Here is a 57,671-nt window from a genome sequence, read left to right as displayed (position 1 = left end):
TGATGTGATCGATATCGATCTGGATTACTTGTACAGCGATGGTGAATTCTATCATTTTATGAACAACGAAACGTTTGAGCAAATTGCCGCGGATGTAAAATCAGTCGGTGATAGCGCGAAATGGTTGGTTGAAAACACCAGTTGCACTTTGACATTATGGAATGGTAACCCAATCTCGGTCACGCCACCAAACTTCGTTGAATTAGAAGTCACCGAAACCGATCCTGGCCTAAAAGGCGATACGCAAGGTACTGGTGGCAAACCTGCGACTTTAGCTACTGGCGCTGTGGTTCGCGTACCTTTATTTATCGCTATTGGTGAAGTGATTAAAGTCGATACCCGCAGTGGCGAGTATGTTGGACGCGTGAAATAAGCTTCTATCCCCTTCCTACTTGAAGCTGCAGCGGTATTGGCTACGTTTGTTCACCTCAATCACATAGTTTGCCTATGCTCATGGGGATTTACTCACTTGCCGCCTACCTGCATCTTCAACTCGTTTGGGCATATCTCATCAAATAGAGATAAAAGAGCCAGCGCAATGCGCTGGCTCTTACGTTTAGTGTCCTTCCATCAGGGGTGAGCATCGATGGAAGGTTGAATGGTTAAATCAGCTTGCGTAACTAGATTAGAAAAATAAACACAACGGCTAACACAGAAATCAGCGCCGCAAATGCGTAACAAGCAATTTTTCCCGCCAAGCCAGTGTGAAATTTCAGATCGTGCATACCATGATGTAGACGGTGCATGGCATGCCACATCGGCAAAGCAAGGGTACCTATAATAAATAAAGCACCAATAATGCTGGTCGCGAAAGCAGTGACTCGCTCATAACTCATGGCTTGCGCATCGATCATACCCAGTGGAACCATGATCCCAAGCACGAGTACCGTGACTGGAGTAATCATCGCAAACCAAGTACCACCAGCACCAAATAGGCTCCACCAGATGGGTTCGTCTGAACGTTTTGGATTGGTATTCACCACAATAAGCTCCTTACACCACAATGAGAACGATCAGTGAAATGACAGCCACTGCCGCCCACTGAGTTAAGACAATGATCTTTTTATCCAGCAACTTACCTTTAATGCGAATCGGCATGACTTGCGGCATCATGCCAAAAAAGGTGTGTGCATGAAATAAGCTCCCCGCAAGAGCAACGATGTTAATCGCTACAACCAGTGGATTCGCCATAAACGCTAACCAACTCTGCCAAGCCTCGGGACCTTTGACTAAAGATCCCAGCCCGATAGTCAAAAATAGCGTGAATAGAATGAGTGGCAGTACGGTTGCTTCGCGTACCATATAAAGACGATAGAAAGGATCATCCTTCCACCACGTACGGGTCATTTCACGAACGTAAGGTTTACGATTACTCATTCTATGCCTCCACTTTTTTAGGTGAACCGTCAGGTTTCAACATGGCAATCACGAAATCCATGGAGGACTCGATTTTGCCTTGGTTAACGGCTGCAGCCGGATCAACATGTTTTGGGCAGACTTCTGAGCAGTAGCCAACGAAAGTACAGCCCCAAGCGCCGTTATCACCGTTGATCAGTTTCATGCGCTCGGCTTTACCGTTATCTCGGCTATCCAAATTATAACGGTGCGCCAAGGTCAGTGCTGCCGGGCCGATAAACTCAGAGTTAAGTCCAAATTGAGGGCAAGCGGCATAACACAGACCACAGTTGATGCAGCCTGCAAACTGCTTATAGCGAGCCATCTGCTCTGGCGTTTGTAAGTTCGCACCATCTTCAGGGGTACGATCATTACCAATGATGTACGGTTTAATCGCTTCTAGTCGTTCGATAAACGGCGTCATATCGACGATTAAATCTTTCTCAATCGCGAAGTTAGCGAGCGGTTCAATCTTGACACCATTTGGATAGTCACGCAGGAAGCTTTTACAGGCTAACTTAGGCACACCATTGACCATGATGCCGCAAGAGCCACAAATCGCCATCCGACAAGACCAGCGATAGGCGAGATCTTTATCGACATTATCTTTGATGTAACCGAGGGCATCGAGGACCGACATCGTGTCATCAAACGGTATCTCAAACGCCTGTAAATGAGGCTTTGCATCTTGCTCTGGGTCGTAACGTAAAATATCGACTTTTTGAATACGGTCTGCGGCCATTATTTTTGCTCCTCTGCGCGTTGCTCGGCGGCTTTTTCTGCGGCTGCGGCTTGATCAGCGGCTTCACCGTAGAGGCGCGCTTTAGGTTGAGACTTAGTGATTTTTACATCGCTGTAATCAATCTTTGGTGCGCTATCCGGTTGATAAAAGGCCAATGAGTGTTTCAGGAAGTTGACATCATCACGTTCAGTGCAGCCTTCATCAAGACGCTGGTGAGCACCACGCGATTCTTTACGTAGCATCGCTGAGTGTGCCATGGCTTGCGCCACCTCTAAGCCATAACCGACTTCAATCGCATACAGCAGATCGGTATTAAAGACTTTACCTTTATCTTTGATGCTGATGCGCTTATAGCGTTCTTTGAGTTCAGCTAACTTATCGATGGTGGTTTGCATCAGATCTTCTTGGCGATAGATTCCACAACCCGCTTCCATGGTATGACCCATTTCGGTACGGATCGTCGCCCAGTTTTCATCGCCCTCTTGATTCATCAATGCTTGAATCCGTGCTTCAACGGCCTTGACTTGCTCGTTAATCGCCGAGTCGTTCCAGCCTTTAAAGCTTTCCGCCCGTTGCACGGCATGTTCACCAGCGACGCGGCCAAAGACAACAAATTCAGCTAATGAGTTAGAGCCTAAACGGTTGGCCCCGTGTAGACCAACGGAGGCACATTCACCCACCGCAAATAAGCCTTTAATGCGAGTTTCACACTGACCATTGGTTTCGATACCACCCATGGTGTAATGGACCGTTGGACGAATAGGAATAGGCTCTTTCGCTGGGTCAACGTTAACGTAGGCTTTTGATAGTTCGCAAATAAACGGTAAACGTTCTTGCAGATATTCTTCACCAAGATGACGCAAATCAAGTAGGACAACATCACCTAATGGATGTTTAATGGTGTTGCCTTTTTGCTGTTCGTGCCAGAAAGCTTGTGACACTTTGTCACGTGGTCCAAGTTCCATGTATTTATTTTTCGGCTGACCAACTGGGGTTTCTGGGCCCATGCCGTAATCTTGTAAATAACGGTAACCATGTTTATTGACGATGATACCGCCTTCACCACGGCAGCCTTCGGTCATTAAAATACCGGTACCTGGTAGTCCGGTTGGGTGATACTGGACAAATTCCATATCACGCAGTGGCACACCATGACGATACGCCATCGCCATACCATCACCCGTTACAATACCGCCGTTGGTATTGCAATGGTAGACACGCCCAGCACCGCCAGTAGCGAGCACTACCGATTTTGCTTTAATAATGACCAGCTCACCTTCTGCCATATGAATGGCAATCAGGCCTTGCACTTCACCATCAACGACTAATAAATCGACCACAAAGTATTCGTCAAAACGCTTGATTTGTGGGTATTTAATTGAAGTTTGGAAGAGAGTATGCAGCATATGAAAGCCGGTTTTGTCGGCGGCAAACCAAGTCCGTTCGACTTTCATGCCTCCAAAACGACGAACGTTGACTTCCCCATTGTCTTTACGACTCCAAGGGCAACCCCATTGCTCCATTTGGATCATTTCACGGGTTGCATTAGCAACGAAATATTCGACAACATCCTGTTCACACAGCCAATCACCACCACCAACGGTATCGTTAAAGTGATTGTCTAGGCTGTCTTCTTCCTTGATAACTGCTGCGGAGCCACCTTCAGCGGCAACGGTATGGGAACGCATAGGGTAAACTTTAGAAATTAGTGCAACTTCTAAATTTGGGTTAGCTTCAGCCGCTGCAATAGCAGTACGAAGACCAGCGCCACCAGCGCCGATGACTGCGATATCTGTGGTAATCGTTTGCACAGTTATCCTCCAGTGTAGTGTATTGTGAGGCTTGGTTATCGCCTCTGATTATTATGTGGCGCGTGATGCGGCTAGAAAGATTCTTGATCCGCTCTCGCTACTCAACACTTGAACTCAAGTGCTGGCTCTAGTGTAGAAGAGCAGAGCGAAGAAAAAATTGATTCTGTTGGGTTTTTGCTTCGGTAGTGCAAGTACAAGCATACTTAATGTGCTTTGTGTGATAACGATCACGTACAGAGTGTGTGCTGTGGTTTATTTGGTTTTTTGGTTTCTCAGAGTAAAATGATGCTCTTTGTTCAATAACAGATATTTTTTATGAGTCAGCCACAGTGGATGCCGAGTGCATCAATTGCCCAATTACAGCAGCGTGCCCGTTTATTACAGAATATCCGCCAATTTTTTGCTGAGCGTGAGGTACTAGAGGTAGATACTCCAGCCATGAGTCAGGCGACGGTAACTGACATCCATCTGCAAACCTTTCAAACTCAATTTGTTGGGCCGGATTATGCCGCAGGAAAAACCTTGTATCTGATGACCAGTCCTGAATTTCATATGAAACGCTTACTGGCGGCAGGTAGTGGCTCTATTTATCAAATCAACAAAGCATTTCGTAATGAAGAAAATGGTCGTTATCATAATCCCGAGTTCACCTTACTCGAATGGTATCGAGTCGGTTTTGATCATCATGATTTGATGGATGAGGTGGATGCTTTACTGCAGATGATACTTTCTACCGATACCGCGGAGAGAATCACTTATCAAGATGCTTTTTTGCAGGTATTAAACGTTTGTCCGCTTGAGGCTAGCCTCGTCGAGCTTAAGCAGGTGGCTGCTCAATTAGGTCTCAGTGATATCGCTGAGCCTGAGCAAGATCGTGATACTTTGTTGCAATTGCTGTTCAGCATTGGGGTTGAAGCTCATATCGGGCAACATAAACCTGTGTTTGTGTACGATTTTCCGGCTTCTCAAGCCGCATTAGCCAAGGTAAACCGAAACGATCCACGAGTGGCGGATCGCTTTGAGGTGTACTTTAAAGGCATCGAATTGGCGAATGGTTTCCATGAATTAGACGATGCGGCTGAGCAGCGCAAACGCTTTGAACAAGATAACCAAAAAAGAGTGGCGATGGGGCTTGTTGCGCAGCCGATCGATGAGCATTTATTGGCGGCTTTGGCTGCGGGATTGCCTGCTTGCGCTGGTGTCGCGTTAGGGATTGATCGTTTGATCATGTTGGCACTGGATGAAGATCACATCGATAAGGTCACGGCTTTTCCTTTTCCTCGCGCTTAGCACTCGCGTCAAGCTGGCAAGCCCGTTATACTCCATCACTGTTTTGAATTTCCACTGTAAGAGCACAGGATATGCAAGAGTACATTGACTTTTTTCAACAGAACATGATCCTCTCCCTCGCATGGGTAGGGGTGTTTATCGCGTTGATCTTAAATATTTATAAATCTTCCACCGCCGTCTATAAAGAGATCGGTGCCGCTCAGGTGACCCATTTAATGAACCGTGAAAATGGGATTGTGGTTGATATTCGTACTAAAGATGAATATAAGCAGGGACATATTACTGACGCAGTTCACATTTTACCATCTGAGATCAAAGCGGGTAACTTCCCTGCTATTGAAAAACATAAAGCTGACCCCATCATAGTCGTATGTAAAACAGGCCATAACTCTCGTGAAGCCGCGACACATCTAGCCAAAGCAGGATTTGAAAATGTCAGTCTGCTTAAAAATGGTTTAGTAACGTGGAGTGAAGCGAAGTTACCTTTGGTTCGTGGCAAAAAGTAATCGTTGCTGTGTCGTTTTGAGTAATGTTGCTTGCCACAAGCTGCGCTGAATGATTCGAGTTGTGATCGTTGCCATTGATTGGCAACGCCCTCTGGATGATTTATCGGTACTCGTTTAGTCTCAAGACAGTTGACTGACCACTATTTTTGATATTAAGGATTTTAATCATGGCTGAAGCCGCACAACAAGAAGCACCACAACAAAATTTCGCAATTCAACGTATCTTCCTCAAAGACGTTTCATTTGAAGCACCAAACTCTCCGACGATGTTTCAAAAAGAGTGGAATCCAGATGTTAAATTGGATCTAGACACGCAAAGTCGTGAGTTGGGTGAGGGTGTCTATGAAGTCGTGCTTCGTTTGACAGTAACGGTAAAAAATGCTGAAGAAACGGCCTTCCTGTGTGAAGTTCAGCAAGCGGGTATTTTTACTGCAGAGCAAATGGAAGCGGGCCAACTGGCTCATTGTTTGGGTGCATTCTGCCCAAATATTCTTTTCCCTTATGCGCGTGAAACTATTTCGAGCTTAGTAGTTAAAGGTACTTTCCCGCAGTTAAACCTAGCGCCAGTCAACTTCGACGCTCTATTTATGAACTACCTACAACAGCAAGCTGCCGGTGAAACTGCGCAAGCTTAATTTGATTTAATGGCTGTCTATATTCCTTACTGCTTGACCTCGCTTAGGAATAGGTAGAAAAATGCACAGAGCCGCTCATTGAGCTAAGCGATGTGCATTTTTGTTTTTAGTCTCGATCTAATAAGCGGTTACGAGCCGTTCAGGTTACCCATTCATTCATTCGCTATTCATTAGGTAAAAAAATGACCGATTCGAAAGCACAGCATGTCAGTACCAAACCGATAACCATGACCGTGATTGGTGCTGGTTCTTACGGTACTTCTCTGGCTATTTCGCTAGCACGTAATGGAGCAAATATTGTGCTATGGGGGCATGATCCTCAGCATATGGCTCGTTTACAGTCTGATCGTGCCAACCAAGAGTTTCTTCCCGGGATTGCCTTTCCAGACAGTTTAATTATTGAATCTGATTTGTCGAAAGCGGTGCAGGCCAGCCAAGATTTACTGGTTGTCGTTCCGAGCCATGTCTTCGGGGTAGTATTACGCAGCTTACAACCTCATCTGCGTCAAGACAGTCGTCTTTGCTGGGCAACCAAAGGTCTTGAACCTGAAACGGGACGTTTATTGCAAGACGTCGCCCTCGACATTCTCGGCAGTCGTGTGCCATTAGCGGTACTGTCTGGCCCTACCTTTGCAAAAGAGCTTGCTATGGGTATGCCAACGGCAATAGCGGTGGCTTCGCCTGATGCTCAGTTTGTTGCCGACTTGCAGGAAAAAATCCATTGCAACAAAACCTTTCGAGTGTATGCCAACCATGATTTTATCGGCATGCAACTGGGCGGTGCAGTGAAAAACGTGATTGCGATTGGTGCAGGCATGTCCGATGGGATTGGTTTTGGTGCTAATGCACGTACGGCGTTAATTACTCGAGGTTTAGCGGAGATGTCTCGTCTTGGCGCTGCCTTAGGAGCACAGCCAGAAACCTTTATGGGCATGGCAGGATTAGGCGACTTAGTATTAACGTGCACCGATAACCAGTCTCGTAATCGTCGTTTTGGTTTAGCGTTGGGTCAAGGTAAAGCGGTGGATGCTGCTCAGCAAGAGATTGGACAAGTGGTTGAAGGTTATCGTAACACCAAGGAAGTGTCGTTATTAGCTGCGCGTATGGGGGTTGAAATGCCGATTGTTGAGCAAATTTATCAGGTCTTATATCAAGGTAAAGATGCCCGTTTGGCTGCGCAAGACTTGCTCGCACGAGATAAAAAAGCTGAGCAATGATCGAGACTGCTGATGTGATCAGTAATCGATAACGGTTGAATTTTCAATACCTGATAGATACTGTGGAAGGATAGTGCTATCGCGACCCGTCTGGAGGATGAGCGTGATGAGGCTAACTCAGTGAAAGGCAAAATAAAATGAAGCAGTGCGCACAGAAAAAAGTTTGGCAAACCATCATCCAAGAAGCACGTGAACAATCCGAGCAAGAGCCGATGTTGGCGAGTTTCTATCACGCGACGATCATTAAGCATGACAGTTTATCGGCAGCATTAAGCTATATTTTAGCCAATAAACTCAATACGGCTTCTATGCCGGCCATGGCGGTGCGTGAAGTGGTAGAGGAAGCTTTGGCCGCTGATCCGACGATCAGTGAGTTTGCTGCCTGCGATATTTGTGCGACCGTGAATCGCGATCCTGCCGTATCGATGTACTCGATGCCGCTATTGTATCTCAAAGGTTATCATGCGCTACAGGGGTATCGCGTCGCCAACTGGCTTTGGAAGCAAGGGCGCATTGCACTGGCGACTTATCTACAAAATCAAATTTCAGTGGCTTGTCAGGTGGATATTCATCCTGCTGCAACCATTGGCTGTGGCATCATGCTTGACCATGCAACTGGGATTGTGATTGGTGAAACCGCCGTGGTTGAAAATGACGTCTCCATTTTACAAGATGTGACGCTAGGTGGTACTGGTAAAGAGTGTGGTGATCGTCATCCAAAAATTCGCGAAGGAGTGATGATTGGTGCGGGGGCCAAGATCCTGGGCAATATTGAAGTCGGTGAAGGCGCGAAAATTGGCTCGTGTTCAGTGGTATTGCAGCCGGTACCTCCTCATACCACCGTTGCTGGAGTGCCAGCGCGTATTGTTGGTCGTCCGAAAACAGATAAGCCCTCATTAGATATGGACCAGCAATTTAATGGTCGCTCACAAACCTTTATTGGTGGTGATGGTATTTGATCGGCTATCTACCTTAGCTACCCTGACCACTTCGAGTGGCGGTTAGGAAGGGAAGTAAACCAACAAAAAAAGAGGATGCTCAGCATCCTCTTTTTCATGTTGGGTCAATCAAGCCATCGCATTGAGTTCAGCGAGCGTCTCTTCTGCCCATTCGATCCATGCTTGACGGGTAAGTAAATTACGGCGTAAGGTCAGGCGTTCTAAACGCTGCTGTTTATCCATCATCGCAGGATTGGCATAGTATGCAGACTCGATGTCTTGATAGTGGGTAACAAGCTTACGAGATTCCTCAATTAATCCAATTAACTGGAGACGATAAGGTTCAGCAGATTGTACTGAGCACGCCATGAGCTTCGCACTGAACTCGTCTCTAACGGTTGGATGTGCCGTTGGTTGGTCAAACCATTCGCCTAAAGCTCGGCGGCCGGCTTCTGTTATTGAGTAAACTTTACGATCAGGCTTGCCATCTTGAGGCTCTAGTACACAAGTCACTAACCCTTGCTGCCCCATTTTGTTCAGTTCACGGTAAACTTGTTGATGACTTGCCTTCCAAAAATAGCCAATACTGGCTGAAAATTCCTTAGTGATATCGTATCCAGTAGCGTCACGAGTACTAAGAACGGTGAGAATAACGTGTGGTAATGACATGTCTTTAATCCAAATGGTGAGTAACTTCGTAATCGACTGAACCATCTTATGTACTTCTATCGGTACATTGGGATATGAGGTATCAGTCATGCAGCATCGAGTGCTGTCTCTGTCACCTTAAAAAGCCTTGTATCACCTAGGATTATGATGTTGTATTGATTGGACTGTGATTTGAAATAGTTATTAGGGCATCACAGGGTTTAGCATTATATCTAAATAATAAGCATAAAGTAGAATAAAAACAGTTTTTCGAATAAAAAAGTTGATAATTTTCTCAATAATCGCGGAAAGGCATAGAAAAGGCCATCTTTAGATGGCCTTTTGGTCTCTGTCTAGAGTTTTATTCTGGTTTTACTAACCTGTATTGCGCATTCCGGCTGCAATGCCAGCAATAGTGACCATTAACGCTTCCTCTAACTCGGGATCCGCCTCGGTGGATTGACGAGTCCGATACAACAACTCAGCCTGCAGCATGTTCAATGGCTCAACATAGATGTTACGCAGACGAATCGACTCATGACCCCACGGATCGCTTTGCATCAGGTTCTCATTATTTTCAACATTGAGTACCGCTTTGATGTCTTTTTGGAGCTGGTCTCGTAAGCGATCGCCTAATGGACGTAATGCTGGCTCGACCAAACGTTGGTCATAGTAACGAGAGACATCAAGGTTACATTTTGTGTATACCATCTCTAACATGCCTAATCGAGTAGAGAAGAATGGCCATTCACGACACATCTCCTCAAGCAGAGCTTGATGGCCTTTATCAACCGAGTATTGAATCGCTTCCCCAGCACCGAGCCACGCTGGGAGTACCAAACGGTTTTGACTCCATGAGAAGATCCAAGGGATCGCTCGTAGGCTCTCCACACCACCTTGCGGATTACGTTTGGCTGGGCGTGAGCCAAGCGGCAGTTTACCTAACTCAAGTTCAGGGGTTGCTTGACGGAAGTAAGGGACAAAATCCGGTTCGCCACGAACAATCGCTCGATACGCTTCACAAGAGACTTGTGAGAGGACTTCCATTAAGTCGCGCCACTCTTGCTTTGGTTCTGGTGGTGGTAATAGATTCGCTTCTAAAATAGCGCTGGCGTAAAGATGTAAGCTGTTGATCGCAACTTCGGGTAAGCCAAGTTTAAAACGGATCATTTCCCCTTGTTCGGTGACGCGCAATCCGGCTTTTAAACTCTTCGGTGGTTGTGATAACAGTGCAGCATGAGCCGGCGCACCACCACGACCAATCGAGCCACCACGACCGTGGAATAACGTCAGATCAATGCTCTCTTCTTCACACACCTTGACCAAGTCTTCCATGGCCCGATATTGAGCCCATCCGGCGGCCATTACCCCTGCATCTTTTGCGGAATCAGAATAGCCAATCATCACCATTTGTTGGTTTTGAATGAAGCCACGATAGAGATCGATAGCGAGTAGCTGTTTAATCACGCTTTCGGCATTATTGAGATCGTCGAGCGTTTCAAACAACGGGCAGACACTCATGCGGTAAGGGCAGCCAGACTCTTTTAATAATAGATGGACAGCCAAGACATCAGAGGCGGTATGAGCCATAGAAATTACATAAGCACCAAAGGCATCTTGCGGTTGGGCGGCAATGATTTTGCACGTTTCTAAGACCTCTTTGACCGATTCAGACGGCTGCCAATCTAGCGGAAGTAGCGGACGTTTAGAGCTCAGCTCATTGGTTAAAAAAGCCAGTTTGTCTTGTTCGCTCCACTGATTGTAATCGCCAATCCCTAGGTAGCGTGTCAGTTCGGATAATGCCTCAGCGTGGCGGCTACTTTCTTGACGAATATCGAGACGAACCAAATGGACGCCAAAGGCTTTGACTCGACGCAGAGCATCAAGCAGTGATCCATCGGCAATCACCCCCATGCCACATTCATGCAGTGATTGATAGCACGCGTATAATGGGTCCCATAACTGACTTTCGGTCCTTAAAGGCGCTTTAACCGCCAATTTTTGGCCATGTAACTTACTGTCGAGAATATCCAGTGTGTCTTGCAATAAGTGACGTACACCTTTGAGGACCGCGCGATAAGGTTCGTGCTCTTCTTCACCCGCTAAAGCGCGGAGTGCATCGGTACACTTAGTCATTGATAATTCGCTGATCAATTCATTAATGTCAGCTAAGTATAAATCGGCGGCTTTCCAGCGTGAGAGGAGTAAAACTTCACGTGTGACACTATGGGTCACAAAGGGGTTGCCGTCGCGATCTCCACCCATCCAAGACGAAAAATGCACGGGACGTGCGTCAATCGGTAACCCTTCACCAAGGTTAGCTTTAATATTGTCGTTTAGCTCACGTAAAAATTCTGGAACGGCTTGCCAGAGAGAGTTTTCGACCACCGCAAAGCCCCATTTCGCTTCATCGAGTGGTGTTGGACGTTGTTTACGAATGACGTCAGAGTGCCAGCCTTGAGCAATTAATTGCTCTAAACGACGTTCAGTTTTTTGACGTTCTTTAGAAGACAGATCGCTCAGCTCAAGATTCGATAAACATTGGTTAATTTTGACCAAATTATTGATCATGGTACGACGAGTAATCTCCGTCGGATGGGCGGTGAGAACTAATTCAATGTTTAAATCACGAACGGCTTGGATTGCATCGAATTGGCTGATTTTTTTATCGGCCAATTTTGCGAATAAGCTTTGCAGCTCGTTGGCTTCACCAAGATGGTCTTCGCTATGCCGAGAAATGGTATGATATTGGTCCGCGATATTGGTTAAGTTGAGAAATTGGTTAAAGGCGCGCGCGACCGGAGTCAGTTGATCATTATTGAGGTGTTTGATTTCTTCGATGAGTTTTTCTCGATCGGCTTGGTTGCCTGCTCGAGCTGATTTAGAAAGTTGTCGGATGGTTTCGACTTTTGCCAAAATAACGTCGCCGTCAGCGGCTTGGATGGTTTGCCCTAATAATCGACCCAGCATGCTCACGTTACTTTTTAGAGCGGCGTATTTTTCATTCATTATCATCCTGCCTTGTAAAAAAATTACATCCAATGTCATCTATTTAATTACACAATCTAGCGAAGTTTGTCTAGTAGAGTCAAACAAAGCATACAAAGATTTCATTTATGTCAGGCTGCATTTTGTTAGAAAAATGGTGGTAAAATAACTTATTTTGTTGAAATTTTCTTACAATTGATTGAAACCATTAGCATGCTTATGCTGGCATCATCGATATAAAACCTTGATGAGATGTTGCGCCGCTCTCGCTATCAATACCATCCAACGAGCGGCGCGGGGGAAATGGGATTACTCAGTAAAGCAGTATTTATTGATGGCTTGAGAAAGAATATTCACGGTCGGTTCGATAAAATCGAAGGATAAATATTCATCGGGTTGATGCGCTTGATCGATAGAGCCGGGACCGAGAACTAAGGTTGGACACAACTGCTGTAGAAACGGAGCTTCAGTGCAATAGTTGACCGTTTGCGAGGGTTGTCCACACAGTTCACTCACGCCAAGGATAAACGGGTGATCGTGCTGACACTCGTAACCAGGGATAGGTTCATGCAATGCTTCAATCGCAATTCGACCTGGCCATTTGTCTTGAACGTCTTTGAGTGCGCCGCGCAGTAGGTTATCGAGTCCATCTAAGCTAATTCCCGGTAAAGGCCGGACATCATAATGCAGCTCACAACAGCCACAGATACGGTTCGGACTATCGCCGCCATGAATATGGCCGAGATTGAGGGTCGGACTCGGGATCTCGAAGCCCGGGTGATGATACTCTTTAATCAGTCGGTCACGCAGTTGCATCAGGGCAAACATGACTTCGTACATAATCTCAATCGCATTAACACCCAGCGCAGGATTGGATGAATGACCAGACTGCCCTGTAACGCGAATCGCATTGGCGACGTGGCCTTTATGTCCACGAACTGGCACTAAGCTGGTCGGTTCACCAATAATGCAGTAATCGGGTTGAAAAGGTGCGTTAGCCGTAAAATGTCTGGCACCCAGCATGGTCGTCTCTTCATCACAGGTCGCTAAGACATACAGGGGTTTATTTTGCTTACTCCAATCGATATTTTTTACGGCTTGATAAATGAAAGCAAAAAATCCCTTCATATCGGCGGTGCCTAAGCCGTAGAAACGATCGTTCGCTTGAGTTAAAGCATGAGGTTCAAAATTCCAGCGACCTTGATCAAAAGGCACCGTATCACTATGCCCAGCCAAGAGTAGTCCGCCTTCTCCCGCGCCTTTTTTGGCGATTAAATTATGTTTTCCTGGCGCAACCACTTCGACTTGAGTGGTAAAGCCGAGTGCTTCAAACCATTCGGCTAATTTAGCAATCACCTCACTGTTGCCGTGATCCCATGTCGGGTCAGTGGAGCTGATGGAAGGCGTGGAAATCAGGCCCGAATAGACCTCCAAGAAACTGGGTAATTGCATATTATCTTTGCTCCTACTATTGACAGAGTATCGCTGAAAATGTAAAACACATATTAAATCACTTTTTATGAATAAAAAACCAATTAAGGCTCGTTTTTATAAATTAAAAATCAGTTTTAACTTGGCTTTCACTCCGCTTTGGGATGGGTATTAATGTTAAAAACCGCAATTATTGGTGCAAGTGGCTATACCGGTGCTGAATTAGCGCTGATGGTGGAAAAACACCCTCAACTCAAACTAGCAGGTTTATATGTTTCCGCCAACAGTCTCGATGCAGGAAAATCAATGGCTGAGCTGCATGGTAAATTAGCTGGGCTGATTGACATGGAGATTGAGCCTTTAGTTGACCCACTTGTTGTTGCGAGTCAGTGCGATGTGGTGTTTTTAGCGACGGCTCATGAAGTGAGTCACGACCTGGCACCAATTTTCCTTGCCCAAGATTGTCAGGTTTTTGATTTATCTGGTGCCTTTCGTGTGAAAAGTGAGGATTTTTATCCTAATTATTATGGTTTTGAGCACCAGCACCGTGAGTGGCTAGATAAGGCGGTGTATGGCTTAGCAGAATGGAACCGTGAAGCCATTTTGCATAGTTCACTGATTGCCGTGGCAGGATGCTATCCGACGGCGGCGCAACTGGCTATTAAACCGTTGATTAACGCAAATTTGTTGGATACTGAGCAATGGCCAGTGATTAACGCGACCAGCGGCGTGACGGGGGCAGGTCGAAAAGCGACCCTAACCAACAGTTTTTGTGAAGTTAGCCTGCAGCCTTATGGCGTATTTACTCACCGTCATCAACCAGAAATTGCTACCCATTTAGGCTGTGAGGTGATTTTCACCCCACATCTGGGCAATTTTAAACGGGGTATTTTAGCCACAATAACCATGAAGTTGGCAGCCGGTGTTACGGCGCAGCAAGTCGATGAGGCGTTTACTCAGGCTTATGCTGATCAGCCTGCGGTGAGGCTAAAATCCAGTTTGCCATCGATTAAAGATGTGGAATTTACGCCGTTTTGTGATTTGGGATGGCGAGTGCAAGGTGAGCATATCATCGTCGTTTCAGCGATCGATAACTTACTAAAAGGGGCATCGAGTCAAGCGATGCAATGTTTAAATATTCATTACGGTTTTTCTGAGCTAACGGCTTTGGTGTAAAGCACCAAGCGTAAGGGTGAAATATGACAGATACACAGCATAATCCATTGGTGATTAAATTAGGCGGCGCAGCGCTGTCTTGTTCTGACACGCTAAGCAAATTGTTTGGCGCTATCGCACTGTATCAAGCTCAAGCTCAGCGACGAATTGTCATTGTTCATGGTGGCGGCTATTTGGTCGATGAGTTGATGGCAAAATTACACCTGCCGACGGTAAAGAAAGAAGGGCTACGCGTTACCCCTTATGAACAAATTCCTTTTATTGCCGGAGCGTTAGCGGGAACGGCCAATAAAATGCTCCAAGGACAAGCCATAAAAGACGGTTTGAATGCCATCGGTTTATGTTTAGCGGATGGCGGCTTATGTCAAGTCGAGGAACTCGATCCTGAACTGGGAGCGGTGGGTAAAGCCCTGCCGGGCGATTCACAACTGTTACAAGCCATTCTTAATGCTGGCGGGCTACCGATCATCAGTTCGATTGGGCTTACTGCAAGCGGACAAATGATGAATGTCAATGCCGATCAGGCGGCGGTGGCGGTGGCCGGTGCACTGGATGCCGAGTTAGTTCTGCTCTCTGATGTGAGTGGAGTATTGGATGGCAAAGGGCACTTATTGCCGAGCTTGAACGCTCAGCAAGCCACTAGTTTGATTGCTGGTAAAGTGATCACCGATGGGATGATCGTCAAAGTCAAAGCCGCACTAGAGGCCGCCAATGATTTGGGGCGTCCGATTCAAGTCGCCACATGGCGCTATCCGGAAAAGCTGCACAAACTATTTGCTGGTGAAAGTATTGGAACCCAATTTTTACCGCAATAAATCACAATAGGCAATGAGTGGCGCATGACCACTAAACACAATCAATAGACCTTAGTGCAGACCGCTAAGCGGGTACTGGGTAATGGAGAAAGCATCAATGAGTAAAGTTCAAGTTAATAAAGTAGTAGTTGCCTATTCTGGTGGTCTAGATACTTCAGTGATTATTCCGTGGCTAAAAGAAAACTATGCCTGTGAAGTGGTTGCCTTTGTTGCAGATGTCGGCCAAGGAGAAGAAGAGTTACAAGGCATTGAAGCAAAAGCGAAAGCCTCGGGCGCTTCAGAGTGTTATGTGGTCGATTTAAAAGAACAAATGGTTGCTGAATACATCTATCCAACCTTAAAAACTGGCGCGTATTACGAAGGGAAATATCTGCTGGGCACCTCAATGGCTCGCCCAATCATCGCGAAAGCACAAGTAGAGATCGCTCGTAAAGTAGGCGCTGATGCGCTGTGCCATGGTTGTACTGGTAAAGGCAACGATCAAGTACGTTTTGAAGGTGCGTTTGCTGCCCTTGCACCAGATTTGCATGTTATTGCCCCATGGCGAGAGTGGGATATTGTCAGCCGTGAAGAGTGCCTCGACTATCTGGCTGAGCGTAATATCCCTTGCGCAGCATCGTTAACTAAAATTTACTCACGTGATGCTAATGCGTGGCACATTTCCACTGAAGGTGGTGTACTGGAGAGCACTTGGAATGCACCCAATGAGGACTGCTGGGTATGGACCGTTGATCCTGAACAAGCACCGAATGACGCTGAGTATGTCACTTTACAAGTGGAAAAGGGTCAGGTAGTTGGTGTCGACGGTGAGCTGATGACACCTTATAACGCCTTAGTTTATTTGAACGAAAAAGGGGCTAAACACGGTGTTGGTCGGATCGACATTGTTGAAAACCGTTTGGTGGGGATGAAATCTCGCGGCTGTTATGAAACTCCGGGAGGCACGATCATGATGGAAGCACTACGTGCAGTAGAGCAACTGGTGTTAGACAAGGCATCGTTTGAGTTTCGTGAAGAGCTCGGCATTAAAGCCTCACATCTGGTGTATGATGGCCGTTGGTTCACCCCACTACGTGAAGCGGTGTTTGCCGCTGCCGATCAGCTCGCTCAGCAGGTTAATGGTGAAGTGGTGATCAAGCTTTACAAAGGGCAAGCGATCGCTACTCAGAAGCGTTCTGCGAACAGTTTGTATTCAGAAGCGTTTGCTACCTTTGGGGCTGATGAAGTATATGACCAAAGTCATGCTGGTGGATTCATTCGTTTGTATTCTTTGGCGAGTCGGATTCGTGCCTTGAACGAAAATAAATAAGCCTCACTGGATTGAATGAGGCCATCGTTAGAGATTAGCTCATAAGGATCGCTCGGCGATCCTTGTTTTTAACCCGAGTACAAGATGTTTTCCTATGGCGTATGCGCCTTAGGTCAAAGGTAGGAGAAACGCAATGGCATTATGGGGCGGAAGATTTACCCAAGCAGCAGACACCCGGTTTAAACAATTTAACGACTCCCTGCGTTTTGACTACCGATTGGCTGAGCAAGATATTGTCGGCTCGATTGCTTGGTCGAAAGCGTTACGGTCAGTCAACGTACTAACAGAACAAGAGCAACAAGCATTAGAATTAGCATTAAATGAGTTGAAGCTCGCGGTAATGGAAGATCCTGGGCAGATCTTGTCATCGGATGCGGAAGATATTCACTCGTGGGTTGAACAGCAGTTAATCAGTAAAGTGGGCGATTTAGGTAAGAAACTGCACACCGGACGTTCACGTAATGATCAAGTCGCCACCGATTTAAAATTATGGTGTCGTCAGCAAGGCCAGCAATTACTGCTCGGCTTGGATAGATTGCAGAGTCAGTTGGTTTCGGTCGCCGAACAACATCAAGCGACAGTACTACCTGGTTATACGCACTTGCAACGCGCTCAACCCGTCACGTTTGCTCATTGGTGTTTGGCATATGTTGAGATGTTTGAGCGTGACTACTCACGTTTACAAGATGCGCTACAACGATTAGATACCTGTCCCCTCGGCTCTGGCGCTTTGGCTGGAACCGCTTATCCTATTGATCGTCAGCAGTTGGCCTATGATCTCGGGTTTCGCCGGGCTACACGTAATTCACTCGATTCGGTGTCGGATCGCGATCATGTGATGGAACTGATGTCGGTAGCATCGATATCAATGCTCCACTTGTCGCGTTTAGCTGAGGACATGATCTTCTATAACTCCGGTGAGTCTGGATTTATTGAATTAGCGGATACCGTAACCTCTGGCTCTTCATTAATGCCGCAGAAGAAAAATCCTGATGCTCTGGAACTGATCCGCGGTAAAACTGGTCGGGTTTATGGGTCATTAGCGGCGATGATGATGACCGTAAAAGCTTTGCCTTTGGCTTACAACAAAGACATGCAAGAAGATAAAGAAGGGCTGTTTGATGCGCTTGATACTTGGCATGATTGTATGGAAATGGCAGCCTTGTGTTTTGACGGGATCAAAGTGAAAACTGAGCGGACTTTAGAAGCGGCCAAACAAGGGTATGCTAATGCTACTGAGCTGGCCGACTATTTAGTTGCTAAAGGTATTCCGTTTCGTGAAGCACACCATATTGTTGGCGTCGCGGTAGTTGGCGCTATCGAAAAAGGCTGCGCATTGGAAGAGTTATCCTTGGCTGAGTTAAAAGCCTTTTCTCCTGTGATTGAAGATGATGTTTACGCCATTTTAACCATCGAATCATGCTTAGAAAAACGCAGTGCACTCGGTGGCGTCGCTCCGTCACAAGTGGCTTATGCGGTTGAAGAAGCCGAAAAACGTTTGGCGAAGCGGGATGCAAGTACGGTCAAAGTACGTCCGGCACGCTTAACCGATATTGAACGTTTAGAAGGCATGGTTGCTTATTGGGCAAACATGGGCGAGAACTTACCGCGTTCACGAAGCGACATTGTACGCGATATTGGTTCGTTCGCTGTGGCTGAACATCATGGTGAGATAACGGGATGCGCCTCGCTCTACGTTTACGATTCAGGATTAGCAGAAATTCGTTCTCTTGGGGTTGAAGCGGGCTGGCAGCGTCAAGGTCAAGGGCGTGCGATTGTCCATTACTTAGTGAAAAAAGCCCAGCAAATGGCGATTAATAAAGTGTTCGTACTGACTCGTTCTCCGGAGTTCTTTATGAAACTGAACTTTATTCCAACCTCGAAAACGTTATTGCCGGAAAAGGTATTAAAAGATTGTGAGCAGTGCCCGCGGCAACACGCTTGTGATGAAGTAGCCTTAGAAGTGGATTTTGCCCAGCGGATTGTTATCCATCAACGATAAGTGTTGAGATCTTTTATGGTGAAACCAAGCAAAAGAAAAGATCAAAAAAGATCGTGTAAAGTGGAACCAACCAGAAAAAGCACAGTCTATATCTGTACCACTGCTTTTTCTTAGATCGCTCTAAGAGAGCCCTAAAACTCCTTTTCGTTTTAGGGCTTTTTTGTGGGCGAGTGATCAGTCGAGTTTTTTTGACGCTCTCGCCACGGTAATACGACAAACTTCATCCATAAATGTAAAAATAACAGACCATTAAAAGCGAAACCTGCGAAGAGAAGGGCGATGGATGCGATGGCGGTTGGCTCATTTCTAAATAACCAAAACCAGACTCCCCAGCAAGCGACAGATAGTACGGTTAACCAATCAATACAGCGTTGGCAACGACCAATTTTTTTCCAGAACCATGCTTGATCACAGTAGTGACAACTGGTGAGTTTCATGGTGACTCCTTAATGGATGAGGTGCAGCGCTTAAGTATGTTATCGCGTTAAGCGAAACACGAGAAGTATTAACCCATCAGTGTGAGATTAGTGGCAAAACATAAAAGCTTTGATAGTCATCAGCATTCAATGTTATGGTTTTTGATAGGTATATTCTTACTGCAGCAGTGACGCTATAACGAGACGCCTTTTCTGTTGCTTTCGATATGATTGATGGTTTTTATCTAGGAATAAGATGAACATTCGAGATTTTGAATACTTAGTTGCTCTTGCTGAGCACAAGCATTTTCGTAAAGCCGCTGAATCCTGCTTTGTCAGTCAGCCGACTCTTAGTGGACAAATTCGCAAGCTAGAAGATGAACTTGGTACGGTATTGTTAGAGCGTAGTAGTCGGCGGGTATTATTTACCGATTCTGGGCTACAGCTTGTTGACCAAGCCAAACGTATTCTCAGTGAAATTAAAGTTTTCAAAGATATGGCCAGTCAACAGGGAGGGGCCATGAGTGGCCCGATGCACATTGGGTTTATTCCGACGCTAGGCCCTTATTTATTGCCGAAGATTATCCCTGAGCTCAAAGCTCGATTTCCTGATTTGGAACTCTATTTACATGAAGCGCAAACGCATCAATTAGTGCGTCAGTTAGAAGAGGGCAAGCTCGATTGCTTGGTATTAGCCTCGGTTGAGGAGAGTGCCCCTTTTAAAGAGATCGATATCTACAATGAGCCGATGAGTATTGCTGTGCCTTGTTCACACGAATGGGCCAATCGTGATGAGGTGGATATGTTGGAACTGAACGGTAAAACCGTATTGGCATTAGGCGATGGTCACTGCTTACGTGACCAAGCGTTAGGTTTTTGTTTTGCTGCGGGGGCGAAAGACGATGAGCGTTTTAAAGCCACCAGTTTAGAAACCTTACGTAATATGGTCGCCGCTGGGGCTGGGATTACTTTGTTACCTCAGCTCTCGCTACCGGACGAAAAAACCAAAGATGGTGTATGTTATATCAAAGCGGTCAATCCACAGCCATCACGACAAATTGTTTTGGCTTATCGCCCCGGTTCACCGCTGCGCCAGCGCTATGAACAGCTAGCTCAGGTGATGAAAGATCGCCTACAAGCGTTAGCCACTCAATAGCCTGCCTGTTCAGTGTCTGAAAATAACACCGCCCCTAATTGGGGCGGTCAAGATTAAAATAAGCTGTCACTATCATCTAAGTAGATGCTGTGAGGGGTATCCTCTTGTACATACTCTTTCGGTTCCGTTCCTTGGACAAAGTATTCGAACATAGAACTGGAATCTAATTTATTGGTGAGTAGCCCACTGTCGCGATCAATTCTCACGCGAATGATTTTCGGTGGAATGGCTTTGGGTTGGGCCGGTACACCATCGAGAGCGATGCGCATAAATTCTACCCATCCCGGTTGGGCTGTTTTCGCTCCGGCTTCCGCGCCAGTAATATCATCATCAGTATTCGGGTTAGGGGCTGTGCTACCTAAGTTACGACTATGATCATCAAATCCGACCCAAGCCGTTGCGACCATGCCTGGTCCAAAGCCATTATACCAAGCATCTTTCGAGTCGTTAGTTGTTCCTGTTTTTCCGCCCACATCACGACGTCTTAAGGTTTGTGCGCGCCAACCGGTACCATTCCATCCCGTTCCTGCACGCCAATCACCGCCACCCCAGATATTGCTATACATCATTTCACGAACGAGGAAAGCATTCTGTTCGGAAATCACCTGTGGTGCATAATTGACCGTGGCATCTTGCTCATTGAACGGATTATCGGATGAAGATTGACAATCCTGATGACAAACCACTTTGGGGTTAGCTAAAAACTCGACATGGCCAAAACTGTCTTCCACTTTGCTGATGTAGAACGGCTCAACATAATATCCACCGTTAGCAAATACCGAATAGCCTTGAGCCATTTTGACGGGCGTTAAGCTGCCTGCGCCTAGGGCAATGGTCTCAGAGCGAGGTAATTGAGATAACTCAAAACCGAAGCGGGTCAAGAAATGGCGAGTCTCTTCCAAGCCGACTTCTCGCAGTACCCGGACTGCCATGACGTTTTTCGACTGCGCTAGACCAATCCGCAGACGAGTGGGGCCGACGTAAGTCGGGGGCGAGTTTTTAGGACGCCAAGCAATACCTTGGCTTTGATCCCATTGGTTAATCGGAGCATCATTGATTAATGAGGCTAGAGTGAGGCCTTTTTCCAAAGCCGCAGAGTAAATGAACGGCTTGATACTTGACCCCACCTGACGGACCGATTGGGTTGCACGGTTAAAATTACTGTGCACGAAGTTAAAGCCACCAACCAGTGCTAGTATCGCACCATTATCGGGATCCATAGCAACGAACGCCGTATTCGCATTAGGCACTTGGCTCAGTGTCCAGTGTTCTTGTTCATCACCTATAGCGTGCTGGCGACGAATCCACACTTGTTCACCTACCGCTAGAATATCACTGGCTTTAGTCGGTAAAGGCCCTTGACGGTCGTCAGTAATAAATCGCCTTGCCCAGTTCATGTCTTCCCATGCAATGGTTTTTAGTCCGGCATTTTTTACCCAAACCTGAGCCGATTTTTCTTCGACCTTAATCACAATCGAAGGCAGAAGATCGCCGTAAGTGGGTTCACTACGTAAGTGAGCGATCATGGTCGGGGTATCCCAAGCTGATTGCCCCGCTTTCCAGAGTACTTTTTCGGCACCACGGTAGCCGTGACGCATGTCGTAAGCGAGGAGATTATCGATAGCGGCTTGGTTTGCGGCTTGTTGTAACTTGGTGTTGACCGTCGTGTAGACATTCATCCCAGAGGTATAGGCCGCTTCTTCACCATAACGTTCGACCATCCATGCGCGCGCAATTTCTGCCACGTAAGGAGCTCGTAGCTCAATTTCTGCGCCATGGAATTTGGAGATTAATGGTTCATTACGAGCCTGATCATACTCTTGTTGCGTGATGTAGTTTTCTGCCAGCATGCGTAATAAGACGACATTGCGACGGTGAGTGGCTCGCTCCACAGAGAAAAGGGGATTCATGGTAGAAGGGGCTTTGGGTAGGCCAGCAATCATCGCTATTTCGCTTAACGTCAGATCTTTGACTTCTTTACCAAAGTAGGTTTGGGCTGCGGCACCAACACCGTAAGAACGATGACCGAGATAAATTTTATTCAGGTAAAGCTCCAAGATCTCTTCTTTACTCAAGAGCTGCTCAATATGAATGGCAATAAAGATCTCTTTAATTTTACGCATGATTTTCTTCTCATTGGATAAGAAGAAATTACGGGCCAGTTGTTGGGTAATGGTACTTGCCCCTTGAGAGGCACTCCCTGAGGCCATGACGGCCACTGCAGCACGAGTAATACCAATCGGGTCAAAGCCGTAGTGTTCGTAAAAACGTGAATCCTCGGTTGCGATCACCGCTTCGAGTAATTCTGGTGGCATTTCATCAAGGCGCAATGGAATGCGTCGTTTTTCACCAAATTGAGCAATCAGTTTACCGTCTTCACTAAACACCTGCATGGGAGTTTGTAGCCGAACGTCTTTTAATTCAGCGACATCGGGTAGATCTGGCTTTACATAAAAATAGAAGCCAAAGATTGTAGTGACTCCAAGAATAATGCAAATCAATGAAAATATGAGTAAACGCTTTATGAACTTCACCGGAGAATCCCTGTTTAGTAGAGGCTGTCTTAGTACAAACCCCTGTACTCTAGACTAAAACCTCAGCACTTAAAAATAGTGAACGGTTATTTTCTCACAAATAAGTGTGTGAGGCTGAGAATTGTCACTGGAGTTAATGGCATGAGTAAATCATTAGTTATTGGTGTCGATATCGGTCATCACAGCATCAAAGCTGTGGCTCTTAAACCAAATGGCGACAATTATTCGCTACACGGTTGCACAGAAATCGTCATTACTGACGACATTTTCGCCGATAACGACACGTTGAATTATCAGAAAATTGTAAAGAAACTCAAAGAACTAAAAAAGAGTTTGCCGCTATTTAGTCGCAAGGTTGCGATTGCACTGCCTGATACGGCGGTAATTAGTAAAGTATTACAAATAGATAGCGACTTAGACCCTCGTGAAAAAGAGTTTGCTATTTATCAGGCTTTTTCTCATCAATCGCCGTTGCCGATGGAAGAACTGAGCTTAGATTTTGTTCCCTTACCGATTCAAGCATTCGCTAAAAACCGAACTGCGACCTATCAGGTGTATGCCACCCGAAGAGAAGTTGTCGCGAGTCGATTATCGGCGATTCAACAAGCCGGACTGGAAGCAACCTTACTGGATGTGCAATTACATGGTCTGGCTCAGATTTGGCAGCAGGTGAGTCAGGCTCAACAGCGCTCGAATTGGATGTTGGTCGATGTTGGTTATACCCAAACAACGTTATGTATCGATTTTGCCGATAAAGCGCCGTTTTATAAGGATATTGCTTTAGGTACACGCTGGTTTGAATTGCCGTCTCTGGCGGAAACGATGGCGCGCAGCGATGAACGTAACCAATGGCTATTCAATCGATTATTTGTCGAACGCCTAACCCGTCAACTGCAGTTATTTACTTCCGTTCATGGTCAGCAAAGCCTAGCGGGGATCTGGTTATCTGGTGGCGGGGCGATGATGGATGGGCTAGCAGAAACCATCACCGAGCAGCTTGGATTACCCTGTGAACGGTTCGCGCCATTAGCGACTTTTGTCAACAAAATCACTCAACGTAAGCGGTTAAATGATCAGCCTAAATTCACGACGGCTGCTGGTCTTGCGTTGCGAGGAATAGCATGGTTGGAGAGTGGGCATGTTGCATAGTATCAATTTATTCCCTTGGCGAGAGGCGCAGCGTGCTGATCATAAACGGCGCTTTCTCCAGCTTATGAGTCTTGGTGTCTTAGTCGCTTTGCTCATGCAATGGGGTGCCGGCCATTACCTTGATCAGCAACAACAGCACCAACAGGCACGATTAGATTTTTTGAATCAGCATCTTCAGCAACTGGATCAGAGATTACGGGCGCTCAAAATGACCGAAGCTGAGCATCAAGCACTGCAAGCCCGGCTCAGTGTTGTTGAGTCCTTACAGCAAAAGCGCAATAAAACCACACAATTGATGAACTTGATGCCAGAGTTGATTCCTGAAGGGGTTTACGTCGACAAAATTAGTATGAAGGGGGATGCGGTCGAAGTCAGCGGGATTAGCGATAGTACCGCACGCTTAGCCACCATGTTAGATAAATTAGAAAGGTCACCACACTTATCAGCAGTAGGCATGCACTCGATTGTCGCTGGGAATCAGCGTTTTAATAAAGATTTTCAGAGTTTTAAGGTCTCTTTTCATTTTCATACTGCTCAACCAGGATTAGAGGCGTTGATTCGGCAAGGTGAACATCATGGCTAATTTTCGTGATCTGGATATCGATGAATTGCTTGAATGGCCGCTCAACGCACAACTGACGGTGATTGTGTTGGTCATGGTAGTGATTCAAGTCATCGGCTATGGCATGTATTTATCACCTAAACAAGAGGCACTCGAAGGGCTCAATCAGCAAGAGCAGAGTCTTAAATCATTAGTACGCATTAAGGCCAATAAAGTCGCGGCATTACCTCAGTTGCAAACTCAATTGGATGAGTTAGCTGAGCGTTATGATTTTTTATTGCGCCAACTCCCAGCACAGCAAGAGCTGGCCAGTTTGCTTGCTTCCGTCAACGAGCTGGGATTAGAACATGGGTTAACCTTTACTCGAATTGATTGGGGAGAAAAGCAACCGCAGGCATTTTTGTATCGCTTACCATTGAATATTGAACTGACGGGAAGTTACCACAACATTGGCGATTTTTCTCAGGCGATAGCCACGCTACCAAGAATCATCAATGTTGATGATGTGGATTGGCAAAGAGTCAGTCAAGAGAGCAGTACCTTACATTTCAGAGTACGGGCTTACACCTACCAATTTAAAGCGGAGGCAGGCGATGAGAAATAGTACGTCAATCGTGACTGCGCTAGTCACTTTTGTTTCTTTGATCGGCTGTAAAGCCAATCAAGAGTCTCTGGTGGACTACTTAGCGGAAGTGGAAGCTAAGAGTCAACAAGAAGTTGCTCAGCTAACGCCAGTGATTGCGTTTCAAGCTTTTGAATATGCACAGCATGACGCACGCGAGCCTTTTGTTTTACCACGAGAAGCGATTGCCCAAAATCAACCGATCACCAATCGCCATTGCTGGCAGCCTAAGTCGAGAGGAAAAACCACTTCACTGGAGCGATATCCGCTAAATCAATTGCAATTGCGTGGTGTGATGCGCCGTGAAAGAGAGGTTTCTGCTTTGATTCAAACACCTGATGGAATGGTGGTTACTCTCCAAGCGGGTCAGTACGTCGGAGTAAATAATGGGCAAGTTATACGCGTGGCCGAGGATCATCTATTGATTAAAGAAACCTTACCAGATGGATTGGGGTGCTGGAATCAGCGTCACGTCACATTGGCTTTGAAATAAACATTTCTGTTTAGAGACTAAATTATGATTAAAGGATTACCTTCAAGTATCGCGGTAGTGCTGCGCTATCTGTGCATCACGCTATGGCTAGGTTTAGCATTGACGACGCAGGCTGCTCTAGCGAGTGATAGCAATCAGTTTAAACACATCGATTTTCGGGTAACCCCCGACAAAGCCGCGGTGATTGTGATTGAGTTAGCGTCGGCATCGAGTGTGGTTGATGTCCAGAAAACGACGCAGGGGTTGAGTATTGAATTATTAAAAACCGATGTGGCTGAGGAACAGCTTTATTTACTTGATGTTCAAGATTTCGCAACCATAGTTGAGAGTGTGGAAGTTTTTCGTCAAACACCAAGCACGTTGTTGTTGGCTAAAATACACGGTCCCTTTCATTATGATTATCAGCTCAAAGGTCGTTACGTTGAAGTGACGATCACGCCGTTAAAAGCCGAGGTTCAAAGTGCGCCAGCCAATCTACTTGAACCATCAGCCAAGCTGATTTCGATTAACTTTCAAGACATTCCGGTACGTAACGTTTTACAACTGATCGCTGATTATAATCAGTTTAACTTAGTGGTATCTGATTCAGTGGTAGGGAATTTAACCCTGCGTTTAGATGGTGTGCCATGGCAGCAAGTGTTGGACATTATTTTGCAGGTGAAAGGGTTGGATAAGCGGGTTGAGGGCAATGTGATTTTGGTAGCGCCTAAGGCGGAACTCGATTTACGTGAAAAACAACAGCTGGAAAAAGCCCGTTTAGCAGAAGAGTTGGGAGACTTGCAGTCAGCCATCATCAAAATAAGTTTCGCGAAGGCGTCAGATATCGCTGAGATGATTGGTGGGACGGGAGCGGTGAATATGCTCTCTGAACGAGGTTCAATCAGTATCGATGAACGTACCAATGCCTTATTAATTCGCGAATTGCCGGAAAATATTCATGTGATCCGAGAGATCATTTCGGCGTTAGATATCCCTGTTAAGCAGGTACAAATTGAAGCGCGAATTGTGACCGTGAATGAAGGTAATCTTGATGAACTCGGTATTCGTTGGGGCGTGAGCTCAACACGCGGTAATAATACAGTTGGTGGTTCAATAGAAGGTAACTTAACGGGTATTGGTCTCTATCAACCAGAAGATGGTAGCGAAATGATCAATAACTTCCTTAATGTCAATTTGGGAGCCACAGCAGCGAATGCTTCGAGCATCGCGTTTCAGGTGGCAAAGCTGGGTTCAGGGACACTGCTCGATCTTGAACTGTCAGCGATGCAGCGAGAATCGAAGGCGGAAATTATTTCCAGTCCACGGCTTATCACTACCAATAAAAAGCCAGCTTATATAGAGCAGGGGACAGAGATCCCCTATTTAGAATCGTCTTCCAGCGGTGCGACTACGGTGGCATTTAAGAAAGCGGTACTGAGTTTACAGGTTACCCCGCAGATTACGCCGGATAATCGTTTGGTGCTGGATTTAAGTGTTACCCAAGACCGACCTGGCGATATTGTCAAAACCGGTACCGGAGAAGCGGTAGCGATCCACACGCAACGGATTGGTACTCAAGTTTTAGTCAATAATGGCGAAACCGTGGTACTGGGCGGTATTTTCCAACACAGCATCACTAATACTGTCGATAAAGTGCCATTACTGGGTGATTTACCGTTACTCGGTGCGCTTTTTCGACGTAGCTATCAGCAAATGGGCAAAAGTGAGCTACTGATTTTTGTTACTCCAAAGGTTGTAATTCAGTAACTTAGTGTGATTATTTCCGCTAAAGCAAAATTAAAGTTGCATTAGTGGCACCTTATCTAGATAATTTCGGGTCTTATCACGAATTATCTGTGAGGAATAGGTGCCACAAGCATTCCTATCGTCGACCGCTGTCTGGCGAATCTTGTGGCGATGTCATTGAATTAACGTTGTAAATTACTGCTAAACATGGCCGAAAAACGCAATATTTTTCTTGTTGGCCCGATGGGCGCTGGCAAAAGTACAATTGGTAGACACTTGGCTCAACAACTTCATATGGAGTTTGTTGATTCCGATACTGTCATTGAAGAGCGCACTGGCGCAGATATCGCATGGGTATTTGACGTTGAAGGTGAAGAAGGCTTCCGCAAACGCGAGGAAGCGGTGATCAATGATCTTACTGAGCAACAAGGTATTGTTCTCGCCACTGGTGGTGGCTCAGTGATCAGCAAAGAAAACCGTAACCGCCTTTCTGCTCGAGGCGTGGTTGTCTACTTAGAAACCACTATTGAAAAACAATTAGCACGTACTAACCGTGACAAGAAACGCCCTTTATTACAGACGGATCATCCTCGAGAAGTGCTAGAAGCACTTGCTGATGAGCGTAATCCTTTGTATGAAGAAATTGCGGACATCACAGTACGTACCGACGATCAAAGTGCAAAAGTGGTAGCCAACCAGATCGTAAAAATGCTAGAAGAACACTAACCAGTTCTTTTATTTTGGAGTGCAAACCATGGAACGGATTACGGTCAGCCTAGGTGAGCGTAGCTACCCCATTTCAATTGGTGCCGGATTATTAAATAATCCGGCCCTTCTTCCTCTTTCCGCCCAGCAAAAAGTGGTGGTGATCACCAATCATACGGTTGCGCCACTTTATGCTGAGCGATTACTTGCCGTTCTAAACCAAATCGGCTGTTCATCGGCTCTACTGGAACTTCCAGACGGCGAACAGTACAAAAATCTCGATACCTTCAATACGGTCATGAGCTATCTCCTTGAGCATAATTACAGCCGCGATGTGGTGATTATTGCGCTTGGTGGTGGGGTGATTGGTGATCTCGTCGGATTTGCGTCAGCGTGTTATCAACGCGGTGTCGATTTTATTCAAATCCCAACCACATTATTGGCTCAAGTCGACTCTTCTGTCGGTGGAAAAACCGCGGTGAATCATCCGTTGGGTAAAAATATGATTGGGGCATTTTACCAGCCTCAAGCGGTGATTATTGATACTGACTGCCTAGCGACACTGCCCCCCCGAGAGTTTGCCGCCGGCATGGCTGAAGTGATCAAATATGGCATTATTTATGATCATGATTTCTTTGTGTGGCTTGAAAACCATCTTGAAGACTTGTATGCGTTAGAGGCGTCCGCGCTGTCTTATGCGATTGCTCGTTGCTGCCAGATAAAGGCGGAAGTCGTTGCTCAAGACGAAAAGGAATCCGGAATTCGCGCTTTATTAAATCTAGGTCATACCTTTGGCCATGCCATTGAAGCCGAGTTAGGTTATGGCTGCTGGTTGCATGGTGAAGCCGTAGCGGCAGGCACGATGATGGCCGCAGTAACGGCTAAGTTACAAGGTTTGATCTCAGAGCAGCAGCAACAGCGTATTCATGCCATACTGAAAAAAGCGCGCTTACCTGTGCACACGCCGAGCAGCATGAGTTTTGATGATTTCATTAAACATATGATGCGTGATAAAAAGGTTTTGGCGGGTGAGTTACGCTTAGTGCTCCCAACCGGTATCGGAACGTCTGAAGTGGTAAAAGGGGTTTCGCAAACGGTGATTAAGCAAGCGATAGAAGATTGTCGTAATATATAGTGGTATTCTGCCTACTTGATGTTACAGCGGTGTTGGCCAGACGTTCCCATTCAATCTAAATTAGAATGAGTCTACCTGACCGCTGTATCGTTGATCAGTCAGTTTCGGTATCAGTATCAGACATTAAGCCATTAGGATCGTCGATGAGTGTGGAACATGAACTAGAGTTAGATTCGCAAACTGAACTGTTGGAACGATTACAGTTACTGACGCGTTTTGGTTCCAACCTAGTGAATGTTTTTGGCGGTCTAGGTGCCGGAAAATCTTGGTTAGCGCAACGTTACCTTGAGTATTGGGTGGCGGATAAAAATCAATCCTTACTTTTATGTCATCCTAATCAAAGCGATGAGCAGCATCGCACCACCATTCTTAGCCAAGTGTTATCAGAGCCACTGTTTAATGCCAAAGATGCGTTGCTTGATAGTTTTTCACGTTTGATTGGCGAGCGTACGACATGCGATATTGTTGTGGTGATTGATGATGCGCATTTGTTGTCTGATACGTTACTCTCCGAGTTATGGATGTGGGTGCTTGAAGCTCAGACTAATCCTCGCTGGACCATTAATGTGGTGTTATTTGCGCAAGCTAATCGTCTTGATGCGTTATTAACTCGCTTAACTTATGGTCAAGAACATAAACCGATTGAACTCGAGATCGAGCCATTATCAGAGTATGAGGCCGACCGGTTATTTGAACAGCGAGTCATGCGTTATGTTGATCCAACACTGGAGCGTCAAGCTCGTAGCGCATATAAAAAAGTGAATTATCTTCCGGGGGAGATCATGGCGTTAGTCGATCAAAAGCGTGAGAAGCGCATCATTATTCGCTCGATCATCGGCTCACCGCTGAATATTGGCTTGCTGGTACTGTTATTGATGTTATTTATTGGTGGTGGCTACTGGTGGCTATGGTCCCAGCCGTCGCCAAATGAGACATTGCCTGTATTAACTCAACGAGCTGAGCAAACGGCGATTCCGACGTTACCGTCTCAAGAGGACAATGCTCGTTCTTATCAAAACGTCGCTGTGACGTCTTCACAACCGAACCCATCCAATGCGATGGCCGATGATGCCATTGCTTTGCCTCCCAAAGTGGTTGAAAGTTTAGAAGGGGTTGGTATCGCTGATACTGTACATCAGCGAGTGGTGATCACTTCCGATGTGGTGGATGCCTTGCTGGATAGCCGCTCGGAATCAGTTGCTGTTGAGGTTAATCGCTATCCTATCACTCAAGCGACGAATGACGATTTGCCGATAGTCGATGAATCTGCTCCGTCATCAGGACCTATTCGTTTCTCTTTCGCCAGAGAAGAGTTGATGGCGATGTCGCCGCGCAGTTATACCCTACAGCTGGCGGCGGTGAATTCTCTGCAAGAAGTCCAAAACTTTATTGACCGTTATTCACTGACAGAGACGCTATACGTCTACCCAACCGTTCGTGATGAGGTGGATTGGTATATTGTCACTTATCAAAACTATCCAACCATCCAATTAGCTCGTGATGCGGTGGCTACTTTACCACCAGCGGTACAAGCACTCGGTCCTTGGGCCAAATCACTTAGCCAAGTTCAACGTGAAATTCAACGTGCGAAATAACGCTGAGATTCAGTAGAAAATATGTTACATTCCGCACCCTTATTTTTGGTGATTGATTAGAGCAGTAGATGAAAAAGCAGCGTGCCTTTTTGAAATGGGCTGGGGGAAAGTTTGGCCTAGTCGAAGAGATTCAACGCCATCTGCCACCTGCAAGTCAGTTGGTTGAGCCTTTTGTCGGTGCGGGTTCGATTTTCCTTAATAGCGATTTTGAACATTATTTGTTGGCGGATATTAATCCGGATTTAATCAATTTATACAATTTATTAAAACATCAGCCGCAAGAGTATATTCGCGAAGCCAAGCGTTGGTTTACACCAGAAAATAATCGTAAAGAAGCCTATTTAGACGTACGTAAGCAGTTTAATGACTGCGATGACGTGATGTATCGCTCGCTGGCTTTTTTGTATATGAATCGTTTTGGCTTTAATGGCTTATGCCGTTATAACAAAAAAGGTGGGTTCAACGTCCCGTTTGGCTCGTACAAAAAACCCTATTTCCCTGAAGCCGAACTGGAGTTTTTTGCGCAGAAAGCGCAGCGTGCCACGTTTATTTGCGCGAGTTACCAACAAACTTTCCATCAAGCCATGGCATCGAGTGCTATTTACTGTGATCCTCCTTATGCGCCGTTGTCGAATACCGCGAATTTTACGGCTTATGCGGGGAATGGATTTAGCCTTGATGACCAAGCCGCTTTAGCCGATTTGGCTGAGAAAACCGCTCAAGAGCGGGGTATTCCGGTCCTTATTTCCAATCACGATACGATTTTAACTCGTCGCCTTTACCATGGTGCGCAACTGAATGTGGTTAAAGTTAAGCGCACGATCAGTCGTAATGGTGCTGGGCGGAATAAAGTCGATGAGTTATTGGCCTTATTTACACCTTAGTCAATAAAGTAATTCTCACTCTCTGAGGGAGTGAACGTCGCTTCCGGTTAGGATCTTTGCCACCCCTAGGTTAGAATACTGGGCATATTTTGTTTGCTATGTTCTATCACCGAAGAGGTCAGGTATGAAAGATTTTCTTATTGCTCCATCCATTCTCTCTGCAGATTTTGCGCGCCTTGGCGACGATGTTGATAAAGTGCTTGCCGCTGGAGCGGATGTGATTCACTTTGATGTGATGGATAATCATTACGTACCTAATCTGACCTTTGGTGCGCCAATTTGTAAAGCGCTACGTGATTATGGTATTACCGCGCCAATCGATGTGCATCTTATGGTTGAGCCGGTTGATCGAATTATTCCTGATTTTGCTAACGCTGGCGCATCAATGATCACCTTTCATGTGGAAGCCTCGAAGCATGTTGATCGCACCTTGCAACTGATCAAAGAGCATGGCTGTCAGGCTGGAGTGGTGCTGAATCCAGCCACGCCGCTCAGTCACCTCGATTACATTATGGACAAAGTCGATTTGATTCTCCTAATGTCGGTCAATCCAGGTTTTGGAGGCCAGTCCTTTATTCCGCACACGTTAGATAAGCTACGTGTGGTACGTGAGCGTATTACGCAAAGTGGTCGCTCGATTCGTTTAGAAATAGACGGGGGCGTAAAGGTCGAGAATATCCGTGAAATCGCCCAAGCTGGCGCGGATATGTTTGTTGCCGGATCGGCAATTTTTGGCGAGCCAGATTATAAAGCGGTGATTGATGCCATGCGTAGTGAACTGGCTGGCGTTGAACGTCGTAATTAATAAAATAGTTATTATTCCTTACCGCTGAGCGCCGATGACGTTAATCGGCGAGCGACTTTGATTCGTCGGTAGGGAGAGCACAAATAGGATAGAGTTTTGCAATCAATAAAATTAATCGCGTTTGATCTCGATGGCACACTGCTTGATAGTGTGCCTGATCTTGCTGTTGCTGCTGATCAAGCGGTGCGCGCTTTGGGCTATCCTGGGGTAACGGAATCTCAGGTACGTGACTATGTTGGTAATGGTGCCGATGTGTTAATCGGTCGCTGTTTAAGTCAAAGTCTCAATATCGATCCCAAGTTGAATGATGATACTCGCCAGCAAGCGCGTTTGTTATTTGATGAGTATTATGCGCAAACCGGCCACCAATTGAGCCACCTCTATCCGAATGTAAAGCATACCTTGGCGGAACTGCATCGCGCGGGGTTTATCTTAGCGTTGGTGACCAATAAGCCGAGTAAATTTGTGCCTGATGTTCTTGCTCAACATGGTTTAGCTGAGCTATTTAGTGATGTGATTGGTGGCGATACCTTTAGCCATAAAAAGCCCGATCCTATGGCCCTTAATTGGTTGCTCGAAAAGCACCACTTGAAGGCAGAGCAAATGTTGATGGTCGGTGATTCGAAAAACGACATTTTAGCGGCCCAAAATGCGGGCTGTGCTTCATTTGGCTTAACCTATGGTTATAACCACGGTGAGCCAATTGCCAATGCCAAGCCTGATGTGGTGGCGGATGATATCGTTCAACTCCTCGATGTTGTTATGGTTTGCGCGTAAAAATTATCACTTGCCTCTGGTAAAATACTCATCAATGAGTACACTGCTAAACTGCGCCTATTCACTGTAAGCGCAGTTTTTTATTGGTTTTATACCCTTCCTACTTGAAGCTATTGCGGTGTTGGCGACGTTCGTTCACCCCAAGCATAGAACTTATCTATGCTCGTGGGCTAGGTTCATTTGCTGCCGATTAGTCATGCTCAGTGGTGTGGGTATCGCCTTCCCTTATTTTGAATCACAAGGAAATTATACTCATGAGCAAACCCATCGTATTGAGTGGTGTTCAACCATCTGGTGAACTCAGCATTGGTAACTATTTGGGTGCTCTGCGTCAATGGCAACAGATGCAAGATGATTATGATTGTCAGTACTGTGTGGTTGATTTACATGCGATTACCGTACGTCAAGATCCAAAGGCGTTATATGAAGCGACACTCGATGCGTTATCCATCTGTCTTGCTGTTGGTGTCGATCCGCAAAAAAGCACCTTGTTTGTCCAATCTCATGTGCCTGAACATACTCAACTTGGCTGGATACTTAATTGTTATACCCAAATGGGTGAACTCAGTCGCATGACTCAGTTTAAAGACAAATCGGCTCGTTATGCCAATGATGTCAATGCCGGACTATTTGGTTATCCAGTATTGATGGCGGCCGATATCTTGCTCTATGGCGCGCATCAAGTTCCCGTGGGCAGCGATCAAAAACAGCACCTAGAACTCGCGCGTGATATCGCGACACGTTTTAACAATATTTACAGTCCGGAACAACCGATCTTCACCATTCCTGAACCGTATATTCCGCAGGTCAATGCACGAGTCATGAGCCTGCAAGATGCGACTAAGAAAATGTCAAAATCGGACGATAATCGTAAAAATGTGATTACGTTATTAGAAGATCCCAAGTCGATTATCAAGAAGATCAATAAAGCGCAAACGGATACCGAAACACCACCGCGTATCGCCTTTGATACTGAGCAAAAAGCCGGTATCTCGAATTTAATGAGCCTATATTCCGCGGCCACAGGCAAAACCTTTGCTGAGATTGAAGCGCAATACCAAGGCGTTGAAATGTACGGTCCTTTTAAAAAGGATGTTGGAGAGGCATTAGTCGCGATGCTTGCTCCGGTACAAGCGGAGTACCATCGTATTCGCGATGACAGAGCCTATCTGGATGCGGTCATGAAAGCCGGGGCCGAAAAAGCCTCCGCTCGCGCTGCTCTCACACTGAAAAACGTTCAGCAAGCGGTTGGATTTGTGCCTCGTCCATAAGCTCCCCCCCTTGATTCTACGATACTGAATAAGCCCAAAGCGAATGACTCACTTTGGGCTTATTTGTCTGCTAGCGACTACAAGATAAATCAACACGGTCTACACTTAGTGGGAGTAGTACAGTAAGGGGATCGCGATGAAATGGTGGTTATTGTGTGGATTGCTGATCATCAGCAATGGATTAGCTGCGAGCCCTTTACGGGTTTGTGTAGGTAATATGAATGTATGGCCACCTTTTACTTATTGGCAAGGCGCTACCGATGAAGAAAAAGCTCAATCATTAACCGGATCAGCCACGACATTGGTATTACAATCCCTTGAACACTTAAACGTGGATTATCAGCTTTTGTTTATGCCGTGGGCGAGGGTACAGCATGAGCTAGCTCAGGCGAATGGACGCTGTGATTTGACGTGGAATGCCAGCTATCGTCATGACAGAGCGGAATACAGCTACTTTTCAGTCACCCTGTATCGTATTCAACTCGGTTATTTTACTCTCGCTGATTCGAATAATCTCCTCAGTCATCATCAAGATTCTGGCGTATTGTGTGGTGTACACGGTTTTAACTATCAAGACTTTGGCCTATCTCGCGAGCCATCGTTGCGTTTAAATACCGTCCAACAAGCGTTAGATATGTTACAAAAGCAGCGCTGTGATTGGTTTCTAAGTGAAATTGAGCCAATTTATGGTGGTATTCAGCTTGGTCTTTATCAGCTTGAACGGCCAATTACACCTCATTTATTGGGTAGAGATAAGCAGTTTCATGTGCAAATTCGTCGTGATTTACCGGAGGCATTACTCCTACTCAATGGTATTAACCAGTATTTACTCGATGCTCAGCAAAGTGGACATGCACAAGCTGTATTTGATCGTTTTTTATTGTTCAATGCGGCGGAACATCAAGACCCTTAATGTCGATGACTCTTATTCGACTCAAGTAAAGCACTTGCCTTTCTACAACGGTGCTGCACAATATCGCCTTCTGTTTCTTCAACTGACTGGCACGGCTGATATTATGTTGCTTCTCATCGATAACTACGATTCTTTTACCTACAACTTATATCAATATTTCTGTGAATTAGGGAAAGAGGTCAAAGTCGTACGTAATGATCGGATTGACATAAAGGGGATTGAAGCCCTTAATCCGAGCCATTTAGTGATTTCCCCCGGACCCTGTACGCCGAATGAAGCGGGGATTTCTCTCCAAGCGATCACTCATTTTGCCGGGAAGCTACCGATATTAGGGGTATGTCTTGGCCATCAGGCGATCGCGCAAGTGTTTGGTGGACAAGTGGTGCGCGCCAGACAAGTCATGCACGGTAAAACATCACTGATTAAGCACAATGGACGCAGTGTGTTCGTTGGCTTAAACAATCCCTTGACGGTCACCCGCTACCACTCATTAGTGGTTGCAAAGCACTCGCTACCGGCATGTTTTGAACTCACGGCATGGACAGAATTAGACGATGGTTCTGTCGATGAAATTATGGGTTATCAACATCGAACGTTACCGATTGATGCGGTGCAGTTTCATCCTGAATCGATTAAAACCGAGCAAGGGCATCAGCTACTGGCCAATTTCTTAAATCGTTAAGCCAACCATTACCGATCTTGATCACTTTTCTTAACATTTCTTTCGTCTAAATGGCGCTTGATCGTGATGTGCGATTTTATGCGCCTTTATAGTCTCTCTCCTTGGTGAATCCCTTGCCTTACAATGGCTATCTATTCTATTTTGCATGCGAAGGTAAAAAATACTTCATAAAAGACAGTCGTTAGTGCATAAATAATCAGAGACGATATCGAGTACACTGGTATTGATGTCGTGAAAAGAATATTTCGCTATTGAATTGGTTAATATTTTGTAAATACAATGCCGTATTAGTGATAATGCCATACAAAATCTTACGCTAAGGTTTTGTCGCCAAATGGCAGAGCAACTTGGCATGCGGTATAAGAAGGAATGGGTAATGACAATGGAAAAACAGATACAACGTGGTTTATTTGATGAGGTGATGGTGCCTTGTTATAACCCGATGGCGTTCATCCCAGTAAAAGGACAAGGCTCCCGAGTTTGGGATCAGCAGGGACGAGAGTACATCGATTTTGCTGGTGGTATCGCAGTCAGTTGCTTAGGACACTGCCATCCGGCCATGGTTAATGCATTAACCGAGCAAGCCAATAAATTGTGGCATTTGAGTAATGTGATGACTAATGAGCCAGCATTACAACTTGCTAATAAATTGATTGAACTGAGTTTTGCTGACAAAGTCTTTTTTGCCAACTCAGGCGCTGAAGCCAATGAAGCGGCACTGAAATTAGCTCGTCGTTATGCGGCTGACGTTTATGGTCCAGAGAAAACGGAAATCATTGCCTTTAAACAAGGCTTCCATGGCCGAACCTTCTTCACTGTCACCGTGGGTGGACAAGCGGCTTACTCTGACGGTTTTGGACCGAAACCCGGCGATATTACTCACCTGCCTTATAACGATATTGATGCTTTGCAAGCGCATATGTCGGATCGCACCTGCGCGATCATGATGGAACCCCTACAAGGCGAAGGCGGTATTATTTCGCCAACGCCAGAATTTGTTCAGGCGGTGCGTGAACTGTGCGACAAGCATAACGCGCTACTGATTTTTGATGAAGTTCAAACTGGTAATGGGCGTACGGGGCACTTTTATGCTTACCAAGGTTTAGGTGTCACGCCAGATATCTTAAGTACGGCGAAATCATTAGGTGGCGGCTTCCCGATTGGTGCGATGTTAACCACTAATAAGCTTGCCGAGCATATGAAAGTCGGTACCCACGGTTCAACGTATGGCGGTAACCCGTTAGCGTGCGCTGTTGGTCTGGCCGTCGTTGATATTGTTAGTCAACCAGAAACCTTAGCGGGTGTGAAGCAACGTGAAGCTTGGTTTCGCGAGGGATTAACCAAAATTAATGATAAGTACCATGTGTTTTCTGAAATCCGTGGTCAAGGTTTACTGCTTGGCGCGGCACTCAATGAGCAGTGGCAAGGCCGTTCTCGAGACATTTTATTAGCGGCTGGAGAGCATGGATTAATGCTGTTGGTGGCGGGACCGAACGTGATCCGTATGACGCCTTCATTATTGATCACTCAACAAGAAATCGAACAAGGATTGGCTAAACTCGAGCAAGCGATCGCAACACTCGTGTAGTCTTTCTGCTATTCACACCCACCATGGATAGCGGTGGGTGTTTGCTGTCTTCGCTAGGCCAAGCTGGCCTAGCGCTATGCATCTGGAGGGAATATTGATGCTAGTTATTCGCCCTATTGCAACGTCTGACTATCCGGCACTTCATGACTGTGCCATTGAATCGGGTCATGGCTTTACGTCACTGCCCGTTAATCAAGAATTACTCACCAATCGTATTGAACACTCAGAATACAGCTTTGCTAAACCGTCCGTAACGCAACCAGGGGATGAAGGTTATTTAATGGTCGGTGTAGACAGTGTAACCGGAGAGGTGGCTGGTACGACGGGGATCGAAGCGGCGGTTGGTTGGGATCGTCCTTTTTATTCTTATCATATTAGTACGATTGTCCATGCCTCACATAAGCTTGGGGTCAACAATGTCGTTAAATTACTCACCTTTGGTAACAACTACACCGGATGCTCAGAGATTTGCAGCTTATTTTTGCGAGAGCACTTTCGCCAAGGTTTGAATGGCCGCTTAATGTCAAAGAGTCGTTTTTTAATGATGGCGGAGCATCCAGAACGTTTCTCTAAAACCATCTTTGCTGAGATGCGAGGCGTTTCTGATGCGGATGGTAATTCTCCCTTTTGGCAGTGGCTGCAAGAGCACTTCTTTTCAATCGACTTTACCTTGGCTGACTATTTAACTGGGATCGGTAAAAAAGGTTTTATTGCCGACTTAATGCCCAAGTTGCCGATTTATATCAATTTACTCAGTCCTGAAGCCCAAGCGGTGATTGGCCAAGTGCACGAGAATACTCGTCCAGCCCTCAAGTTATTGGAAGACGAAGGATTTACTTGCCGTAATTACGTCGATATTTTTGATGCCGGCCCAGCCGTAGAATGTGATGTCCGTAATATTGAATCGGTGCGTAATTCTGTTCGTGCTAGGGTTGAAGTCGCGCGTCATTCCAGCACCCAACAATATTTGATGTGTAATACCTCATTTACTCATTTTCGTGCTACCGCCGAAAAAGCGGCCTATAACCCTGAACGAGAAACGGTATTGATTACTCCCGAAGTGGCTCAAGCATTACAGGTTGACCAAGGGGATTGGTTAAGAATTTTGGCTCAATAGTTTAGAGAAGGAAGATAAAATGACTCAGTGGATAGCAGGTCAATGGATTGCTGGACAAGGCGATGCGTTGAGTTCAATCAGCCCTTACGATGATCAAGTGATTTGGCAAGGCAATAGCGCCACGGCAGAGCAAGTTGAACAAGCGATCAGCGCGGCTCGCCAAGCATTCATCGCATGGAAAAATCGGCCATTTGCTGAGCGTGAACAAATAGTGTTGGCGTTTGCTGAGCAGGTCAAAGCCAACAGTGAAAAAATTGCAGAAGTGATTGCCAAAGAAACCGGCAAACCGCTATGGGAAACGCGCACCGAAGCGGCGGCGATGGCTGGTAAAATTGCGATTTCTATTCGTGCTTACCATGAACGTACTGGGCAGCAGCAACGTGAGGTGGCAGGCAATACGATTGTACTGCGGCATCGTCCTCTTGGCGTAATGGCGGTATTTGGTCCGTATAATTTTCCTGCTCATTTGCCCAATGGCCATATTGTTCCTGCTTTACTGGCTGGTAATACCGTGGTGTTTAAACCCTCTGAGCAAACACCTTGGACTGGTGAGCTAGCGATGCAATTGTGGCAAGCGGCGGGATTGCCCGATGGTGTGCTTAACCTAGTGCAAGGTGCGAAAGAAACGGGCATTGCGCTCGCGCAATCAAAAAATATTGATGGCTTGCTCTTTACTGGTAGTGCCAATACCGGTCACCTCTTACATCGTCAGTTTGCCGGTCAACCCGATAAAATGTTAGCTCTGGAGATGGGCGGCAATAATCCGATGGTGATTTCTGAGCACTATGGCGATATTGATGCGGCGGTATACACCATTATTCAGTCAGCGTTTATTAGTGCAGGACAACGCTGTACTTGTGCTCGTCGCCTTTATTTACCTGAAGGCGAAAAAGGCGATAAGTTGCTTGATAAGTTGCTAAAAGCGACCGAGCAGCTGCGCATTGATCAGCCTTTTGCTGATCCTGCACCCTTTATGGGGCCACAGATTTCACGTGCCGCCGCTGAGTTTATTTTGACGGCACAAGCGAATTTACAAGCGTTAGGCGGAAAATGTTTATTAACCGCGAAGGCCCAACAAGCGGCGTTCGTCACACCAGGGATTATTGATGTCACTGCGATTAATGATTTACCTGATGAAGAATATTTCGGCCCATTATTGCAAGTCATTCGTTATCAAACACTGCCTCAAGCTGTAGCACTGGCTAATAATACGCGCTTTGGTCTATCAGCAGGGTTAGTGTCGACCGACGATCAAGAGTGGCAATATTTTATTGATCATATTCGCGCTGGAATTGTTAACCGTAACCGTCAACTTACCGGAGCCAGTGGCGATGCTCCCTTTGGTGGGCCGGGTGCGTCAGGTAACTTGCGTCCCAGCGCGTTTTACGCCGCGGATTACTGTGCTTACCCAATGGCGTCGATGGAAGGGCAAACGACAGAATTACCCGCGACACTATCACCAGGGGTTGTTTTGCCTTAAATCGTCAACACAGCTAAAGCGTGTCGATAATGTTTAACCCATAACGTCTCTATCGCGAGAGGCGTTATCCACCCACTGACAAGGAGGCGTCATGACGCCAAGTGCGCTTTTTCAATGTTTATGGAATGACTATATTCAGCGTCTTTGCCCTGCGGCAGAAAAAGTCCATCATTTGCTCCAGGAAGACGAAGCACTGATCAATGACCACATTGCTTTACGAACTTTTAATATCGCACCACTGGGTATAGAGACTTTGGCCAAGCCGTTTCTGGCCTTAGGCTACGTTGCTTGTGGTGATTATCTGTTTGAAAGCAAAAAGCTGGTGGCGAAGCATTATGAGCATCCTGATCCTAAGCAACCTAAGGTATTTATTAGTGAATTAAAGGTCGAAGAGTGCTCAGCAGAGTTACAATCGATCGTGGCTAAGTTAGTGGCTCAAGTCGAGACGACTCGCCTTGATCATGTCGACTTTCTTTATGCTGGCCGTCTATGGGATCTCTCGTTTGCGGATTATCAAATCTTAGCCAAAGAAAGCGAGTATGCGGCGTGGTTAGCCGCCCATGGTTATGGTGCCAATCACTTTACGGTGAGTGTTAATCAGCTCAAGGCATTTAATGAAGTGAAAGCGGTCAATGATCATCTGCGTCAGGCGGGCTTTACTATCAATGAAAATGGCGGTGAAGTGAAGGGCACACCAGAAGTGTTACTAGAACAGTCCTCGACCATGGCTGATAAGGTGCCAGTCTCGTTTAACGACGGTGTTGAAGTGATCCCCGGTGGTTTTTATGAGTTCGCTAAACGTTATCCAATGGCGAACGGTCAATTGTATAGCGGCTTTGTGGCAGCTTCAGCAGATAAAATCTTTGAAAGCACCGATCTTCGTTAGTAAAAAACGGAATGGGTAGCCAACAATGAACAACAAAAAAGCTACTTTAGGTGAACTAAAGTAGCTTATTCAGGCTTTAAGCATGTTAAACCAGAGGTTAACGAGTGCCGTAGACCACGATGGTTTTACCGTGTGCTGATATCAGATTTTGCTCTTCAAGCATTTTCAGAATCCGACCAACGGTTTCACGAGAACAACCAACGATTTGACCAATTTCTTGACGAGTGATTTTGATTTGCATCCCATCAGGGTGAGTCATTGCATCGGGTTGTTTTGCTAGGTTTAGTAGAGTTTGTGCAATACGACCAGTCACATCAAGGAACGCCAAATCACCGACTTTTTGGCTGGTCACTTGTAGGCGACGAGCCATTTGCCCTGATAGACGCATCAGGATATCGGGGTTAACTTGAATCAATTGACGGAACTTCTTAAAAGAAATTTCCGCGACTTCACAAGGGGATTTAGCTCGAACCCAAGCGGTACGCTCTTGATCTTCTTCGAACAGACCAAGCTCGCCGATGAAATCACCTTGGTTAAGGTAAGAAAGAATCATCTCTTTACCTTCTTCGTCTTTAATCAGTACCGCAACAGAACCTTTAACAATGTAGTACAAGGTTTCCGCTTTTTCGCCCGCATGGATCAGCGTGCTTTTTGAAGGGTACTTATGAATATGACAATGTGAAAGGAACCACTCTAGTGTTGGGTCGGTTTGAGGTTTACCTAGAACCATAATATCTCACTTCCTCTGCAGGGTACGCTCGCTGCTGTCCGTATATTTTAGCGAAGCCTTAATGGATTAACTAGAATAAGAGGACTTCCTAATGGCTGCAAGCTATCTTGTGTTCGGTAAGGAATAGTATCCTTTTTCGAACGCGATTTCTTGATTTTAATCGTATCAAACCATGGATATTTTACGCAAAAACGTGCACATGATCACGGTATGAAAAGTAATCGTGTTAATAAGACCGTAGCCTGACCGATTATGCGAATTTCTTACTCATCAGGTCAAGATAAGGCAATCTCAACCAATTTTTCCGGATTCAATTAATTGCTGGAGTAAGGGTTGCACGATAAGTTCCATAGCAAAGCCCATTTTGCCGCCAGGAACCACAATCGTGTTGTGACGCGACATAAACGAGCCATCAATCATTGCCAGTAAATAGGGATAATCGACATTCTTTATCCCGCGTAAACGGATCACCACAAAGCTTTCATCTAAACTCGGGATGCCTTTCGCATTGAGAGGATTTGAGGTGTCGACCGTAGGCACTCGTTGAAAGTTAATGTGCGTACGCGAAAACTGAGGGGTAATGTAATTCAGATAATCGTCCATTGAGCGAACGATAGAATCCATGACGGCTTCACGAGAATGGCCGCGATCACGAGTATCGCGCACGTATTTTTGGATCCATTCCAAATTGACAATTGGAACCATGCCAATTAAAAAATCGACATGTTGCGCGACATTAATGTCACCGTCGACCACACCGCCATGTAAGCCTTCATAAAATAAGACATTGGTATCATCAGGCAGTTGCTGCCAAGGTGTGAAGGTGCCGGGCATCTGATTATAGGGGACGGCCTCGTCAAAGGTATGCAGATAACGACGGATTTGTCCTGCGCCCGTTTTGCCATATTGGCGGAAAAAATCTTGCAGAGCAGGGAAGTCATTCGCTTGCGGACCGAAGTAGCTAATATGTCGACCTTGTTCTCTTGCTTTACGAATTTCAATATCCATTTCTGGACGAGTGAAGCGGTGGAAGCTATCACCTTCCACCCAAGCGGGTTTAATGTTCATCATATTGAACATTTTACGGAAAGCTTCTGATGTGGTCGTTGTACCAGCGCCTGATGAACCGGTGACCGCAATAATGGGGTGTTTTGCTGACATGACATACCTTGTCTGTTGATCCTTGAGGGGCAAAGCCCATGACTGGTTTCACTATATCATGGAAAAAACGCAGCAGAAAACGCCGATTTTTGCCGTCAGCGTGCGGTACTTTTGATATCGATCGTTTCGTGTAACTCAGAATAGACGATCATCGCTTGCCCACTGCGCAGTTGAGCGATGACTTGATCGATTTTGTCTTGTAAGCTGATTTCACTTTCACCGTAGTCAGTGCCTTCGCGTAATACAAACTCACGAATTAAATTGTCTAGAGTGTCACTGGCGATATGTTGCCAAGGAACGATCATAAATACCTCATGATTTTATGAACTGATAATCTCTGTTTTACGATATTTTGCTGCCATATGACGCCAAATGACGCTAATTTTTATTTCTGTCGCCAATTAGCGTAGTAACTCGGCAAAGCCTGCTCAAGCCAGAACCTAGGTTGACGTAAGCTGCCAGCTAAAAAACCAACATGGCCACCGTGTTCAAATAATTGGTAGTTAATCTGTGGGTTTAAAGGACCGCGCGGGATCACTGCTTCAGTCATAAACGGATCATCGGCAGCATGAATGATCAGCGTAGGGATAGTAATCGCGCCTAATTTCATGAGTCCTGAGCATTGTTGATAGTACTCTTGCGCATCTTTAAAGCCGTGTAGCGGTGCGGTGATCAAATCATCAAATTGATAGAGCTTGCTTACTTGACGAATGGATTGCGTGGTTAAACCTAGCTCATTTTGTAGCAATGGGGCTTTTCTTAACGCATTATTTTTTAATGATGAGAGTAAATAACGGCGATAAATTTTTGAAAAGCCCTGTTCAATACGTTGCGAACACGCTGCTAAATCCAGTGGTGCGGAAATGATGGTTGCCGCATCGACAATCGGATCATCCCGATAGCACGCCAGATAGTTGACCAGCATATTACCGCCTAAAGAGACTCCAGTCGCAATGATGGTACGCTGAGGGAATTGCGCTCGTAGGTATTCAAGTACGAAACGCGCGTCTTCCGTTTCACCCGAATGGTAAGCTCGAGCTAAGCGGTTGGGTTTTCCGCTGCAGCCTCGAAAATGCATCATCACCGATAGCCAACCATGTCGAGCAAACGCATCCATTAAGCCATTAGCATAAGGGCTATAAAAACTGCCTTCTAAACCGTGAAATAAGACAAAAATGGGTTTATCGACACCGGGGAAGGCTGGTTCACTCCATGCTAAATCAAGAAAATCGTTATCTGGCGTGGTTAAGGTTTGCCAAACCGGCGTAAAGCAAGCCGCTCGACGAATTAAGCGCGGTAGTAGGGTTTGTAAATGTGGGTTGGTTAATCCCTTCGCGGCAGTAAACGGCGACATCAAAAACCTCAATTCTTTATGAGCATCATGTTGGTTTTACCGGGGTAGAGAATAGAGAGATCAAATGCTCAGCGCCAAGTTGTCGACAGTAGCGCTCAGTCAACGCTAGGTCTTTGGTCGGGGATAATCGGAATCCCTGTACGCAGGCGATCAGCTCTGCTTGTTGCTGTTTTTCTAACCGCAATTCAAACTGTAGCGCTTCACGGTACAGTGTTTCTGATAGGTGAGACTTTAGTTTACGGCGCAACTCACGAAAAGAGTGAACTAAGCTTTCTGAATGATTTAAACACGCCAATAAGCGTGGCCATTCTGAATCGTTAATACTGAGTTGTTGTTCGTCTAACCACTTGAGCAGCAAGAGTAAATTTACATTCCCCTGAAACTGGTTTTGCAGACACAAGCACGCTTCTTTCACTTCATTAACCGCATAATAGTCGAGGCTAAATTGCCATAAGCCTTCTAACGTTAATGATGAATGAGCGTGCGTTGGGATCATTACTGAGTGAATTCCTGTTCCAGTTGTTCAAGATGTTCTTGCTCGGCCATCCAATCACTTTCTACTTGCTCAAGCGCGCTTTTTGCTGACGCTTGATTAGCAATCACTTCGGTTAATTGGGCTTTATTCTCTGCGTCATACAAACTGGCCTCAGAGAGATTTAACTCGGCTTGGGCGAGAATGGCATTCAATTTATCCATTTTCTCTTCTAACTGTGTCAATTTTTTGCGAATTGGCGCGGTTTGTTTACGAAAATCAGCTTCGCGACGTTTTTGCTCTTTTTTCGCCGCAGCACTGTTGGTGCTGTCTTTGACTGGTTGAGTCGCTTGAGCTTCTTTACGGGCAATTTTCTGTTGATCGGTTAGCCATTTGTAGTAATCGGTTAAGTCGCCATCAAAAGGAGCGACTTGCTGATCATGCACTAAGTACAGCTCGTCAGTGGTCGCGCGTAATAGGTAGCGGTCATGACTGACGATAACCATTGCACCTTCAAAGCTTTGTAAGGCAAAGGTTAGTGCTTGGCGCATGTCTAAATCTAAATGGTTGGTGGGTTCGTCCAACAACAACAGATTAGGTTTTTGCCACACAATCAGCGCCAGCACCAAACGGGCTTTTTCGCCACCGGAGAAAGGGGCCACTTTTTCTAGCGCTTTTTCACCCTGAAAACCAAAACTGCCTAAATAATTGCGCAGCTCAAGTTCGGTTTTATCCGGGGCAATTTGCATCATGTGCTGCAACGGCGTTTCTTGTGGGTGTAATGTTTCCAACTGATGCTGGGCAAAGTAGCCGATTTTCACGCCTTGAGAGTAAGTGAGATCGCCACTTTGCGGTTTCAGTTCACTGGAGAGCAGTTTAATTAATGTTGATTTACCCGCGCCATTACGACCTAGCAAACCAATTCGGCTACCCGGGACTAAGTTAAGACGAATCTTTTCGAGGATCAGCCGACCGTCATATCCGGCGGCCACGTTATCCATCATTAAAATCGGATTAGGCAAGGCGGCAGGTTGACGAAACTCAAAGCTAAACGGGTTATCAAATTGCGCTGGTAAAACTTGCTCCATTTTTTCCAGTGCTTTAATTCGGCTTTGTGCTTGGCGCGCTTTTGAGGCTTTATAGCGAAAGCGATCAATGTAGCTTTGCATATGTGCCATCTGCTTTTGCTGTTTTTGATATTGCGCTTGTTGCTGCATTAGCTTTTGTGCGCGTTGCACTTCAAACGATGAGTAGTTACCGGTGTACTCATTGAGCTGTTGATTTTCAATATGAATAATCCGATTGACGATCGGGTCAAGAAAATCACGATCGTGAGAGATCAACAGTAGCGTACCAGGATAGCTCTGTAGCCAACGCTCAAGCCACATCACTGCATCTAAATCGAGGTGGTTAGTGGGCTCGTCGAGGAGCAATAAATCAGAGCGACAGATCAGCGCTTGGGCAAGGTTAAGACGCATGCGCCAGCCACCAGAAAATTGGGTTAAATTCCAACTCATTTGTTGTTGACTGAAACCTAAACCATCCAGCAGTTCGGCAGCGCGCGCTTGAATGCTGTAACCACCAATGGTTTCAATATGACCATGCAACTCGGCAACACGGGTGCCATTATCTTGCTGTTCTGCTTCACGGAGTTGTTGTTCTAAGCGACGATATTCTCGATCACCATCAATCACGTATTCTAAAGCTTGTCGCTCTAAAGCGGGCGTTTCTTGGGCAACCCAAGCCAACTCCCAGTGAGCCGGTTGATTAAATGAGCCGGCATCAATCGATAACTCCTCTTTCATTAATGCAAATAGTGTTGATTTACCACAGCCGTTTTTACCGACTAAACCGACTTTATCGCCGGGATGAATAGTGGCTGAGGTTTTATCAAGCAGCGGTTTTCCGCCACGGAGTAATTGAATGTCAGAGAAGATAATCATAAAGAGTCGTGTCTAGTTAGCCGTGTATGTCGCCGCGAATAGTAGGAGTAATCTTGATCAATGTCGATGATTATACCGATTCGTTGATGGTCTTCCTAGGCGGTTCTCTATCGTTTAGCGACATTGGCTCGTTACATGCTCGGCTATCGCTTGGTCGGCTTTAAGGCTACAATTTGTGTTACTGTTGAGCCGCTTACGATAAGGAAATCCGTTGGTTGCTCTATCGACCGTTCGCATCTATTAAAGAGAATCAAGGAATGACCAAGGATAAGGATAAAGAGAACGCATCCTCCCATCATCAAGTGGGCACCGCCGATCGACCCAAGGTATTGGTTATTTACGCTCACCCCGACCCTGATCACTCGCTGGCTAATCGTCTGCTGATTGAACGAATTATCGCTTTGCCTCATGTTGAAGTGCTTGATCTGTACGCGACCTATCCCGATTTTTTTATCGATGTGAATCAAGAGCATCAACGTTTACTGGAAGTTGATGTGATTGTCTTTCAACACCCGTTGTACATGTATTCGTGTCCTGCATTATTAAAAGAGTGGATTGATAAAGTGCTCGGTAAAGGTTTTGCCTTTGGACCAGAAAGTGCGCTGCAAGGTAAGTGTTGGCGAAGCGTGATCACGACCGGTGGGCATCGAGAGGCTTTTAGTGCTGAGGGATACAATCGTTATCCATTGAGTGCAATTCTACAACCTTTTGAATTAACCGCCGCGTTATGTCGTATGCGCTGGATTGATCCGTTAGTGATGTATTGGGCAAGGCACATCAGTGATGCTGAACGCAGGCAACATGCTGATCAGTATGTCGCTTGGCTAGAAGGGTTACGTCATGATGACTGATTGGCTGTCCAGTTCGGTGATTTTTTTGACGGCTGCCGTGGTCGCAGTACCGATTGCTCAACGTTTAGGGCTTGGGGCTATTTTGGGCTATTTACTCGCCGGGATTGTGATTGGTCCTTGGGGTTTTAAGCTTATCACTGATGTTAATGCGATTTTGAACTTTGCCGAATTTGGTGTGGTACTGCTGCTATTTTTGATTGGCTTAGAGCTAAACCCTAAGCGATTGTGGCAAATGAAAGGACCGATCCTTGGGCAAGGTGGGTCACAGATGTTAATCACCAGTAGCGTGATCGCGAGCGGTTTATGGATGTACGGTTTCTCTTGGCCAGTGAGTATCACGGTTGGGTTGATTCTTGCTCAATCATCGACGGCAATAGCGCTACGTACCATTGATGAAATGCGGTTAACCTTAAGTGATACGGGACGCACGGTATTTGCCGTGTCGCTGTTTCAAGATTTAGCGGTTATTCCAACGCTCGCTTTAGTGGCCATTTTTGCCGGCCAAACAACGGGTGACAGCTTACCATTAATGTGGATGTTGGCAGGGGTAGCAGGGCTATTAATGGCTGGGCATTTCCTATTGCAGCCTTTATTTCGGTGGGTGGTGAATAGCCAAGTGCGCGAGCTATTTACCGTAGCCTCGCTATTGTTGGTGATTGCGATTGCCTTATTGATGGAAAAGCTGGGTTTGTCGATGGCCTTAGGGGCTTTTCTGGCAGGCATGCTGCTTGCGGAAAGTGAGTTTCGTCATGAGTTAAGTACAGCCATTGAGCCTTTTAAAGGCTTATTGTTGGGGCTATTTTTTATCGCCGTGGGCATGTCGGTTAATATCGACTTACTGTGGCAGGAGTGGTGGTTGGTCAGTCTACTGGTGATCGGGCTAATCAGTGTCAAAATGGCGATCATGTATGGTTTAGCGCGTCTAGCTAAAGTGCGTTCGAAAGCACGCAGTCGCAGCGCGTTGATTTTGAGTCAAGGCGGAGAAATTGGTTTTGTCATTTTGACTGCCGCGACGGAGGGGCAATTATTCACGGCTAGTCAGTCAGCGTTGCTGGTTTTAGTGATCAGTGTCTCGATGATGACGACCCCATTATTGCTCAAACTCCAAACCTTCTATTATAGCCAGACGTTAAATAGCCCTGAAGAGGAGCCTGACAACACGATTGGCCATCAAACTCCGCAAGTGATCATCGCTGGTTTTGGCCGCTTTGGACAGATCGTTGGCCGATTAATGTACGCCAATAAGATTAAAATTACCGTATTAGAGAGTGATGCCAGCCAAATTAAACTGCTGCGTAAATATGGTTATAAGGTGTTTTATGGCGATGCGACCCACCTTGAACTGTTGCGCTCTGCGGGGGCTGCACAGGCAGAGGCGATAGTGATCTGTACCGATGAACCCGATGAAGTGATGCGGATTGTGACTTTGTGTCAACAGCACTTCCCACAATTAAAAATCTTAGCACGGGCGCGAAGTCGGGTAGAGGCCTATCAATTATTAAGCCACGGTATCGCAGGGCATTCTCGAGAGACGTTTCTTGGCGCTTTAGATTTAGGCCGCCAAGTGCTTGTGCAATTAGGCATGCACCCTTATCAGGCGAAACGAGCAGAAGCGCACTTTCGGCGGTTGGATGTCACGATGCTTAAAGAATTATTGCCGCAGCACAGTGATGATAAAAACTTAACGTTACGGACTAAAGCGGCTCGTAAAGAGCTGGAAGAGATTTTTGGACGAGAGATGGCTAATGATCGTCAAGCTCGTGATTATTGGGAAAAACGTAGGACGAAATAGTGAGCACAAAAAAACGTTTTATTGCTGGAGCCAGTTGCCCAAATTGTAAAACACAAGACACACTGCGCTGGTGGATAGAGAATAATATTGAGCTGGTTGAGTGTGTAGAATGTGATTACGCAGAGCAACGTAAACCGCAATCGGTAGAAAAAAGCCAACATGCTACTGAGCAAATGATTGGGATTTTTAAACCAGAATAATTGAGTTTCAGTGTATAATCTTCATAATATTGCTCATCTCTCTCTTAATCTGAGATGAGCAAAACAAAACCAACCTCCTTGGAGCCGTTATGAAAATTGAAAAAAACATGGTTGTGAGCATTGCCTACCAAGTAAAAATGGAAGATGGCGTGGTCGTAGACCAATCAACAGTGGAAGCCCCACTGGAGTATCTACATGGTCACAACAACCTAATCACTGGTCTTGAGCGTGAGCTAGAAGGTAAAGTTATCGGTGATAAATTTAGCGCTACTGTCGCACCAGAAGATGCTTACGGTGAACACAGTGATGCGCTAGTACAACGTGTTCCTGCGGATGTTTTCCAAGGTGTGGATGAGTTGGAAGTCGGTATGCGTTTCTTAGCTGATACCGATCAAGGTCCTATCCCTGTTGAGATCACCGAAGTCGATGGTGATGAAGTGGTGGTTGATGGTAACCACATGTTAGCCGGCCAGACCTTGACGTTTGATGTTGAAGTGATTGCGCTACGTGAAGCGACAGCTGAAGAGCTTGAGCATGGTCACATTCATCATGCTGGTGGCTGTGGTCACGACCATGGGCATGACCACGATCACGATGGTTGCTGCGGTGGCGAAGGTCATCACCATCATGGACAAGAAAAAGAAGGCTGCTGTGGTGGCGGTAGCTGCGGCTCTCATTAATCGATAGCCAAAGATAACTTATTACGATGGAAACGAGCGGCTAAGACCGATTGGTATTCGGAAATCGTGTAAGTTTGTCGATATTGAAAGCGTTAACTGTTCTGCGGTTAGCGCTTTTTTTAAAGGAACTCTACGATGAAATCTCCCTTTGCAATCGCCATTCATGGCGGAGCTGGCACTATCTTGCGTGAGCAGATGAGCGCTTCACTGCAGCAAGAAATAACCCAAACCTTAGAGGCGGCGGTGCGCGCGGGACATCAGCACTTAGAGCAAGGCGGCGATGCGCTAGATGCGGTTGTCGCTGCTGTTACTTTACTTGAAGATTCGCCGTTGTTTAATGCTGGCAAAGGCTCCGTCTTGACTCATCAAGAAATGGTTGAGATGGATGCCGCGGTGATGGATGGTCAACAACGGCGCGTTGGCGCGATTGCTGGGGTAAAACACATCAAAAATCCGGTTGTTCTGGCGAGAGATGTGCTGTTGCACAGTGAGCATGTATTTTTGATTGGGGAAGGAGCAGAAGCCTTTGCTTTTGCGCAGGGGCATACGTATACCGAACAGGACTATTTTTTTACTGAGCGACGTTATGAGCAATTATTAGCCATGAAAGCCAGTGATCAAACGGCGTTATCTGAATCGGTTTATCCAGATGATAAGAAATATGGCACCGTGGGTGCGGTTGCGCTCGATCAACAGGGTAATTTGGCGGCGGCGACCAGTACAGGTGGCATCAGCAACAAGCGCTATGGACGCGTCGGGGATTCGCCGATCATTGGCGCAGGTACGCTGGCTGAAAATGGTAATGTGGCTATCTCAGCCACTGGAGTGGGTGAATATTTTATTCGCTATCAGGTAGCGGGAGAAGTCGCCGCTCGAATGCGGTATCTGCAACAAGACCTCGTCACCGCCTGTGAGACGGTCATTCAAGGTGAACTCAAGCAAGTGGGAGGAGAGGGCGGATTGATCGCTATTGATCAACAGGGCCACATTCACTTTGCGATGAACAGTTCCGGCATGTATCGCGCGGCGATTGACTGTGATGGGGTTTGTTCGGTAAAAATTTATGCTGATGAATAAACGCGTAGATGCCTTCTGAGTGTCAGGTTGATTTTCATCAGTGTCTCACTACTGGCGACTGGCAATTGCCACGCGTTTAAAAAATAACTGCAAGTCGAAGGATTCGGTGCTAGAATCCTTTTTTAACTAGCAATCAGACTTGGAAAGATGGGAAATAACGTAGTCGTTCTAGGCACCCAGTGGGGTGACGAAGGTAAAGGCAAGATAGTTGACCTTTTAACAGAAGATGCCAAATATGTGGTTCGCTATCAAGGTGGCCATAACGCTGGACATACTCTAGTCATCGACGGTGAAAAAACCGTTCTTCACTTAATTCCGTCCGGTATTCTCCGCAACAACGTAAAATGCATCATTGGTAATGGCGTGGTTCTGTCACCCGATGCATTAATCAAAGAGATGACACCGCTTGAAGAGCGTGGCATTCCTGTTAAGGAGCGTCTGTTTATTTCTGAAGCTTGTCCTTTGATTCTTCCTTATCATATCGCTCTTGATCAAGCGCGTGAACTGGCTCGTGGCAAAAAAGCCATTGGTACCACAGGTCGCGGCATTGGTCCTGCTTATGAAGATAAAGTGGCGCGTCGTGGTCTGCGTGTTGGCGATTTGTTCAACATGGTTTCCTTTGCTGAAAAACTTAAAGAAGTCATGGAATTCCATAACTTCCAGCTAGAGCATTTTTATAAAGTAGATCCAGTGAGCTATGACGACGTCTTAGCTCAAGTCCAAGGGTACGCTGAATTGTTGACCTCTATGGTCATCGATGTGACGGATGAATTGGATGCAGCCCGCAAGCGTGGCGACAAGATCATGTTTGAAGGTGCACAAGGTACGCTGTTGGATATTGACCACGGTACTTATCCTTATGTAACGTCTTCTAACACGACCGCTGGTGGTGTAGCTGCTGGTTCAGGTTTTGGTCCTCGTCATCTAGGTTATATCTTAGGTATTGCAAAAGCCTACTGTACTCGTGTTGGTGCGGGTCCATTCCCAACAGAATTGGATGATGAAGTAGGTAACCACTTAGGTACTAAAGGTCATGAATTTGGCGCGACGACGGGTCGTAAACGTCGTTGTGGTTGGTTTGATGCGGTGGCTATGCGCCGTGCGATTCAAATCAACTCAGTCACTGGCTTTTGCTTAACTAAGTTAGATGTACTTGATGGACTGGAAGAGCTAAAAATCTGTACGGGTTATCAAATGCCGGATGGTTCTGTTGCACAGGTATCACCAATGGCAGCAGATGCTTTCGAGGCGGTGACGCCTATTTACGAAACCATGCCAGGTTGGTCAGAAAATACTTTTGGCGCGACATCAATTGAATCATTACCTCAAGCGGCGATTAATTACATTAAACGCATTGAAGAGTTAACGGGCGTGCCAATTGATATTATTTCAACGGGCCCAGACCGTAACGAAACGATCATCAAAGTACACCCATTTAACGTGTGATTTTTTGATTCGTTTGACGATTTCTCTATTTAAAAAGCTGGCGCTTCGCCAGCTTTTTTTATGCCTCATTCTTCATACTCTTAGTCTTGGTGGCAAAAAGTTGCCGCAAAGAGGCAATTTATCCTAAAGTGAATGCTAGGGCTGCCGATACAAGAATCAAGCCGAGCCCTTGCGCGCTGTCGCGCTATACTAGTATGGCTATCGGATTCAACCAAGAGTGCAAGTATGAAGCTACGTACGGTAGCCGCTTCTATATTATTCGCATTTCACTCTTCCTTCGGTCACGCCAACGTGGCGGATGTTAAAGAGCCTGTGCCGATTTATTCTGAAGCTGAGCTAATCAAACTGATTGAACAGAACCAACACTTGGAGCGACTGAAAGCCGATCGCTGCCAGTTGGTTGAGGACATTGTTGCTCGTGCAACTCGGATCAGTCTGCCTGCGTACGAGTTTTTATATGGTGATATGCTGGCGTGGGGCGTTTGCGTTGAACAAGATGTTGAGCTGGGCTTATATTATATGGAAAATGCTGCCCATCAAGGATTAGCCAGTGCCCTAGAGCAGCTTGGTCGTTATTATTCGCGAGGCACGTTAGTCCAGCAAGATAGAGAGCGAGCCATTCCGTATCTTCGTGAAGCGGCGGCGATGGGCAATCTTAATGCTCGGATTCATCTTGCTGAGCTGTTATTACGCGATCATGGTAGCCCGTTAGATTATGAAGATGCCTATCGTTGGTTATACAATTCCGTGACTGCCGATCAGCGAACTCATAATCGAATTACCTTGCTGCGACAAGGATTAGAAATGAGGATGCCAGAAAATATCATTGCTCGAGCAAAGCGCCGTGGCAGCTTCTGGTAAATAAAGCTTGTTTATCTTAGCTTTTTTCTCTATCATTCTGTCGCTTGCTGGATGATTGTCATGCAGTAAGTGATAGATATAGAATATTATTAATACTCAATCCTATCTTATTATTTCCTACTTAGCGTTTAACGCTCGCTTTACCACTTTCTCTCAACATCCTGTCATCATACACACGATTCAACTCTTCGTTATTTATTGTGACAACTTGATTCCGGTCACGTAATACACAAAGTTGTTGCGCTTCTGCCGGTTGGGATTAGCTATTAAGCTTAAGAACACAGTAGGATATACTTTATGTACCTTCCTAGAAAAGCAGGTCTGCCTATGTCTGATACTACCCATACTGATCCGTTTGCGGATCGCGAAGCCGATAACTACGATAACCCGATCCCAAGTCGTGAATATATTTTAGAATTCCTAACCAAAGCCAATGTCCCCATGAACCGTAACGATCTGTTTGCCGCCCTTGAATTATCGGGTGAGGATCATTACGAAGGTCTACGTCGCCGCCTCAGAGCGATGGAGCGAGATGGTCAATTGGTGTTTACGCGTCGTCAATGTTACGCCCTACCAGAAAAACTGGAAATGATTAAAGGCCATGTTATTGGTCATAAAGATGGCCATGGCTGGGTTCGCCCAGAGGGTGGTCTAAACAAAGAAAACGATATTTTACTGCCGCACCACCAAATGCGCACCTTGATTCATGGTGACTTTGTATTAGTGCAGCCAACTGGCACCGACAAACGAGGCCGAAAAGAAGGGCGCTTGGTTCGTATCCTTGAAGCTCGTAATGCACAAATTGTCGGGCGTTTTTTCCTTGAACAAGGTTATTCGTATGTGGTGCCGGATGACTCGCGCATCCATAAAGATATTTTAATCCCAACCGAACACCGCGAAGGCGCTCGGATGGGTAATGTGGTGGTGATTGAAGTAACCGATCGTGGCACTCGTACCCGAGGCATGATGGGTAAGGTTGTAGAAGTACTGGGTGAAAGTATGGCACCGGGTATGGAGACTCAAATCGCTATTCGCACCCATCAAATTCCCCATGAATGGCCTGATGAAGTCTTAAAGCAAGTCAGTGGACTAAAAGAAGAAGTCCCTGAAGAGGCCAAACAAGGTCGAGTCGATTTACGGCAATTGCCTTTGGTGACTATTGATGGGGAAGATGCCCGTGACTTTGATGATGCTGTGTATTGTGAAGCTAGAAAAGAGGGGGGCTGGCGTTTATGGGTAGCCATCGCCGACGTGAGCTATTATGTCCGTCCTGGCAGCGCCTTGGATAAAGAGGCGACCAATCGTGGTAACTCCGTGTATTTCCCATCGCAAGTGGTCCCCATGTTGCCGGAAGTTTTATCTAACGGTCTGTGCTCGCTCAACCCACAAGTCGATCGGTTATGCATGGTGTGTGAAATGACGATCTCTGATGGCGGCAAACTCATCGATTATCAGCATTATGAAGCGGTGATGAGTTCTCATGCTCGACTAACCTATACCAAAGTTAACGATATTTTGCAGGGTGATGAAGAACTGCGTGAGCGCTACCAAGCGGTCGTGCCTCATCTTGAACAGTTACATAACATGTATCAGGTGCTGAAAACGGCTCGTGATCAACGTGGTGCGATTGAATTTGAAACGGTAGAAACCAAATTCATCTTTAATGCCCAGCGTAAGATCGAAAGCATTGAGCCAGTGATCCGTAACGATGCTCATAAGCTGATTGAAGAGTGTATGATCCTTGCCAATATTGCCTCAGCATCGCTAGTCGAAAAAGCCAAGGAAGCCGCTCTGTTCCGAGTGCATGAGCCACCAGGTGAAGAACGTTTAATGGGCTTTAGAGACTTCTTGGGCGAACTAGGACTCGACTTGAGTGGTGGGCTTGAGCCATCGCCAACCGATTACGCCAATCTGATGAAACAAATCGGTGAGCGTGCAGATAAAGAGCTGATTCAAACCATGCTACTGCGCTCAATGAAGCAGGCTGTCTATAACGCCCATAACGCAGGTCACTTTGGTCTGGCATTAAAACGTTATGCGCACTTTACTTCTCCAATCCGCCGCTATCCAGATTTACTTTTACACCGTGCAATCAAATATTTGATAGCGAAAGAACAACATCAGACCCAAGATCGCTGGACACCAACCGGAGGCTATCACTACTCGTTTGAAGAGATGGACTTTTATGGACAACAGTGTTCAATGACCGAACGCCGTGCTGATGATGCAACACGAGAAGTGTCTGATTGGCTGAAGTGCGAGTACATGCAAGATCATGTCGGTGAAGAGCTTGATGGTGTGATTGCCAATGTGACTGGATTTGGTTTTTTTGTTCGACTCACGGAATTACATATCGATGGTTTGGTTCACATCTCCAATTTGGCTAATGACTATTATCAGTTTGACCCTATCGGTCAACGTTTGATTGGTGAGTCATTCGGTAATATTTATCGTTTAGGTGATGCGGTGAAAGTGAAAGTATTATCGGTGAATCTGGATGATCGACAAATTGACTTTGAATTAGTCGAAACAAGTCGTAAGCTACGCGGCGAAGGTAAAACGGCCAAAAAGCGGGCAGTAGAAGCGCAAGCAAAAGCCAAGAGTAAAAAAGCGGGCACGCGTGGTGGAAAAGCCGTTCCAATGGTTGAGCCAACCAAGCGTCCAGATAAATCAGAGAGCGCAGATTCAGCGAAAAGTAAACGCGCTAAGTCTGATAAAGCCAGTAAAGCGAAATCTCGTTCTAAAACGGCAAAGAGCCGGACAAAAACGAAATAGGTAAGTAATGAGTAATGAACTGATTTACGGCATTCATTCGGTCAACGCTGTGATGCAGCGTGAGCCAGCCCGTATCATTGAAGTGTATGTTTTGAAAGGTCGTCAAGATGATCGGCTACTTCCGGTATTGAATGAATTGCAGCGTTTAGGGCTATCCATTCAGGAGATGGGGCGTAAGGCACTGGATGACAAAGCTCAAGGTGCTAATCACCAAGGGTTGATAGCCAAAGTCAAACCAGCTAAAGCATTAAACGAACATGATCTAGACGCAATATTAAGTCAGCATGAACAACCGTTGCTGCTAGTACTGGATGGCGTGACCGATCCGCATAACTTAGGGGCGTGTTTGCGTAATGCAGATGCTGCTGGTGTGGCGGCGGTGATTGTCCCTAAAGATCGTTCAGCACCGATGACGGCCACGGTAAGCAAGGTCGCTTGTGGTGCTGCAGAAACCGTTCCTTTAGTGCGTGTGACCAACTTAGCGCGCACGATGCGTGCTCTACAAGAGCAAGGTGTTTGGTTTGTTGGCACAGCGGGCGAGGCGACGCATGATCTTTATCATAGCAAGCTGACTGGTCCGTTAGCGATTGTCATGGGAGCTGAAGGCGATGGTATGCGCCGTTTAACTCGTGATACTTGTGATGATCTAATCAAAATCCCAATGGCAGGTAGTGTTTCCAGTTTAAATGTCTCAGTCGCGACCGGGATTTGCTTATTTGAAGCGGTCCGTCAACGCAATAACGTTTAATGTTTATGCTGATGTCATCGTTAAGAAACCTAGGTCTACTGACCTAGGTTTCTTGTTTGTGCGCCGAGCATGGCGTTGATCTAGGAGGTGAAAGTCCTCTACGGGCTCAGTCGAGCGGGAACCGTTAGCCTATGCAAGGGTGTTCATCGTGAGGTGAAATCTGAAGGAAGCAAATGGCAAAAC

At 46.1% G+C, this 57,671-nt stretch carries 53 protein-coding genes (1 of these 53 running past the window's edge); 38 read left to right on the top strand and 15 right to left on the bottom strand.

Translation table 11 applies throughout. The features are described from left to right. Nucleotides 1-373 carry the 3' portion of an elongation factor P gene (efp, locus tag FKQ60_RS14735; RefSeq protein WP_004394459.1) on the top strand. Its footprint begins 194 nt before the window's first position, so only the last 373 of its 567 coding nucleotides appear in the window; its start codon lies off the left edge, out of view; its stop codon occupies nt 371-373. Nucleotides 374-620: 247 nt separating this feature from the next. Here efp and frdD read toward each other — a convergent pair whose 3' ends face one another. Genes frdD through frdA form a run of 4 tightly spaced genes read right to left on the bottom strand, consistent with a single transcriptional unit; the run spans nt 621 to nt 3,948 of the window. After that, entirely contained in the window at nt 621-983 is a 363-nt protein-coding gene (gene frdD / locus FKQ60_RS14730) for a fumarate reductase subunit FrdD (RefSeq protein ID WP_158144625.1), read from the bottom strand. Nucleotides 984-993: 10 nt separating this feature from the next. Next, nucleotides 994-1,377, bottom strand: coding sequence for a fumarate reductase subunit FrdC (frdC, locus tag FKQ60_RS14725; RefSeq protein WP_004394461.1), 384 nt, complete (start codon nt 1,375-1,377; stop codon nt 994-996). Nucleotide 1,378: 1 nt separating this feature from the next. Then, the gene (locus FKQ60_RS14720) at nt 1,379-2,137 is read right to left on the bottom strand and encodes a succinate dehydrogenase/fumarate reductase iron-sulfur subunit (protein WP_004394462.1); all 759 of its coding nucleotides are present in this window, start codon (nt 2,135-2,137) and stop codon (nt 1,379-1,381) included. Then, nucleotides 2,137-3,948 (bottom strand): fumarate reductase (quinol) flavoprotein subunit, encoded by a 1,812-nt coding sequence (gene frdA / locus FKQ60_RS14715; protein ID WP_158144626.1) that lies wholly within the window; start codon nt 3,946-3,948, stop codon nt 2,137-2,139. Before frdA ends, FKQ60_RS14720 begins: the two co-directional genes overlap by 1 nt. Nucleotides 3,949-4,263: 315 nt before the next feature. Here frdA and epmA point away from each other — a divergent pair, with 315 nt between their 5' ends. The 5 genes from epmA to cysE all read left to right on the top strand — a co-directional run bounded on the left by epmA (nt 4,264) and on the right by cysE (nt 8,555). Beyond that, complete coding sequence (gene epmA, locus FKQ60_RS14710) at nt 4,264-5,238, top strand: elongation factor P--(R)-beta-lysine ligase (protein WP_161426210.1); 975 nt, start codon at nt 4,264-4,266, stop codon at nt 5,236-5,238. A 71-nt stretch (nt 5,239-5,309) separates the two neighbouring features. After that, on the top strand, nt 5,310-5,744 hold the full coding sequence (locus FKQ60_RS14705) for a rhodanese-like domain-containing protein (protein ID WP_158138969.1): 435 nt from the start codon (nt 5,310-5,312) through the stop codon (nt 5,742-5,744). 167 nt (nt 5,745-5,911) lie between these two features. Then, complete coding sequence (gene secB, locus FKQ60_RS14700; RefSeq protein WP_004394468.1) at nt 5,912-6,379, top strand: protein-export chaperone SecB; 468 nt, start codon at nt 5,912-5,914, stop codon at nt 6,377-6,379. Between the two features lie 182 nt (nt 6,380-6,561). After that, nucleotides 6,562-7,596, top strand: a complete 1,035-nt coding sequence (gene gpsA / locus FKQ60_RS14695) for an NAD(P)H-dependent glycerol-3-phosphate dehydrogenase (protein ID WP_158138968.1) — start codon at nt 6,562-6,564, stop codon at nt 7,594-7,596. Between the two features lie 137 nt (nt 7,597-7,733). After that, the gene (gene cysE / locus FKQ60_RS14690; RefSeq protein WP_004394470.1) at nt 7,734-8,555 is read left to right on the top strand and encodes a serine O-acetyltransferase; all 822 of its coding nucleotides are present in this window, start codon (nt 7,734-7,736) and stop codon (nt 8,553-8,555) included. 108 nt (nt 8,556-8,663) lie between these two features. Here cysE and FKQ60_RS14685 read toward each other — a convergent pair whose 3' ends face one another. The 3 genes from FKQ60_RS14685 to argE all read right to left on the bottom strand — a co-directional run bounded on the left by FKQ60_RS14685 (nt 8,664) and on the right by argE (nt 13,622). Continuing rightward, nucleotides 8,664-9,203 (bottom strand): PadR family transcriptional regulator, encoded by a 540-nt coding sequence (locus tag FKQ60_RS14685; RefSeq protein ID WP_158139081.1) that lies wholly within the window; start codon nt 9,201-9,203, stop codon nt 8,664-8,666. A gap of 354 nt (nt 9,204-9,557) precedes the next feature. Next, on the bottom strand, nt 9,558-12,191 hold the full coding sequence (gene ppc / locus FKQ60_RS14680) for a phosphoenolpyruvate carboxylase (protein WP_161426185.1): 2,634 nt from the start codon (nt 12,189-12,191) through the stop codon (nt 9,558-9,560). A gap of 288 nt (nt 12,192-12,479) precedes the next feature. Continuing rightward, nucleotides 12,480-13,622 (bottom strand): acetylornithine deacetylase, encoded by a 1,143-nt coding sequence (argE, locus tag FKQ60_RS14675; RefSeq protein WP_004394473.1) that lies wholly within the window; start codon nt 13,620-13,622, stop codon nt 12,480-12,482. 153 nt (nt 13,623-13,775) lie between these two features. Between argE and argC the strand changes: the two genes are divergently transcribed. From argC to argH, 4 genes are all read left to right on the top strand, one after another. Then, entirely contained in the window at nt 13,776-14,777 is a 1,002-nt protein-coding gene (gene argC, locus FKQ60_RS14670; RefSeq protein WP_158144630.1) for an N-acetyl-gamma-glutamyl-phosphate reductase, read from the top strand. A 23-nt stretch (nt 14,778-14,800) separates the two neighbouring features. Continuing rightward, entirely contained in the window at nt 14,801-15,592 is a 792-nt protein-coding gene (gene argB / locus FKQ60_RS14665; RefSeq protein ID WP_154169987.1) for an acetylglutamate kinase, read from the top strand. A gap of 97 nt (nt 15,593-15,689) precedes the next feature. Continuing rightward, nucleotides 15,690-16,901, top strand: a complete 1,212-nt coding sequence (locus tag FKQ60_RS14660; protein ID WP_158138964.1) for an argininosuccinate synthase — start codon at nt 15,690-15,692, stop codon at nt 16,899-16,901. Nucleotides 16,902-17,034: 133 nt separating this feature from the next. Next, complete coding sequence (gene argH / locus FKQ60_RS14655; protein WP_170906679.1) at nt 17,035-18,903, top strand: argininosuccinate lyase; 1,869 nt, start codon at nt 17,035-17,037, stop codon at nt 18,901-18,903. Nucleotides 18,904-19,052: 149 nt separating this feature from the next. Here argH and FKQ60_RS14650 read toward each other — a convergent pair whose 3' ends face one another. Beyond that, nucleotides 19,053-19,340: a DUF3624 domain-containing protein gene (locus FKQ60_RS14650; RefSeq protein WP_040903944.1), complete on the bottom strand. Its 288-nt coding sequence runs from the start codon at nt 19,338-19,340 to the stop codon at nt 19,053-19,055. A 235-nt stretch (nt 19,341-19,575) separates the two neighbouring features. On the opposite strand from FKQ60_RS14650, the gene oxyR reads away from it, so the two are divergent. Next, nucleotides 19,576-20,475: a DNA-binding transcriptional regulator OxyR gene (gene oxyR / locus FKQ60_RS14645; protein WP_170904272.1), complete on the top strand. Its 900-nt coding sequence runs from the start codon at nt 19,576-19,578 to the stop codon at nt 20,473-20,475. A 53-nt stretch (nt 20,476-20,528) separates the two neighbouring features. Here the strand turns inward: oxyR and FKQ60_RS14640 are convergent, their stop codons facing one another. Further along, complete coding sequence (locus FKQ60_RS14640) at nt 20,529-23,009, bottom strand: PBP1A family penicillin-binding protein (protein WP_170904271.1); 2,481 nt, start codon at nt 23,007-23,009, stop codon at nt 20,529-20,531. A gap of 141 nt (nt 23,010-23,150) precedes the next feature. Between FKQ60_RS14640 and pilM the strand changes: the two genes are divergently transcribed. The 18 genes from pilM (at nt 23,151) to FKQ60_RS14550 (ending at nt 41,398) form a co-directional block, all read left to right on the top strand. Continuing rightward, the gene (gene pilM / locus FKQ60_RS14635; RefSeq protein WP_154169995.1) at nt 23,151-24,158 is read left to right on the top strand and encodes a type IV pilus assembly protein PilM; all 1,008 of its coding nucleotides are present in this window, start codon (nt 23,151-23,153) and stop codon (nt 24,156-24,158) included. Further along, nucleotides 24,148-24,741, top strand: coding sequence for a PilN domain-containing protein (locus FKQ60_RS14630; RefSeq protein ID WP_110167721.1), 594 nt, complete (start codon nt 24,148-24,150; stop codon nt 24,739-24,741). Before pilM ends, FKQ60_RS14630 begins: the two co-directional genes overlap by 11 nt. After that, entirely contained in the window at nt 24,734-25,324 is a 591-nt protein-coding gene (gene pilO, locus FKQ60_RS14625) for a type 4a pilus biogenesis protein PilO (protein WP_154169997.1), read from the top strand. The genes FKQ60_RS14630 and pilO overlap by 8 nt, the downstream gene beginning before the upstream one ends. Further along, a complete protein-coding gene (locus FKQ60_RS14620; RefSeq protein WP_040903953.1) occupies nt 25,314-25,835 on the top strand; it encodes a pilus assembly protein PilP in 522 nt (173 codons plus the stop codon). Before pilO ends, FKQ60_RS14620 begins: the two co-directional genes overlap by 11 nt. A 24-nt stretch (nt 25,836-25,859) precedes the next feature. Further along, nucleotides 25,860-27,581, top strand: a complete 1,722-nt coding sequence (locus FKQ60_RS14615) for a type IV pilus secretin PilQ family protein (protein ID WP_158144635.1) — start codon at nt 25,860-25,862, stop codon at nt 27,579-27,581. 186 nt (nt 27,582-27,767) lie between these two features. Next, on the top strand, nt 27,768-28,286 hold the full coding sequence (gene aroK / locus FKQ60_RS14610; RefSeq protein WP_040903956.1) for a shikimate kinase AroK: 519 nt from the start codon (nt 27,768-27,770) through the stop codon (nt 28,284-28,286). Nucleotides 28,287-28,314: 28 nt separating this feature from the next. Then, nucleotides 28,315-29,400, top strand: a complete 1,086-nt coding sequence (aroB, locus tag FKQ60_RS14605) for a 3-dehydroquinate synthase (protein WP_004394485.1) — start codon at nt 28,315-28,317, stop codon at nt 29,398-29,400. A 143-nt stretch (nt 29,401-29,543) separates the two neighbouring features. Next, nucleotides 29,544-30,995: an AAA family ATPase gene (locus FKQ60_RS14600; RefSeq protein WP_170904269.1), complete on the top strand. Its 1,452-nt coding sequence runs from the start codon at nt 29,544-29,546 to the stop codon at nt 30,993-30,995. 68 nt (nt 30,996-31,063) lie between these two features. Further along, nucleotides 31,064-31,879, top strand: a complete 816-nt coding sequence (locus FKQ60_RS14595) for a Dam family site-specific DNA-(adenine-N6)-methyltransferase (protein WP_004394487.1) — start codon at nt 31,064-31,066, stop codon at nt 31,877-31,879. Between the two features lie 124 nt (nt 31,880-32,003). After that, nucleotides 32,004-32,684: a ribulose-phosphate 3-epimerase gene (gene rpe, locus FKQ60_RS14590; protein ID WP_170904268.1), complete on the top strand. Its 681-nt coding sequence runs from the start codon at nt 32,004-32,006 to the stop codon at nt 32,682-32,684. A 96-nt stretch (nt 32,685-32,780) separates the two neighbouring features. Continuing rightward, nucleotides 32,781-33,461, top strand: a complete 681-nt coding sequence (locus FKQ60_RS14585) for a phosphoglycolate phosphatase (protein ID WP_170906678.1) — start codon at nt 32,781-32,783, stop codon at nt 33,459-33,461. 254 nt (nt 33,462-33,715) lie between these two features. Continuing rightward, on the top strand, nt 33,716-34,732 hold the full coding sequence (gene trpS / locus FKQ60_RS14580) for a tryptophan--tRNA ligase (RefSeq protein WP_004394490.1): 1,017 nt from the start codon (nt 33,716-33,718) through the stop codon (nt 34,730-34,732). 136 nt (nt 34,733-34,868) lie between these two features. Continuing rightward, the gene (locus FKQ60_RS14575; protein WP_158144638.1) at nt 34,869-35,645 is read left to right on the top strand and encodes an ABC transporter substrate-binding protein; all 777 of its coding nucleotides are present in this window, start codon (nt 34,869-34,871) and stop codon (nt 35,643-35,645) included. 103 nt (nt 35,646-35,748) lie between these two features. Next, nucleotides 35,749-36,327 carry an aminodeoxychorismate/anthranilate synthase component II gene (locus tag FKQ60_RS14570; RefSeq protein WP_170906682.1) on the top strand — a complete coding sequence of 193 codons (579 nt, stop codon included), beginning with the start codon at nt 35,749-35,751 and terminating at the stop codon, nt 36,325-36,327. Nucleotides 36,328-36,703: 376 nt separating this feature from the next. Then, nucleotides 36,704-37,915, top strand: a complete 1,212-nt coding sequence (locus FKQ60_RS14565; protein WP_004394493.1) for an aspartate aminotransferase family protein — start codon at nt 36,704-36,706, stop codon at nt 37,913-37,915. A 97-nt stretch (nt 37,916-38,012) separates the two neighbouring features. Continuing rightward, nucleotides 38,013-39,032, top strand: a complete 1,020-nt coding sequence (astA, locus tag FKQ60_RS14560) for an arginine N-succinyltransferase (RefSeq protein ID WP_072670449.1) — start codon at nt 38,013-38,015, stop codon at nt 39,030-39,032. Between the two features lie 19 nt (nt 39,033-39,051). Continuing rightward, nucleotides 39,052-40,512: a succinylglutamate-semialdehyde dehydrogenase gene (astD, locus tag FKQ60_RS14555; RefSeq protein WP_170906677.1), complete on the top strand. Its 1,461-nt coding sequence runs from the start codon at nt 39,052-39,054 to the stop codon at nt 40,510-40,512. A gap of 91 nt (nt 40,513-40,603) precedes the next feature. Further along, complete coding sequence (locus FKQ60_RS14550) at nt 40,604-41,398, top strand: DUF1338 domain-containing protein (RefSeq protein WP_170906676.1); 795 nt, start codon at nt 40,604-40,606, stop codon at nt 41,396-41,398. Between the two features lie 97 nt (nt 41,399-41,495). On the opposite strand, the gene crp is transcribed toward FKQ60_RS14550, so the two are convergent. The 6 genes from crp to FKQ60_RS14520 form a co-directional block, all read right to left on the bottom strand. Further along, nucleotides 41,496-42,128: a cAMP-activated global transcriptional regulator CRP gene (gene crp / locus FKQ60_RS14545; protein WP_004394497.1), complete on the bottom strand. Its 633-nt coding sequence runs from the start codon at nt 42,126-42,128 to the stop codon at nt 41,496-41,498. A 291-nt stretch (nt 42,129-42,419) separates the two neighbouring features. Next, nucleotides 42,420-43,289 carry a phosphoribulokinase gene (locus FKQ60_RS14540; RefSeq protein WP_004394498.1) on the bottom strand — a complete coding sequence of 290 codons (870 nt, stop codon included), beginning with the start codon at nt 43,287-43,289 and terminating at the stop codon, nt 42,420-42,422. A 95-nt stretch (nt 43,290-43,384) separates the two neighbouring features. Then, nucleotides 43,385-43,594, bottom strand: a complete 210-nt coding sequence (locus FKQ60_RS14535; RefSeq protein ID WP_004394499.1) for a YheU family protein — start codon at nt 43,592-43,594, stop codon at nt 43,385-43,387. An 80-nt stretch (nt 43,595-43,674) separates the two neighbouring features. Further along, the gene (locus tag FKQ60_RS14530; RefSeq protein ID WP_004394500.1) at nt 43,675-44,643 is read right to left on the bottom strand and encodes a hydrolase; all 969 of its coding nucleotides are present in this window, start codon (nt 44,641-44,643) and stop codon (nt 43,675-43,677) included. Nucleotides 44,644-44,668: 25 nt separating this feature from the next. Continuing rightward, nucleotides 44,669-45,139, bottom strand: a complete 471-nt coding sequence (locus FKQ60_RS14525; RefSeq protein ID WP_040903966.1) for a TIGR02444 family protein — start codon at nt 45,137-45,139, stop codon at nt 44,669-44,671. Continuing rightward, nucleotides 45,139-47,058 (bottom strand): ABC transporter ATP-binding protein, encoded by a 1,920-nt coding sequence (locus tag FKQ60_RS14520; RefSeq protein WP_115152783.1) that lies wholly within the window; start codon nt 47,056-47,058, stop codon nt 45,139-45,141. The genes FKQ60_RS14525 and FKQ60_RS14520 overlap by 1 nt, the downstream gene beginning before the upstream one ends. 257 nt (nt 47,059-47,315) lie before the next feature. Between FKQ60_RS14520 and kefG the strand changes: the two genes are divergently transcribed. The 9 genes from kefG (at nt 47,316) to rlmB (ending at nt 57,488) form a co-directional block, all read left to right on the top strand. After that, nucleotides 47,316-47,909 carry a glutathione-regulated potassium-efflux system ancillary protein KefG gene (kefG, locus tag FKQ60_RS14515; protein WP_050782705.1) on the top strand — a complete coding sequence of 198 codons (594 nt, stop codon included), beginning with the start codon at nt 47,316-47,318 and terminating at the stop codon, nt 47,907-47,909. Continuing rightward, the gene (gene kefB / locus FKQ60_RS14510) at nt 47,899-49,701 is read left to right on the top strand and encodes a glutathione-regulated potassium-efflux system protein KefB (protein WP_040903969.1); all 1,803 of its coding nucleotides are present in this window, start codon (nt 47,899-47,901) and stop codon (nt 49,699-49,701) included. The genes kefG and kefB overlap by 11 nt, the downstream gene beginning before the upstream one ends. After that, the gene (locus FKQ60_RS14505; RefSeq protein WP_004394504.1) at nt 49,701-49,901 is read left to right on the top strand and encodes a YheV family putative zinc ribbon protein; all 201 of its coding nucleotides are present in this window, start codon (nt 49,701-49,703) and stop codon (nt 49,899-49,901) included. The genes kefB and FKQ60_RS14505 overlap by 1 nt, the downstream gene beginning before the upstream one ends. Nucleotides 49,902-49,990: 89 nt before the next feature. Continuing rightward, on the top strand, nt 49,991-50,581 hold the full coding sequence (gene slyD / locus FKQ60_RS14500) for a peptidylprolyl isomerase (protein ID WP_004394505.1): 591 nt from the start codon (nt 49,991-49,993) through the stop codon (nt 50,579-50,581). A 135-nt stretch (nt 50,582-50,716) separates the two neighbouring features. After that, nucleotides 50,717-51,658 carry an isoaspartyl peptidase/L-asparaginase gene (locus tag FKQ60_RS14495; RefSeq protein ID WP_004394506.1) on the top strand — a complete coding sequence of 314 codons (942 nt, stop codon included), beginning with the start codon at nt 50,717-50,719 and terminating at the stop codon, nt 51,656-51,658. Nucleotides 51,659-51,805: 147 nt separating this feature from the next. After that, nucleotides 51,806-53,104 (top strand): adenylosuccinate synthase, encoded by a 1,299-nt coding sequence (locus FKQ60_RS14490; protein WP_004394507.1) that lies wholly within the window; start codon nt 51,806-51,808, stop codon nt 53,102-53,104. A 225-nt stretch (nt 53,105-53,329) separates the two neighbouring features. Then, nucleotides 53,330-53,965 carry a tetratricopeptide repeat protein gene (locus FKQ60_RS14485; RefSeq protein ID WP_040903975.1) on the top strand — a complete coding sequence of 212 codons (636 nt, stop codon included), beginning with the start codon at nt 53,330-53,332 and terminating at the stop codon, nt 53,963-53,965. 327 nt (nt 53,966-54,292) lie between these two features. Further along, nucleotides 54,293-56,740, top strand: coding sequence for a ribonuclease R (gene rnr / locus FKQ60_RS14480; RefSeq protein WP_004394509.1), 2,448 nt, complete (start codon nt 54,293-54,295; stop codon nt 56,738-56,740). 7 nt (nt 56,741-56,747) lie between these two features. Beyond that, nucleotides 56,748-57,488: a 23S rRNA (guanosine(2251)-2'-O)-methyltransferase RlmB gene (gene rlmB / locus FKQ60_RS14475; protein ID WP_004394510.1), complete on the top strand. Its 741-nt coding sequence runs from the start codon at nt 56,748-56,750 to the stop codon at nt 57,486-57,488. The last annotated feature ends 183 nt before the right edge of the window (nt 57,489-57,671 follow it).

This window comes from Vibrio sp. A11 (genome assembly GCF_013048705.1).
Classification (GTDB): Bacteria; Pseudomonadota; Gammaproteobacteria; order Enterobacterales; family Vibrionaceae; genus Vibrio; species Vibrio metschnikovii.
This window is presented reverse-complemented; position numbering and strand designations above follow the sequence as displayed.

Bases quoted from the DNA above. Each gene is read 5' to 3' on its own strand.
- frdC (WP_004394461.1), bottom strand. From the start codon at position 1,377: ATGAGTAATCGTAAACCTTACGTTCGTGAAATGACCCGTACGTGGTGG.
- FKQ60_RS14720 (WP_004394462.1), bottom strand. From the start codon at position 2,137: ATGGCCGCAGACCGTATTCAAAAAGTCGATATTTTACGTTACGACCCA.
- epmA (WP_161426210.1), top strand. From the start codon at position 4,264: ATGAGTCAGCCACAGTGGATGCCGAGTGCATCAATTGCCCAATTACAG.
- FKQ60_RS14705 (WP_158138969.1), top strand. From the start codon at position 5,310: ATGCAAGAGTACATTGACTTTTTTCAACAGAACATGATCCTCTCCCTC.
- secB (WP_004394468.1), top strand. From the start codon at position 5,912: ATGGCTGAAGCCGCACAACAAGAAGCACCACAACAAAATTTCGCAATT.
- gpsA (WP_158138968.1), top strand. From the start codon at position 6,562: ATGACCGATTCGAAAGCACAGCATGTCAGTACCAAACCGATAACCATG.
- cysE (WP_004394470.1), top strand. From the start codon at position 7,734: ATGAAGCAGTGCGCACAGAAAAAAGTTTGGCAAACCATCATCCAAGAA.
- FKQ60_RS14685 (WP_158139081.1), bottom strand. From the start codon at position 9,203: ATGTCATTACCACACGTTATTCTCACCGTTCTTAGTACTCGTGACGCT.
- ppc (WP_161426185.1), bottom strand. From the start codon at position 12,191: ATGAATGAAAAATACGCCGCTCTAAAAAGTAACGTGAGCATGCTGGGT.
- argE (WP_004394473.1), bottom strand. From the start codon at position 13,622: ATGCAATTACCCAGTTTCTTGGAGGTCTATTCGGGCCTGATTTCCACG.
- argC (WP_158144630.1), top strand. From the start codon at position 13,776: ATGTTAAAAACCGCAATTATTGGTGCAAGTGGCTATACCGGTGCTGAA.
- argB (WP_154169987.1), top strand. From the start codon at position 14,801: ATGACAGATACACAGCATAATCCATTGGTGATTAAATTAGGCGGCGCA.
- FKQ60_RS14660 (WP_158138964.1), top strand. From the start codon at position 15,690: ATGAGTAAAGTTCAAGTTAATAAAGTAGTAGTTGCCTATTCTGGTGGT.
- argH (WP_170906679.1), top strand. From the start codon at position 17,035: ATGGCATTATGGGGCGGAAGATTTACCCAAGCAGCAGACACCCGGTTT.
- FKQ60_RS14650 (WP_040903944.1), bottom strand. From the start codon at position 19,340: ATGAAACTCACCAGTTGTCACTACTGTGATCAAGCATGGTTCTGGAAA.
- oxyR (WP_170904272.1), top strand. From the start codon at position 19,576: ATGAACATTCGAGATTTTGAATACTTAGTTGCTCTTGCTGAGCACAAG.
- pilM (WP_154169995.1), top strand. From the start codon at position 23,151: ATGAGTAAATCATTAGTTATTGGTGTCGATATCGGTCATCACAGCATC.
- FKQ60_RS14630 (WP_110167721.1), top strand. From the start codon at position 24,148: ATGTTGCATAGTATCAATTTATTCCCTTGGCGAGAGGCGCAGCGTGCT.
- pilO (WP_154169997.1), top strand. From the start codon at position 24,734: ATGGCTAATTTTCGTGATCTGGATATCGATGAATTGCTTGAATGGCCG.
- FKQ60_RS14620 (WP_040903953.1), top strand. From the start codon at position 25,314: ATGAGAAATAGTACGTCAATCGTGACTGCGCTAGTCACTTTTGTTTCT.
- FKQ60_RS14615 (WP_158144635.1), top strand. From the start codon at position 25,860: ATGATTAAAGGATTACCTTCAAGTATCGCGGTAGTGCTGCGCTATCTG.
- aroK (WP_040903956.1), top strand. From the start codon at position 27,768: ATGGCCGAAAAACGCAATATTTTTCTTGTTGGCCCGATGGGCGCTGGC.
- aroB (WP_004394485.1), top strand. From the start codon at position 28,315: ATGGAACGGATTACGGTCAGCCTAGGTGAGCGTAGCTACCCCATTTCA.
- FKQ60_RS14600 (WP_170904269.1), top strand. From the start codon at position 29,544: ATGAGTGTGGAACATGAACTAGAGTTAGATTCGCAAACTGAACTGTTG.
- FKQ60_RS14595 (WP_004394487.1), top strand. From the start codon at position 31,064: ATGAAAAAGCAGCGTGCCTTTTTGAAATGGGCTGGGGGAAAGTTTGGC.
- rpe (WP_170904268.1), top strand. From the start codon at position 32,004: ATGAAAGATTTTCTTATTGCTCCATCCATTCTCTCTGCAGATTTTGCG.
- trpS (WP_004394490.1), top strand. From the start codon at position 33,716: ATGAGCAAACCCATCGTATTGAGTGGTGTTCAACCATCTGGTGAACTC.
- FKQ60_RS14575 (WP_158144638.1), top strand. From the start codon at position 34,869: ATGAAATGGTGGTTATTGTGTGGATTGCTGATCATCAGCAATGGATTA.
- FKQ60_RS14570 (WP_170906682.1), top strand. From the start codon at position 35,749: ATGTTGCTTCTCATCGATAACTACGATTCTTTTACCTACAACTTATAT.
- FKQ60_RS14565 (WP_004394493.1), top strand. From the start codon at position 36,704: ATGACAATGGAAAAACAGATACAACGTGGTTTATTTGATGAGGTGATG.
- astA (WP_072670449.1), top strand. From the start codon at position 38,013: ATGCTAGTTATTCGCCCTATTGCAACGTCTGACTATCCGGCACTTCAT.
- astD (WP_170906677.1), top strand. From the start codon at position 39,052: ATGACTCAGTGGATAGCAGGTCAATGGATTGCTGGACAAGGCGATGCG.
- FKQ60_RS14550 (WP_170906676.1), top strand. From the start codon at position 40,604: ATGACGCCAAGTGCGCTTTTTCAATGTTTATGGAATGACTATATTCAG.
- crp (WP_004394497.1), bottom strand. From the start codon at position 42,128: ATGGTTCTAGGTAAACCTCAAACCGACCCAACACTAGAGTGGTTCCTT.
- FKQ60_RS14540 (WP_004394498.1), bottom strand. From the start codon at position 43,289: ATGTCAGCAAAACACCCCATTATTGCGGTCACCGGTTCATCAGGCGCT.
- FKQ60_RS14535 (WP_004394499.1), bottom strand. From the start codon at position 43,594: ATGATCGTTCCTTGGCAACATATCGCCAGTGACACTCTAGACAATTTA.
- FKQ60_RS14530 (WP_004394500.1), bottom strand. From the start codon at position 44,643: ATGTCGCCGTTTACTGCCGCGAAGGGATTAACCAACCCACATTTACAA.
- FKQ60_RS14525 (WP_040903966.1), bottom strand. From the start codon at position 45,139: ATGATCCCAACGCACGCTCATTCATCATTAACGTTAGAAGGCTTATGG.
- FKQ60_RS14520 (WP_115152783.1), bottom strand. From the start codon at position 47,058: ATGATTATCTTCTCTGACATTCAATTACTCCGTGGCGGAAAACCGCTG.
- kefG (WP_050782705.1), top strand. From the start codon at position 47,316: ATGACCAAGGATAAGGATAAAGAGAACGCATCCTCCCATCATCAAGTG.
- kefB (WP_040903969.1), top strand. From the start codon at position 47,899: ATGATGACTGATTGGCTGTCCAGTTCGGTGATTTTTTTGACGGCTGCC.
- slyD (WP_004394505.1), top strand. From the start codon at position 49,991: ATGAAAATTGAAAAAAACATGGTTGTGAGCATTGCCTACCAAGTAAAA.
- FKQ60_RS14495 (WP_004394506.1), top strand. From the start codon at position 50,717: ATGAAATCTCCCTTTGCAATCGCCATTCATGGCGGAGCTGGCACTATC.
- FKQ60_RS14490 (WP_004394507.1), top strand. From the start codon at position 51,806: ATGGGAAATAACGTAGTCGTTCTAGGCACCCAGTGGGGTGACGAAGGT.
- FKQ60_RS14485 (WP_040903975.1), top strand. From the start codon at position 53,330: ATGAAGCTACGTACGGTAGCCGCTTCTATATTATTCGCATTTCACTCT.
- rnr (WP_004394509.1), top strand. From the start codon at position 54,293: ATGTCTGATACTACCCATACTGATCCGTTTGCGGATCGCGAAGCCGAT.
- rlmB (WP_004394510.1), top strand. From the start codon at position 56,748: ATGAGTAATGAACTGATTTACGGCATTCATTCGGTCAACGCTGTGATG.